The organism is Streptomyces sp. NPDC012835 (genome assembly GCF_042900885.1).
GTDB lineage: Bacteria > Actinomycetota > Actinomycetes > Streptomycetales > Streptomycetaceae > Streptomyces.
On record NZ_JBIBBW010000003.1, the window covers coordinates 342,251 to 399,921 of the forward strand.

At 71.9% G+C, this 57,671-nt stretch carries 44 protein-coding genes and 1 tRNA gene (1 of these 45 cut by a window edge); 19 read left to right on the top strand and 26 right to left on the bottom strand.

Translation table 11 applies throughout. The features are described 5' to 3' along the window. Nucleotides 1-347 precede the first annotated feature (347 nt). Both ACFY6S_RS14820 and ACFY6S_RS14825 read left to right on the top strand, forming a co-directional pair. A complete protein-coding gene (locus ACFY6S_RS14820; protein ID WP_388817953.1) occupies nt 348-1,391 on the top strand; it encodes an NlpC/P60 family protein in 1,044 nt (347 codons plus the stop codon). Between the two features lie 201 nt (nt 1,392-1,592). Further along, entirely contained in the window at nt 1,593-1,973 is a 381-nt protein-coding gene (locus ACFY6S_RS14825) for a hypothetical protein (RefSeq protein WP_388816021.1), read from the top strand. 113 nt (nt 1,974-2,086) lie between these two features. On the opposite strand, the gene ACFY6S_RS14830 is transcribed toward ACFY6S_RS14825, so the two are convergent. Together ACFY6S_RS14830 and ACFY6S_RS14835 are read right to left on the bottom strand one after the other, a co-directional pair. Further along, nucleotides 2,087-2,815, bottom strand: a complete 729-nt coding sequence (locus ACFY6S_RS14830) for a LuxR C-terminal-related transcriptional regulator (RefSeq protein WP_388816024.1) — start codon at nt 2,813-2,815, stop codon at nt 2,087-2,089. Nucleotides 2,816-2,972: 157 nt separating this feature from the next. Then, the gene (locus ACFY6S_RS14835) at nt 2,973-4,271 is read right to left on the bottom strand and encodes a PspC domain-containing protein (protein ID WP_388816027.1); all 1,299 of its coding nucleotides are present in this window, start codon (nt 4,269-4,271) and stop codon (nt 2,973-2,975) included. A 158-nt stretch (nt 4,272-4,429) separates the two neighbouring features. Here ACFY6S_RS14835 and ACFY6S_RS14840 point away from each other — a divergent pair, with 158 nt between their 5' ends. Further along, complete coding sequence (locus tag ACFY6S_RS14840) at nt 4,430-5,791, top strand: PspC domain-containing protein (RefSeq protein WP_388816031.1); 1,362 nt, start codon at nt 4,430-4,432, stop codon at nt 5,789-5,791. 156 nt (nt 5,792-5,947) lie between these two features. Here the strand turns inward: ACFY6S_RS14840 and ACFY6S_RS14845 are convergent, their stop codons facing one another. The 3 genes from ACFY6S_RS14845 to guaA all read right to left on the bottom strand — a co-directional run bounded on the left by ACFY6S_RS14845 (nt 5,948) and on the right by guaA (nt 9,935). Continuing rightward, nucleotides 5,948-6,472, bottom strand: a complete 525-nt coding sequence (locus ACFY6S_RS14845) for a DoxX family protein (RefSeq protein WP_388816034.1) — start codon at nt 6,470-6,472, stop codon at nt 5,948-5,950. Nucleotides 6,473-6,656: 184 nt separating this feature from the next. Then, nucleotides 6,657-7,922 carry a hypothetical protein gene (locus tag ACFY6S_RS14850; RefSeq protein ID WP_388816037.1) on the bottom strand — a complete coding sequence of 422 codons (1,266 nt, stop codon included), beginning with the start codon at nt 7,920-7,922 and terminating at the stop codon, nt 6,657-6,659. A 429-nt stretch (nt 7,923-8,351) separates the two neighbouring features. After that, a complete protein-coding gene (guaA, locus tag ACFY6S_RS14855; RefSeq protein WP_388816039.1) occupies nt 8,352-9,935 on the bottom strand; it encodes a glutamine-hydrolyzing GMP synthase in 1,584 nt (527 codons plus the stop codon). 394 nt (nt 9,936-10,329) lie between these two features. Between guaA and ACFY6S_RS14860 the strand changes: the two genes are divergently transcribed. Continuing rightward, entirely contained in the window at nt 10,330-10,662 is a 333-nt protein-coding gene (locus ACFY6S_RS14860) for a chorismate mutase (protein ID WP_388816042.1), read from the top strand. Nucleotides 10,663-11,216: 554 nt separating this feature from the next. Then, complete coding sequence (locus ACFY6S_RS14865) at nt 11,217-12,365, top strand: hypothetical protein (protein ID WP_388816045.1); 1,149 nt, start codon at nt 11,217-11,219, stop codon at nt 12,363-12,365. A gap of 150 nt (nt 12,366-12,515) precedes the next feature. Here ACFY6S_RS14865 and ACFY6S_RS14870 read toward each other — a convergent pair whose 3' ends face one another. The 6 genes from ACFY6S_RS14870 to ACFY6S_RS14895 form a co-directional block, all read right to left on the bottom strand. Continuing rightward, nucleotides 12,516-14,342 carry a GMC oxidoreductase gene (locus ACFY6S_RS14870; RefSeq protein WP_388816048.1) on the bottom strand — a complete coding sequence of 609 codons (1,827 nt, stop codon included), beginning with the start codon at nt 14,340-14,342 and terminating at the stop codon, nt 12,516-12,518. Between the two features lie 54 nt (nt 14,343-14,396). Beyond that, nucleotides 14,397-16,076 carry a succinic semialdehyde dehydrogenase gene (locus ACFY6S_RS14875; RefSeq protein WP_388816051.1) on the bottom strand — a complete coding sequence of 560 codons (1,680 nt, stop codon included), beginning with the start codon at nt 16,074-16,076 and terminating at the stop codon, nt 14,397-14,399. Between the two features lie 165 nt (nt 16,077-16,241). Further along, entirely contained in the window at nt 16,242-18,170 is a 1,929-nt protein-coding gene (locus tag ACFY6S_RS14880) for a serine/threonine-protein kinase (RefSeq protein ID WP_388816053.1), read from the bottom strand. Between the two features lie 165 nt (nt 18,171-18,335). Next, the gene (locus ACFY6S_RS14885; RefSeq protein WP_388816056.1) at nt 18,336-21,707 is read right to left on the bottom strand and encodes a protein kinase; all 3,372 of its coding nucleotides are present in this window, start codon (nt 21,705-21,707) and stop codon (nt 18,336-18,338) included. A gap of 319 nt (nt 21,708-22,026) precedes the next feature. Continuing rightward, nucleotides 22,027-23,925 (bottom strand): serine/threonine-protein kinase, encoded by a 1,899-nt coding sequence (locus ACFY6S_RS14890; protein WP_388816059.1) that lies wholly within the window; start codon nt 23,923-23,925, stop codon nt 22,027-22,029. Between the two features lie 524 nt (nt 23,926-24,449). After that, nucleotides 24,450-26,156 carry an FAD-dependent oxidoreductase gene (locus ACFY6S_RS14895; RefSeq protein ID WP_388816062.1) on the bottom strand — a complete coding sequence of 569 codons (1,707 nt, stop codon included), beginning with the start codon at nt 26,154-26,156 and terminating at the stop codon, nt 24,450-24,452. A gap of 343 nt (nt 26,157-26,499) precedes the next feature. Here ACFY6S_RS14895 and ACFY6S_RS14900 point away from each other — a divergent pair, with 343 nt between their 5' ends. After that, nucleotides 26,500-27,762: a nucleotide sugar dehydrogenase gene (locus ACFY6S_RS14900; protein WP_388816065.1), complete on the top strand. Its 1,263-nt coding sequence runs from the start codon at nt 26,500-26,502 to the stop codon at nt 27,760-27,762. Nucleotides 27,763-27,867: 105 nt separating this feature from the next. Here the strand turns inward: ACFY6S_RS14900 and ACFY6S_RS14905 are convergent, their stop codons facing one another. The 4 genes from ACFY6S_RS14905 to ACFY6S_RS14920 form a co-directional block, all read right to left on the bottom strand. Next, nucleotides 27,868-28,992, bottom strand: a complete 1,125-nt coding sequence (locus tag ACFY6S_RS14905; RefSeq protein ID WP_114626720.1) for a GuaB3 family IMP dehydrogenase-related protein — start codon at nt 28,990-28,992, stop codon at nt 27,868-27,870. A gap of 375 nt (nt 28,993-29,367) precedes the next feature. Then, nucleotides 29,368-30,870, bottom strand: coding sequence for an IMP dehydrogenase (gene guaB, locus ACFY6S_RS14910; RefSeq protein ID WP_388816068.1), 1,503 nt, complete (start codon nt 30,868-30,870; stop codon nt 29,368-29,370). 208 nt (nt 30,871-31,078) lie between these two features. Then, on the bottom strand, nt 31,079-31,654 hold the full coding sequence (locus ACFY6S_RS14915; RefSeq protein WP_388816071.1) for a sigma-70 family RNA polymerase sigma factor: 576 nt from the start codon (nt 31,652-31,654) through the stop codon (nt 31,079-31,081). A 296-nt stretch (nt 31,655-31,950) separates the two neighbouring features. Beyond that, nucleotides 31,951-32,562 carry a response regulator transcription factor gene (locus ACFY6S_RS14920; RefSeq protein WP_003948568.1) on the bottom strand — a complete coding sequence of 204 codons (612 nt, stop codon included), beginning with the start codon at nt 32,560-32,562 and terminating at the stop codon, nt 31,951-31,953. Between the two features lie 424 nt (nt 32,563-32,986). Between ACFY6S_RS14920 and ACFY6S_RS14925 the strand changes: the two genes are divergently transcribed. Further along, a complete protein-coding gene (locus ACFY6S_RS14925) occupies nt 32,987-33,370 on the top strand; it encodes a WhiB family transcriptional regulator (protein ID WP_388816074.1) in 384 nt (127 codons plus the stop codon). Nucleotides 33,371-33,439: 69 nt separating this feature from the next. Here ACFY6S_RS14925 and ACFY6S_RS14930 read toward each other — a convergent pair whose 3' ends face one another. Then, nucleotides 33,440-34,330, bottom strand: coding sequence for a LysR family transcriptional regulator (locus tag ACFY6S_RS14930; RefSeq protein WP_388816077.1), 891 nt, complete (start codon nt 34,328-34,330; stop codon nt 33,440-33,442). An 80-nt stretch (nt 34,331-34,410) separates the two neighbouring features. On the opposite strand from ACFY6S_RS14930, the gene ACFY6S_RS14935 reads away from it, so the two are divergent. After that, nucleotides 34,411-35,085, top strand: coding sequence for an MOSC domain-containing protein (locus ACFY6S_RS14935; protein WP_388816079.1), 675 nt, complete (start codon nt 34,411-34,413; stop codon nt 35,083-35,085). A gap of 143 nt (nt 35,086-35,228) precedes the next feature. Next, nucleotides 35,229-36,002, top strand: a complete 774-nt coding sequence (locus ACFY6S_RS14940; protein ID WP_388816082.1) for an SDR family NAD(P)-dependent oxidoreductase — start codon at nt 35,229-35,231, stop codon at nt 36,000-36,002. A gap of 144 nt (nt 36,003-36,146) precedes the next feature. Here ACFY6S_RS14940 and groL read toward each other — a convergent pair whose 3' ends face one another. The 3 genes from groL to ACFY6S_RS14955 all read right to left on the bottom strand — a co-directional run bounded on the left by groL (nt 36,147) and on the right by ACFY6S_RS14955 (nt 39,641). After that, the gene (groL, locus tag ACFY6S_RS14945) at nt 36,147-37,772 is read right to left on the bottom strand and encodes a chaperonin GroEL (protein WP_388816084.1); all 1,626 of its coding nucleotides are present in this window, start codon (nt 37,770-37,772) and stop codon (nt 36,147-36,149) included. Between the two features lie 98 nt (nt 37,773-37,870). Continuing rightward, complete coding sequence (gene groES, locus ACFY6S_RS14950) at nt 37,871-38,179, bottom strand: co-chaperone GroES (RefSeq protein WP_023539274.1); 309 nt, start codon at nt 38,177-38,179, stop codon at nt 37,871-37,873. A gap of 439 nt (nt 38,180-38,618) precedes the next feature. Then, nucleotides 38,619-39,641: a polysaccharide deacetylase family protein gene (locus tag ACFY6S_RS14955; RefSeq protein WP_388816087.1), complete on the bottom strand. Its 1,023-nt coding sequence runs from the start codon at nt 39,639-39,641 to the stop codon at nt 38,619-38,621. Between the two features lie 83 nt (nt 39,642-39,724). On the opposite strand from ACFY6S_RS14955, the gene ACFY6S_RS14960 reads away from it, so the two are divergent. Next, nucleotides 39,725-41,095, top strand: coding sequence for an SAM-dependent methyltransferase (locus ACFY6S_RS14960; RefSeq protein WP_388816090.1), 1,371 nt, complete (start codon nt 39,725-39,727; stop codon nt 41,093-41,095). A gap of 62 nt (nt 41,096-41,157) precedes the next feature. On the opposite strand, the gene ACFY6S_RS14965 is transcribed toward ACFY6S_RS14960, so the two are convergent. Further along, the gene (locus ACFY6S_RS14965; protein ID WP_388816093.1) at nt 41,158-41,829 is read right to left on the bottom strand and encodes a hypothetical protein; all 672 of its coding nucleotides are present in this window, start codon (nt 41,827-41,829) and stop codon (nt 41,158-41,160) included. A 144-nt stretch (nt 41,830-41,973) separates the two neighbouring features. On the opposite strand from ACFY6S_RS14965, the gene ACFY6S_RS14970 reads away from it, so the two are divergent. From ACFY6S_RS14970 to ACFY6S_RS14980, 3 genes are all read left to right on the top strand, one after another. After that, complete coding sequence (locus ACFY6S_RS14970) at nt 41,974-42,519, top strand: DinB family protein (protein ID WP_388816096.1); 546 nt, start codon at nt 41,974-41,976, stop codon at nt 42,517-42,519. 158 nt (nt 42,520-42,677) lie between these two features. After that, nucleotides 42,678-43,178, top strand: coding sequence for a potassium channel family protein (locus tag ACFY6S_RS14975; RefSeq protein ID WP_388816099.1), 501 nt, complete (start codon nt 42,678-42,680; stop codon nt 43,176-43,178). Nucleotides 43,179-43,276: 98 nt separating this feature from the next. Next, complete coding sequence (locus tag ACFY6S_RS14980; RefSeq protein WP_388816102.1) at nt 43,277-43,717, top strand: hypothetical protein; 441 nt, start codon at nt 43,277-43,279, stop codon at nt 43,715-43,717. A gap of 326 nt (nt 43,718-44,043) precedes the next feature. Here ACFY6S_RS14980 and ACFY6S_RS14985 read toward each other — a convergent pair whose 3' ends face one another. Then, nucleotides 44,044-45,438, bottom strand: coding sequence for a cystathionine beta-synthase (locus tag ACFY6S_RS14985; protein WP_388816105.1), 1,395 nt, complete (start codon nt 45,436-45,438; stop codon nt 44,044-44,046). A gap of 169 nt (nt 45,439-45,607) precedes the next feature. On the opposite strand from ACFY6S_RS14985, the gene ACFY6S_RS14990 reads away from it, so the two are divergent. From ACFY6S_RS14990 to ACFY6S_RS15000, 3 genes are all read left to right on the top strand, one after another. After that, nucleotides 45,608-46,633 carry an SGNH/GDSL hydrolase family protein gene (locus ACFY6S_RS14990; RefSeq protein WP_388817957.1) on the top strand — a complete coding sequence of 342 codons (1,026 nt, stop codon included), beginning with the start codon at nt 45,608-45,610 and terminating at the stop codon, nt 46,631-46,633. A 241-nt stretch (nt 46,634-46,874) separates the two neighbouring features. Next, a complete protein-coding gene (locus ACFY6S_RS14995; protein WP_388816108.1) occupies nt 46,875-48,095 on the top strand; it encodes an acetyl-CoA C-acetyltransferase in 1,221 nt (406 codons plus the stop codon). A 324-nt stretch (nt 48,096-48,419) separates the two neighbouring features. Further along, complete coding sequence (locus ACFY6S_RS15000; protein ID WP_388817960.1) at nt 48,420-49,364, top strand: hypothetical protein; 945 nt, start codon at nt 48,420-48,422, stop codon at nt 49,362-49,364. A 28-nt stretch (nt 49,365-49,392) separates the two neighbouring features. Here the strand turns inward: ACFY6S_RS15000 and ACFY6S_RS15005 are convergent, their stop codons facing one another. Continuing rightward, complete coding sequence (locus ACFY6S_RS15005) at nt 49,393-49,713, bottom strand: hypothetical protein (RefSeq protein ID WP_388816111.1); 321 nt, start codon at nt 49,711-49,713, stop codon at nt 49,393-49,395. Between the two features lie 124 nt (nt 49,714-49,837). On the opposite strand from ACFY6S_RS15005, the gene ACFY6S_RS15010 reads away from it, so the two are divergent. After that, on the top strand, nt 49,838-50,068 hold the full coding sequence (locus tag ACFY6S_RS15010; protein ID WP_388816113.1) for a DUF4287 domain-containing protein: 231 nt from the start codon (nt 49,838-49,840) through the stop codon (nt 50,066-50,068). A gap of 115 nt (nt 50,069-50,183) precedes the next feature. Here ACFY6S_RS15010 and ACFY6S_RS15015 read toward each other — a convergent pair whose 3' ends face one another. Together ACFY6S_RS15015 and ACFY6S_RS15020 are read right to left on the bottom strand one after the other, a co-directional pair. Beyond that, the gene (locus ACFY6S_RS15015) at nt 50,184-51,050 is read right to left on the bottom strand and encodes a Bax inhibitor-1/YccA family protein (protein WP_388816116.1); all 867 of its coding nucleotides are present in this window, start codon (nt 51,048-51,050) and stop codon (nt 50,184-50,186) included. 827 nt (nt 51,051-51,877) lie between these two features. Further along, nucleotides 51,878-51,960 (bottom strand) — tRNA-Leu (locus tag ACFY6S_RS15020). Between the two features lie 383 nt (nt 51,961-52,343). Between ACFY6S_RS15020 and ACFY6S_RS15025 the strand changes: the two genes are divergently transcribed. Continuing rightward, nucleotides 52,344-53,114, top strand: a complete 771-nt coding sequence (locus ACFY6S_RS15025; protein WP_388816119.1) for an ABC transporter ATP-binding protein — start codon at nt 52,344-52,346, stop codon at nt 53,112-53,114. 100 nt (nt 53,115-53,214) lie between these two features. Further along, nucleotides 53,215-55,767, top strand: a complete 2,553-nt coding sequence (locus ACFY6S_RS15030; protein ID WP_388816122.1) for an ABC transporter permease — start codon at nt 53,215-53,217, stop codon at nt 55,765-55,767. A 125-nt stretch (nt 55,768-55,892) separates the two neighbouring features. On the opposite strand, the gene ACFY6S_RS15035 is transcribed toward ACFY6S_RS15030, so the two are convergent. Together ACFY6S_RS15035 and ACFY6S_RS15040 are read right to left on the bottom strand one after the other, a co-directional pair. Beyond that, the gene (locus ACFY6S_RS15035) at nt 55,893-57,203 is read right to left on the bottom strand and encodes a class I SAM-dependent methyltransferase (RefSeq protein ID WP_388816125.1); all 1,311 of its coding nucleotides are present in this window, start codon (nt 57,201-57,203) and stop codon (nt 55,893-55,895) included. A gap of 273 nt (nt 57,204-57,476) precedes the next feature. Then, a protein-coding gene (locus tag ACFY6S_RS15040; RefSeq protein ID WP_388816128.1) for an NAD(P)/FAD-dependent oxidoreductase crosses the window boundary here: on the bottom strand, nt 57,477-57,671 show its 3' end. 1,185 nt of this gene lie beyond the right edge of the window; the window shows 195 of its 1,380 coding nt (coding positions 1,186-1,380); the start codon falls outside the window, past its right edge; it ends in the stop codon at nt 57,477-57,479.

Genomic DNA, 57,671 nt, shown 5'->3' on the forward strand with positions numbered 1-57,671 from the left:
GCGACGGGGCAGGGATCGCCGGGAGGGGCGCTGGTTCCGCCCATATCGCCACTCTTCGGTACGGCGGCCCTGGCCGGCCCCTGTCGCGATTCCGGTCGGGCACGCACTCCGGTCGGGCACGCACTCCGGTCGGGCACGCACTCCGGTCGGGCACGGCATTCCGGTCGGGCACGGCATTCCGGTCGGGCACGGCCACAGAATGACGTCACCGCAGTAGCGCGCCGATCGTAAAACCCTCCCGAACTGTCAGCTCCGGGCAATACCGTCCTGACGAGGCCGGATCGTGATCTGGAGGCTTAGCGTCCTTCCCAGAGACACCAGACGGACAGAAGGACGTGGAAGCCCCCGTGGCCGCGCACCGCAAACGTAAACAGCGCCCGCTCTCCGGCCAGGCCGGCCGGACGGCCGCCACTCTCGCGCTCGCCGGAGCCGCCACCGCCACCACGGCGGGCGCCCCCTCGGCCGCGCACGCCGAGCCCCGGCTGACGACGGCGCAGGTCAAGGCCAAGGTGGACCGGCTGTACGAGCAGGCGGAGAGCGCCACCGAGCGGTACAACGGCGCGAAGGTGAAGGCGGACGACGCCCGCGCCTCGCTCACGCGGCTGCGGGACGAGGCGGCCCGCAGGACGGAGCGGCTCAACACCTCGCGTGACCAGCTCGGTTCGATCGCCTCCGCGCAGTACCGCTCCGGCGGCCTCGATCCCGCCGTACAGCTCGCGCTCAGCTCCAAGCCCGAGGAGTTCCTCGAAGGCGCGGCGCTGGCCGAACGGTCCGGCGCCCGGCAGGCCGCGGTGGTCGCGTCGATCCGCCGGGAACTCGGGCAGATCGCCGGGCTGCGCGCGCGGGCCGACAGCCGGGCGGGGAATCTCAGGGCCCGGCAGTCCGAGCTGGCCCGGCACAAGTCGGCCGTCCGGGCGAAGCTGGACTCGGCCCAGCGGCTGCTGGACCGCCTCACCACCGCGCAGCGGGCCCGATACGACCAGCAGAACGCTCCGGGCTCCGACGGGCAACGGGAGCGGGTGGGCGCCGTGCCGGCCCCGAACTCGCGCGCGGCGGCGGCCGTCTCCTTCGCCTATGGAGCGATCGGCAAACCGTATGTGTGGGGCGCCACCGGGCCGGGCTCCTTCGACTGCTCGGGGCTGACCCAGGCCGCCTGGCGCTCGGCCGGGGTCTCGCTGCCGCGCACCACGTACACCCAGATCAGCTCGGGCCGGCGGGTGAGCCGCGATCAGCTCGCCCCCGGTGACCTGGTCTTCTTCTTCTCAGGGGTCAGCCATGTCGGGATCTATGTCGGCGGCGGGCAGATGATCCACGCTCCGCGTCCCGGCTCGGCGGTCCGGCTCGCGCCGATCGACCAGATGCCCTTCGCCGGCGCCTCGCGTCCCCTCTAGAGCGGGCGCGCCCTTCCAAGAGACCCCGCGTCCCGGCTCCGCGTACCTTCCGGAGCACCGGGCGTGGGGCCGCGCCCGCACCGCCATTCGATCCGGGCGCTGGCCCCCGCTTGGGCCCGCCGGGGTGCCCCGCCCTCTCCTCTGATCCACGATGAGCAGCGGGACAGCGCAGAACCGAGGGGGCAGCGAAGGAGGCAAGCCGTGAGACGTGTCACCGCGGTCCGTACGACCGGGCTCCTCGTGGGCTCGCTCTTCGTCCTCGCCCCCGTCGGGGTCACGCCCAGGGGCTGCGGGGACCTCTCCGGCGGCCGGCTGTGCGTCGAGGGCCCGATCGGCGGCACGGGCGGCTTCACCACGCGCTACGTGCAGCGTCCGGGCCGGCCCGAGGTCTCCGTACGGCTCGGCTACCAGCGCAAGGACAACCGGATCACCGCGTTTCCCGGCTGGTTCGGCACCCGGACGACCCGGCACGGCCACGCGGAGCTGTCCGGCGTGATCGACACCGAGCCGGGCGAGTGCGTGCGCGGGGTGCTGGAGGATCGCGGGGGCCGGCTGTACGTCACCCGGTGGCACTGCTCATGAGGTCGGGTGACGGACAGGGCCGGTAGCGGGCAGGGCGGGTTACGGGCAGGGGGGTAACGGGCAAGGCGGGTGGCGGCTCCGCGACGTGCGCCCCGGGGCCGGTCCCGGTGGGCTCAGACGAGTCTGCGGGCTGTCGCCCAGCGGGTGAGTTCGTGGCGGTTGGAGAGCTGGAGTTTGCGCAGCACCGCGGAGACATGCGACTCCACGGTCTTCACCGAGATGAACAGCTGCTTGGCGATCTCCTTGTACGCGTAACCCCGCGCGATCAGCCGCAGCACCTCGCGCTCCCGCTGGGTGAGCCGGTCCAGGTCCTCGTCCACGGGCGGAGCGTCCGTCGACGCGAAGGCGTCCAGGACGAAGCCGGCCAGCCTCGGTGAGAAGACCGCGTCGCCCTCCTGGACCCGGAAGATCGAGTCGACCAGATCGGTGCCGGTGATCGTCTTGGTGACATAGCCCCGGGCGCCGCCCCTGATGACCCCGATGACGTCCTCGGCCGCGTCGGAGACCGACAGCGCCAGGAACCGCACCGGGTTCTCCACGGCGCCCATCAGCGGAGCGCATCGGCGCAGCACCTCCACACCGCCGCCACCCGGCAGATGGACATCGAGCAGCACGACCTCGGGGCGGGTCGCGGTGATCACCGCGACCGCCTGGTCGACATCGGCGGCCTCGCCGACGACTTCGACGCCCGTCAGGTCCGTACGCCCGATCTCGGCCTGGACCCCGGTGCGGAACATCCGGTGGTCGTCGACGAGCACGACCCGCGCGCGGCGGCCGTTCCCGGCCCCGGCTCCCTCCGCGCTTTGTGCCGGGGTGCCCTCGGCCTGTACGCCCTCGCTCATGGTCTCTTCGCCCCTCGCCCTTGTCCCGCCGGCGCCGCCCGCGCGGCGCCGATGCCTCTCCCGGCACAGCTCTGCCCCGTCGCGGCATCATTACCGTACGGTCCCGGCTCGCGCGACCGGAAGTCGCCCGCACGCCGGTGCTCCGCGCGACGCGGTGTCATTCCGCGCGTTCCATCTCCAGCTCGACCTCCGTGCCGCCGCCGGGCGCCGCGCTGAGCCGTGCCGTGCCGCCGTTGCGCCGCATCCGGCCGATGATCGATTCGCGGACGCCCATCCGGTCGGCGGGCACCGCGTCCGGGTCGAAGCCGGGCCCCCGGTCCCGTACGGAGATGAAGACCGTGCGTCCCTCCACCTCGGCGAAGACCTGCACCGCTCCTCCGGCGCCACCGTACTTGGCGGCATTGACCATCGCCTCGCGCGCCGCCTGTGTCTGCGCGACCAGCTTCTCGTCGAGCGGGCAGTCCCCGACGACCACGACCTCGATCGGCACCCCGTGGTGGTCCTCCACCTCCGCCGCGGTCCGCTTGACGGCCTCGGCGAGGGTGCTGGGCTCGTCCTCCTCGTCCTTGCCCGTGCCTTCCGGCCGGTAGAGCCAGGCACGCAGCTCGCGCTCCTGGGCGCGTGCGAGCCGGCGGACCTCGCCCGCCTCGTCGGCGTTGCGCTGGATCAGGGTGAGCGTGTGCAGCACGGAGTCGTGGACATGGGCGGCGACCTCGGCCCGCTCCTGTGCGCGGATGCGCATCAGCCGCTCCTCGGAGAGGTCCTGGGTCATCCGGACGAGCCAGGGCCCGGCGAGCAGCGCCACCCCGGCCACCACGGCGATCGCTCCGGTCAGCACGTTCCCGAACTGGGCGGCCGAGCCGCGCACCACCACGAAGACGGCGAGGCCGAGTCCGACCAGGGCGACGCCCGCGATACTCCGGGCGAGCTGGAGTGCCCGGCGGCTCCTGCCCACCTCGGCCCAGCGGGCCCGGCGCGCGTTGTCCGCCTGGCGCCAGACCAGGACGACTCCGGCGCCTATCAGGAGCGCCGGCCAGATGTAGCGGTCGGCCGCGTTGCGGCCCAGGCTGACATTCCCGATGAATGTGCCGGCGCTGATCACCAGGGCGATCAGCGCGAAGACCTGTCCCTTGTCGGGCTTGCGCAGACGGCGCCGGCCGTCGGGGCTGATCTCGAAGAGGGAGCGCGATTCGGCGGCGGTGCCACCGACGCCGAGCGGGACGACGATCCAGAAGACGGCGTAGAGCAGGGCACCGAGCCCCTGCGCGAAGAAGAAGATGAGGAAGACCATCCGCACCCAGACGACCGGCAGTCCGAGGTGCCCGGCGAGCCCACGCGCCACGCCGCCGAGGAGCCGGCCGTCCGCGCTGCGGTACAGCTTGCGCACCGGCTGCTCCTCCGGCGCGGGTGCACGGGAGGAGGAGGTCGGGGCGGCGCGTGGCGGGGCGGCTGGCATGTCATCGATGGTCACACGGTGGGCCGGGCGGGGGCATCAGGGACGGACCCCTGATCCGACCCTGATCCCTGTCCCCGAGGATGCCCGGGACCAATATCAGGGACAGTCCGGGGTCGGTGCCGGTAGAGCCGCGACGCCCGCGCCCGCACCATGGACGTATGACCCAGCAGCCGTCTCCACCGCCGCCCGCGCCGCCTTCGGCGCCGGGTTCCGCTTCGGGCTCCGCGTTCCCTTCCGCCACGCCGCCGCCCGCGCTCGCGCAGCTGCGGCGCAGCCGCCGGGGAAAGGTGTTCGCCGGGGTCTGCGGCGGGCTGGGCAAGCACTGCGACATCGACCCGGTCGTCTTCCGGATCGTGATCGGCGTGCTGTCGGTGACCGGGGGCGTCGGGCTGATCTTCTACGGCTTCGCCTGGCTGCTGATTCCGCTGGAGGGCGAGGAGGAGAACGAGGGGCGCAGGCTGTTGTCGGGGCGGGTGGACGGCGCTTCGCTGATCGCCGTGCTGCTCGCGCTGATTGGCTGCGGGCTGTTCCTGTCGATGCTGGGAGACAGCGAGACGCTGAGCTTCGCCGCGCTGCTGTCGATCGCGGTCGTGGGGGTCGCCGTGTGGTCCCAGCGCAGGCGCGGCGCTCCGGCGGACCGCGCGCCGTCGGATCCCGCCTCGGCGCACGTGGTCGCGGAGGCTCCACCGGAGACCATGGCGCCACCGGTGCCCGGCAGCCCTTCGTGGTGGCGGGATCCGATCGCCAAGGACGGCCGGGTCGGCCCCGGCGGTTTCGGTCCGCCGGGGACGGACTATCTGTGGGGTCCGGACGGCTCCGGGGTCCAGGCCCAGGCGCAGCCGTGGGGGTGGCACCGGGCGGCCCGGCCGCACCCGGCGCGTCCGCGGGGGCCGCGCGGCATAGCGGGGCTGGTCTTCCTCCTCGCCCTGCTGGCCGCGGGGTTGGGGGCGGGGCTTTCGTGGGAGGGCCGGCCGCTGGGCACGAGCGTGCAGATCGGCCTGGCCGCCGCGCTCGTCGTGTTCGGAGCGGGTCTCGCCGTCAGCAGCTTCCTGGGGCGTACGGGCGCGGGCACGATCCTGCTGGTGGTGCTCACGGCCGGGCTGTTGTCGGGAGCCTCGCTGATACCGAAGGACATCTCGACGCGGTGGAGCGACCGGCAGTGGACGGCGGCCTCGGCCGCCGCCGTCCAGCCCCGTTACGAGCTGAGTACGGGCCGGGGGACCCTGGACCTGCGGGCGCTCACGGTGTCCCGGGGGCAGAGCGTCAGCACATCGGCCAGGGTGGCGGCCGGGCAGCTGCGCGTGGTCGTCCCGGACGGAGTGACCGTGAAGGTGAAGGCCACCGCCGATCTGGGGAATGTGCGGTTTCCCGGGGAGCGTCCCGACGAGGTGACCATCTCCCGGCACCGGACACGGGAGATCACGCTGCCGCCGAGCGCGGGCTCGGCGCGGGCGGGGACACTGGATCTGAACCTCGAAGTGGGCTTCGGCCAGGTGGAGGTGGCTCGTGCCGCGTCATGACTTCACACCGGGCCGGCTGGTCGTGGGGCTGACGGCCCTGGGCGCGGCCGTGCCGTATCTGGGCGACGCCGCGGGCGCCTGGCACACCCCGTGGTATCTGGCCCTGGTCGTGGTCTGGGACGGTCTGTGCCTCGCGGCGCTCGCGTCCTGGGTGAACTACCGCATACGCCGCCGTCGTCCGGCCAGTACGGCGTCCAGTGAGAACACCGGGGCTCCGGCGAGTACGAGCGGCAGCCAGGCCATGAGATAGGGCAGGTCGTTGCCGTAGTAGTAGGGCGTGCTCTGCCAGCTCACCGTCAGCCAGAGGCTGAGCGAGATCAGCACACCGCCGACCGCGGCGAGCCGGGCGAACACCCCGAAGAGAGTCCCGAGTCCGACGGCCAGTTCACCCAGCGCGATGGCCCATCCGAAGCCGGACGGGCTCTTGAGGGCCAGGTCCATCAGAGCGGGGATCGCGGAGTTGTCCCGTACCCCGCGCATCAGCTCCCCGATGGACCCGGTGCCGGTCGCCGCGAGGAAGCCGCTCTGGGTGAGCTTGTCGATGCCCGCGTAGATGAAGGTGACGCCGAGGAAGACGCGCAGCGGGAGCAGGGCGTAGCGTGCGGCGCTCTCGCGCAGGCCGCCCCGGCCACCGCCGCCGACGCCCAGCCCGTAGGTGTCCGTCCGATAGCCATACGTCATCGCTGGTCCGCCTCTCCCCTGTCGGTCCGCGCACAGCCGCGAACACATCAGGACCCCAGTGAACCAGCCCGCACCAAAGTCGAATAACAGTGGACGGAATTCGTTCAGTCGCAGTCAGTTCCGTTGCGGGCGTTCAGGGGGAGCCGGTTCGGTTCCGCGTGGACTCCGGGATGGAAAGGGGTTCTCAGTCCTGCACTTCGACGATCACACGGTTGGTCTCCACCCCGGCCGCCGTCACGACCTGCACCTCGACCGCTCCCGGCTCCACCTCCACCGGGACGGGCACGGTGAGACAGCCGTCCGCCGGGTTGGCGAAGCCGCCCGGGACGGGCACCAACGGGACATGGACGTGGACCGTGCCGATCCGTACGACCATCCGCGCCAGCCGGTCCGGCGTCCCCGCGCCGGGCGGTACGAAGCCGGCGCCCCGGATCTCGATGTCGTCGCCGGTACGAATGGGAGCGTCCAGATCGCCGGCCTCCCTGACCCGCACCACGGACAGGATGACCGGCCGCCCGCCCTCCGCGTACTTCCCGGCGAAGTAGGTGGCGGCGGAGACGACGACCAGGAGCGCCAGCGACCAGGGCAGATCGGGAAGCTGTTCGGGCCGCCGGGCCAGCCGGACCGCGGCGAAGAGCACCGCGACCCCGTTGACCAGGACGTACTGCACATCGGTGAAACCGGCGCGACCGCCGTCGTCGCAGAGCAGATCCGCGAGCCGGGGCCGCTCGGCCCGTACCTTCTGGAGCCGCCGCGCCAGCACCCGTTCGGACACCACGCGGCGTACGGCCACGGCGATGGCGCACACCACGGCCAGCACGGTCACCAGGCCCGCGCCCCGGGCCAGATCGAGTCCGGCGATCAGCGCGTCGCGCCGGTCGTGCCCGGAAGCGCCCGCGAGCTGAAGGGCGAGCACGAGCACCGCGAACACCGCGAACGACACCCAGGCGGAGGCGACGGTCCGCGATGTCGACAGCCGGTTGTCCTCACCGATCAGCGGCGCCAGCAGTCCGCCACGGGCCCGGTGCGCCCTGGCGGCGACGGTCAGCGGCACCGCGACGACCAGCGCGGCCGCCAGCCCCGCCGTGCGCGCGACCGACCAGCCCACTCCGGTCGCGGTGACCGCCTGGGCGAGCGCGAGCACGAGTACACCGCCCCAGACGACCAGCAGGGTGTGCCGCCATACGGCGTGCAGCCAGGCGTCGCCCGCCTCCCGGCCGCGATCGGCCACGGCCCGTGCGGACTGGGTGAGTTCGTCGGACACCCACTGCCGAGAGGCCCCCACCGAGTGCGCGACCGCCCCCGGCAGCCCCTGGCCGGCGGCCAGCTCGTCCCGCTTCAGCAGGAACGCGGCCACCGCCCGCCGATGCCCCTCCCGGGCCCCGTGCGGACAGCCCCCACACGTACAGCCACCGCCGTGCGCGCCCTGCCTCGCCTCCTGCACCGCCACGCCGATTGCCGCCCTTCCCGTCCCGTAGGTGAACTTCCTTGCAACGCAAGGGAATTGTCCCGCACCGAGGGAGAGGTTCGCGGAGTTTGCCCGGCCGGAGCGGGTGACAACATCGTCACGGTGTTGACCCTGCGGGCTCAATCCTCCCTGGAACGAAGCTGATTGATCGCCGTCGGATCGATTCCGATCGGAAATGGTTCTTTCAGCTCAGGTCACCCACGGTGGATACCGGTCGGGACACACCGGTCGGGACACACCGGCGGGACATACCGTGTCCGAGCGGCATACCCGAAGACACGACGACGCCCGGAGACACGGCGACGCCGCCGCTCGGAGAAATGAGCGACGGCGTCGGCGGTCAGCCCTCTGCCGCAGGGCCCATGGAGGGCCGGGAGCCGCAGGGCCGGGGGCCGCAGGGCCGGGGAGGGGTCACTCCCACTCGATCGTCCCCGGCGGCTTGCTCGTCACGTCGAGGACCACGCGGTTGACGTCCGCGACCTCGTTGGTGATGCGGGTGGAGATCTTCGCCAGCACGTCGTACGGCATGCGCGTCCAGTCGGCCGTCATCGCGTCCTCGGACGAGACCGGCCGCAGCACGATGGGGTGGCCGTACGTCCGTCCGTCGCCCTGGACACCCACGGACCGCACGTCCGCGAGCAGGACGACCGGGCACTGCCAGATCTCCCGGTCGAGACCGGCGGCGGTCAGCTCCTCGCGGGCGATGGCGTCGGCCTCGCGCAGCAGGTCGAGGCGCTCGCGCGTGACCGCGCCGACGATACGGATACCGAGGCCGGGGCCGGGGAAGGGCTGGCGCTGGACGATCTCGTCCGGCAGGCCCAGCTGCTGGCCGACCATCCGCACCTCGTCCTTGAACAGCTTGCGCAGCGGCTCGACGAGCTGGAACTCGATGTCGTCGGGGAGCCCGCCGACATTGTGGTGCGACTTGATGTTGGCCGTACCGGTGCCGCCGCCGGACTCGACCACGTCGGGGTAGAGCGTGCCCTGGACGAGAAACGCGACGTCCTCGCCCTCCGCGCCCGCCTCGGCGACGATCTCGGCCTGGGCCTGCTCGAAGACCCGGATGAACTCACGGCCGATGATCTTCCGCTTCTGCTCGGGGTCGGAGACCCCGGCCAGCGCGGCGAGGAAGCGCTCCTGCGCGTCGACCACCCGGAGCTGCACGCCCGTCGCGGCGACGAAGTCCTTCTCGACCTGCTCCGTCTCGCCCTTGCGCATCAGTCCGTGGTCGACGTACACGCAGGTCAGCTGGGACCCGATGGCCTTTTGGACGAGCGCGGCGGCCACGGCCGAGTCGACGCCGCCGGACAGCCCGCAGATCGCGCGCTTCCTGCCGACCTGCTCGCGGATGAGGGCCACCTGCTCGTCCACCACGTTCGCGGTGGTCCAGGTCGGCTCGATGCCGGCGCCCCGGTAGAGGAAGTGTTCCAGGACCTGCTGCCCGTGGGTGGAGTGCAGCACCTCCGGGTGGTACTGGACGCCGTACAGCTTCTTCTCGTTGTCCTCGAAGGCCGCGACCGGGACGACATCCGTCGACGCGGTGACGGTGAAACCGGCGGGCGCCGCGGAGCAGGCGTCGCCGTGCGACATCCATACGGCCTGCTCGGCGGGGGTGCCCTCGAAGAGCGTGGAGTCGGTCCGGGAGACGCGCAGCTCCGTACGGCCGTACTCACGTGCCCCGGTGTTGTCGACGGTCCCGCCGAGCGCCGTCGCCATCAGCTGGAAGCCGTAGCACATGCCGAATACGGGCACCCCGGCCTCGAACAGCGCGCGGTCCACGCTCGGGGCCTGGTCCGCGTAGACGGAGGACGGGCCGCCGGAGAGGATGATCGCCTTGGGGTTCTTGGCCAGCATCTCGGCCACGGGCATCGTGGACGGCACGATCTCGCTGTAGACCCGGGCCTCGCGGACACGGCGGGCGATGAGCTGGGCGTACTGCGCGCCGAAGTCGACGACGAGAACGACGTCGGGGGCGGCGGGGGGTGCTGCTGGCACGGGGCGGCCTTCCGGCGGTGAGATGAGGGTGTTGATGTCTCGATTCTAACGGGGCTCGGTGACGGCCCGGGGACAGCGTTCGGCCCCTGGACGGCCCGCGGGGACAGCCGCCGGTGCGGCCCCCGGTACGGCCCTCCGTACGACGGCCCGGGCGGCGCTTCCCGTCTCACCATCCGAACCCGCGTTACCGGGCCGCGGGACATCGGGTCCATACTGTCCGCATGCGCAAGCACCTGACCTACGTCTTTACCTATGGCACCGGCCCGTCCGGCTGCCATGGTCGTGCTGCTTGAGCTGACAAGCGACTTCCCAGGCGCCCCGGGCCGACAAGGCCCGGGGCGTCTGTCGCGTTCGGGCCCGCGGTCCCTCCCGCCCCGAACCGAAGGACCCCCGCATGACCGTCACGCCGAACACCGCGACCACCACCGCCGCGCCCACCACTGCCGGGGCCGCCACCCCTGACACCGGCGCCCGGACCGAGGAGGCCGCCGCGCTCATCGGCGGCGCACGCGAACGCATCGACGCGCTCGACGACCGGATCATCGGTCTCGTACAGGAACGGATCGCGATCTCGGCGGTGATCCAGGACGCCCGGATCGCCTCCGGGGGCCGCCGGGTCAACCTCTCCCGCGAGATGGAGATCCTCGGCCGCTACCGCGACGCCCTCGGCAAGCCGGGCACGGCACTGGCGATGACGCTGCTGGAGCTGAGCCGCGGCCGCGTGTAGACGCGCGGCGCGCGCGGCGCGGGATGCCCCGGGCCGCGCCCCGGGGTGCCGGGCATCCGCAGACACGTTCGGGCCCCGCTCTCACCCGTACGGCGCGTGACCGCCGTACCCCGCCTTCGTTGAACTGTCCGGGCGCGCGGACACAGAGGAACCAGCGTGGCTCCGCCGGGACGTGCGACGCACTTCGCAAGTGCGCCGTGGGACCTCGTCCCGGCGCTCGTGACCGGTAGGCAGGGGACAGCAGCCCGGTCACACGACGAACGGCCGGCCCCGGGGACGCCCGGAGCCGGCCGTCCGGCTGTTCCGCGCGCATCTCGGGCCCGCGTCGGCTGCGGGCCGTTGACGGTCCGGCGCTCGCGGACCCTGTTCGCCGCCGCCCTTGGGCCCCGGCCGGACTTCGCCACCCACACACGTGACGCACACCACTTAAAGATTCCGTGAAGACGGGTGCAACCATTCACACAGGTCGCAGGTCTTGCATGCGAAACCAACGGCCTCACCCGTGACCCCACGCCGGAGGGCCCAACGACTCCGCACCTCCGATCACCGGCGGTGTGCCGAACTTCGCTGAGGTCTCCATGAAACTCCGCCGCGCCATGGCCGTCGCCGCCGCGACCGCCGTCATCGCCCCCGCCGCGTTCCTCTCCGCTCCGGCCGCTTTCGCGACCGGCGACGCGAGCGCGAAGACCGCCGAGTCGCCCTCGCCCGGCGAGTCCAGCGCCGCCCCGGAGACCTCGGAGCCCGGCGACGCGCCCAGCGGGGGCGCGTCGGAGCCCGCCGGGGAGAGCACGGAGCCCGGCGGCGGCAGCTCAGCGCCGACGGACGGGTCCACCGGGCCGACGGACGGTTCCACGGGCCCCACCGGCGGGGCGACCGCACCGACCGACGGCGCCCCGGGCCCGACCGACGAGGCGCCCGGCCCCGGCCCGTCGAGCACGGAGAGCGGCAAGCCGACCCCGAGCGCCTCGCCCTCCGAGCCCGAGGAGTGCCCGGACGACGAGGACGACGAGGAGGAATTCGCCTACTCGGCGCTGGAGCTGGGGATCAGCGGTCTGCCCGGCAGGATCGTGGCCGGCAGCGGATGGCACCCCTTCACCCTGCGGGCGACCAACACGTCCGACAAGGCTCTCGGCCGGATCGACTGGGCGCTGGCCGTCGCCAACGAGACCGAGTCCATGAGGGACAAGGATCAGCTCGGCACGTACACCACGATCCAGTTCCAGGACAAGAACGGCAAGTGGCTCGAAACCACGGACGACATCATGAGCGGCGTCTACATCGGGGACACCACCCTGGGCGCCAAGTCGTACGTCGATCTCAAACTGCGGCTGAACATCGGGGCCAAGGCCCCGGCGGACGACAGTTACGCGATCGGCCTCGCCTGGTACACGGACGGCGAGACGGACTGCACGTACGGCTCCTTCACCGACTGGGAGTTCGAAGTCCTGCCGGCCGGTGAGCGCAACGAGAACCCGGGCAAGCCCACCCCCGGCCCCACCACCAAGCCCGGCCCCACCACCAAGCCCGGCAACACGAAGCCGCAGGGCGGCGCCAACCCGCTGCCCGTCACCGGCACCCTGGCCGAGACCGGTTCCTCCTCGGTGCTGCCCGTCATCGGAACGATCGGCGGTGTCGCCGTCCTCGCCGGCGCCGGCGTGATGTTCGCGATGAAGCGCCGCCGTGACGGTGACGCCACGGCGTGACCCACAGACGTACGACGTGACGCGCGGCGCCCACGGGCGCCCGCGGCACGCGCGCGAAGAGAGAGGCGCTGCACTCGGAGGGGGGTGCAGCGCCTCTCTTCTGTGTTCCTCGCCCTTCGGTGTTCCTCGCCCTTCGGTGTTCCCCGCCTCTCAGGTCCCGTCCCGCCCCGGGTCGCGCGGCGGCACCTCCGGCACCGCCAGCAACGGCAGTCGCAGCGCGCCGAACGCCTCCGCCGGGACCGCCGGGGCGAGCGGCGGGACCGGGGGCAGGCGGACATAGGGCGGGTCCGCGCTCTGTTCCGGCCTGGGGTCGGGGTCGCCCTTGTTCGGCCAGAAGGACATGGCGCGTTCGGCCTGCGCGGTGATCGTCAGGGACGGGTTGACGCCGAGGTTCGCCGAGACCGCCGAACCGTCGACGACCGAGACGGCGGGATGCCCGTACAGCCGGTGGTACGGGTCGATGACGCCCTCGTCCGCCGAGGCGCCGATGGCGCAGCCGCCCAGGAAGTGGGCGGTCAGCGGCGTGCCCATCAGCTCGCCGACGTTGCTGCCCGCGAAGCCGTTGATCTCCCGCGCGACAAGGGTGGCGGCGCGGGTCGCCTCGGGTATCTGTTTCGGGTTGGGCGCGCCGTGGCCCTGGCGGGCGGTGAGCAGGCCCTTGCCGATGCCGCCCGGTTTGCGGTAGGTCGTCAGGGAGTTGTCCAGCGACTGCATGACCAGTCCGATGATCGTGCGCTCCGACCACTTGCGGTTGGAGAGCGAGCGCAGCAGCAGCAGCGGATGCCGGGCGGCGTTCGCCAGCCAGGCCCGTACCCGCCGTTCGGCATAGGGCACCTGGAGTATGGAGAGGGCGCCCATGGCGTTGGAGCCGCGGCCGTAGCGCACCGGTTCGACGTGGGTGGTGCCGTTCGGGTGGACCGACGAGGTGATGGCGACGCCCCGGGTGAAGTCCGCCTTGGGCGCGCCGTGGCGTGCGCGGTAGCGCCGGTCGTCGGTCTGCGCGCCGACCAGGGCCTCGGAGTTGGTCCGGGTCAGCTCCCCGAGCCGCGCCGAGAGCCCGGGCAGCAGGCCCCGGTCGCGCATGGTGTGCAGGAGGGTCTGGGTGCCGTACGTACCGGCCGCGAGCACGACCCGGGGGGCACGGAAGACTTTTGTACGGCCCTTGCGCCGTCGGTCCGTCGGCACGGTGGTGACGCGAAGGCCGTCCTCGCCGCCGTCCGTGAGGGCGATCACCGAGGTCATGGGGTGGATGACCGCTCCGGCGCGCTCCGCCAGATACAGGTAGTTCTCGGTGAGGGTGTTCTTCGCGCCGTGCCGGCAGCCCGTCATGCACTCGCCGCACTCGGTGCAGGCGCGGCGGGCGGGGCCCGTTCCGCCGAAGTACGGGTCGGGCGCCGGTTCGCCGGGGCGGGCCGTGGCGGTTCCGTCCGCGTCCTCGCCGTCGCCGAAGAAGACGCCGACCGGGGCGAGGTGGAAGCTCTCGCCGACGCCCATCTCCTCGGCGGCGGCCTTGAGATGGATGTCGGAGGGGGTCATGGTGGGGTTGAGGCGTACGCCGAGCATCCGGGCGGCCTGGTCGTAGTGCGGCTTCAGCTCCCGTTCCCAGTCGGTTATGGCCGCCCACTGGGGGTCGTCGAAGAACGCGGCGGGCGGTACGTAGAGCGTGTTGGCGTAGTTGAGCGAGCCGCCGCCGACCCCGGCGCCCGCCAGCACCATGACGTTGCCGAGCAGATGGACGCGCTGTATGCCGTAGAGACCGAGGGCGGGGGCCCACAGATAGTTCTTGAGGTCCCAGGAGTTCTTCGGGAGGGTCTCGCGGGTGAAGCGGCGGCCCGCCTCCAGAACGCCGACGCGATACCCCTTCTCGGTCAGCCGCAACGCTGACACGGCCCCGCCGAAGCCGGAGCCGACCACGATCACGTCGTAGGCGTCGTCGATGTCGTCCTGCCCCTTCCGGGCACGGCTGTCCTGTGACACTGGCTCTCCTCGTTGAGAACTACCGTGGGTGCTGGTCGTGATCCGCCCGGCTGCCTAACGGAGTCGGAGGATCTTCATGGCGCGCAGGCTCCGGTTCATCAGCGCGGCGTACCGCTCGTCGTCCAGCCCCATGGAGGGCGCCATCGGCAGGAGCCGCTGCTGTGCGACGGTCTGGGCCTCGGTGTACTTGAGGATGCCCTCGGAGCCGTGCCGCCGGCCGAGACCGGAGTCCCTCATTCCGCCCATCGGTGCCCGCGCGCTGCCGTACGCCGACGCGTATCCCTCGTTGATGTTGACCGTGCCGCTGCGGAGCCGGGCCGCGACCCGGTGGCCGCGCGCCGCGTCCTTGGTCCAGACGCTGGCGTTGAGTCCGTACGGGAGGGAGTTGGCCAGGTCGATCGCCGCGTCCTCGGAGCTGAAGCGGTAGAGGGAGACGACCGGTCCGAAGGTCTCCTCCGCGCAGACGGCCATGGGGGTCTCGACGCCTTCGAGGACCGTCGGCTCGTAGAAAAGCGGCCCGATGTCGGGGCGGGCGACGCCGCCCGCCAGGAGCGTGGCGCCCTTCTCGACGGCCTCGTCGACATGGCGGGTGACCGCCGCGAGCTGGCGCTCGCCCGCGAGGGAGCCCATGTCGGCCCCGTAAGCGAGGGAGTTGCCGAGCCGCATCGCCTTCGTCCTGGCGACGAACCGCTCCGTGAACGCGTCGGCGACCGACTCGTGGACGTACAGCCGCTCGATGGAGATGCAGAGCTGCCCGGCGGAGGAGAAGCACGCGCGCACGGCGCCCTCCGCCGCCTTCTCCACGTCGGCGTCGGCCAGCACCAGCATGGCGTTCTTGCCGCCGAGTTCGAGGGTGACGCCGACGAGCCGGTCCGCGGCGCCGCGTGCGACCTCCCGCCCGGTGCGGGTCGATCCGGTGAACGAGACGTAGTCGGCGTGTGCGACGACCTCGGGCCCCACGACCGGCCCGTCACCCAGGACGACCTGGAAGACCTCGGACGGCAGCCCCGCCTCGATCAGCAGGTCCCGGGCCCACAGAGCGGTGAGCGCGGTCTCGGTGTCGGGCTTCATCACCAGGGCGTTGCCCGCGACGAGCGCGGGCAGCGCGTCTCCGACGGACAGCTCCAAGGGGTAGTTCCAGGGCGCGATCTGCCCGACGACCCCGCGCGGCTGCCGCAGCTCGGTGACCTTCGTGAGCACCGGCACCGCGCCGATGTGCCGCTTCGGCCGCAGATACGCGGGGGCCTTGAGCCCGTAGTGCCGGGCGGCGACGGCGACGGCCTGTACCTCTTCGTGGGCGTGCAGCCTGGCCTTGCCGGTCTCCAGCTGGATCAGATCGAGCACCTCGGCCTGTCGCTCCAGCAGGAGGTCGTGGAAGCGGAGCAGCACGGCCGCCCGCCGCCGCGGCGGGAGGGCGCTCCAGCCGGGCCGGGCGGCGCGCGCCCGCTCGAACGCGCGCGCCACGTCCTCGGGGGTGGACTCGGGCAGGTCGGCCAGCTTCTCCCCGGTGAACGGGGTGTGGTTGGCGGTACGGCCGGAACCGACGACCCCGCGTACGAGCCGGGCGACGCGCTCGGGGGTGACCACATCGGCGGCGGTGCGCGCACCGGCCGGGGAGGCGGCCACGGGGTTGGTGCTACGGACGGCGGAGGTTTCCGGGACGGCTGGGGCTCCCGGGACGACCGGGGCGGCAGGCGTTCCCGGAGTGGCGGTGACTGGCTTCGAGTCCGTCATGGGGCCGAGGGTATGACGCATCGGGAGCTTTGGATACCCGGCGGTAACACCTTTTCACCCGGTGCGTACGGGGCAGCCGCATCGCGCCAGTGATCACTGGCTACATAACCCCTGATCAGGGGGTCCTGGGCGGATCGACGAGATGACAGACGGATCGGCGGACCATCAGTTCGCGTCTGCCGGCGGCGGCTGCCAGCTGCGCAGGACGGTGTTGAACTGCTTGCGGATGGTCTCCCAGTCCTCCTCCGGCCCCGACATGTAGATCGCGTACTCGGTGTTCCCGTCGTCCGAGTAGTAGATCTGGTCGATGGCGTGCCGTTTCCCGGTGTGGCTCTGCTCCTCGGTCCAGGTGAACTCCCAGCGCGCGGAGCGCGCCTTGTCACGGAAGGAGTTGGGAGCCATGCTGACGCGCTCGTAGTCCGGCAGCCGTCGCAGCTGCTCCTCCAGGCTCAGCATGTGCGTGTACGGATCCTCGTAGTCGGGCGAGCTGACGCTGATCCGGATCAGATGCACCCCGTTGTCGGGGGTGTAGTCGATCAGCTCGGTGCCGGCCCGCCGCTCCCAGCCCTTGGGGACGCTGAGGGTGAAGCCCTCGGGGGCCTCGACGCGCTCCCAGGCGCTGTCGTCGGAGGCTTCGTCCGTCGGCTTCGGGCTGTCGGACGCGTCGTCGGAGGGCTCGGAGGTGTCGATCCCCTCGCTGTTCCCGGCCGTCGGGCGCGCTGCGCCGCCGTCACCGCCGCCGCGGTCCGCGAGCTTCAGGACGGCGAAGCCGACGCCACCGCCGAGGACCGCCGCGACGGCGATGGCCACGGCCGTCGTACGCAGCCGGCCGCGGCGGCGCCCGGCCCGTTCGGCGGCGGGCACGGGGCGGGTCCCGGAGTCGCCGCCGGGGGACGGGGGGTGCGGGGAGGTGGGCGGAGGTACGGGCGGCGCGGCCGCGGTGCCGCTCTCCGTCCCCCGCCCCGGTATGTGTGTCTCACCCGAGGAGTACGGCGGCGATGTCGCCCGATCCGCCCCGCCACCTCCCGCGCCGCTCCCGCCGCCCGCGCCGAATCCGGCGGGCTTCGCCGGTTCCTCGGCGGGCAGTCGCGCGGTGGCGGCCGTGGGCCGGCCATCGGTGCGTACGGCCACGGTCGGATCGTGCGCCCCCGCGCCGGTCGGCGTCCGCCCCTCCATCACCTCGCGCAGCATGCGTTCGGTCTCGCCGACTCCGGAGCGCGCGTGCGGGTCCTTGTGCAGCAGCGCGGCGATCACCGGAGCGAGCGGGCCGGTCTGGTCGAGGTGGTCCAGCTCGTCCGTGACGACGGCCTGCATCGTGGAGAGCGGGGAGGTGCGGCGGAACGGCGAGGTGCCCTGAGCGGCGGTGTAGAGGGTGACCCCCAGCGACCAGAGGTCGGAGGCGGGGCCGGGGTCGTGGCCCCGCACCCGCTCGGGCGCCAGATAGTCGATGGAGCCGATGATCTCACCGGTCCTGGTGATGGTGGCGTCGCCCTCTATGGCGGCGATACCGAAGTCGGTGAGCAGGACACGGCCGTCACGGGCGAGCAGGACGTTGCCGGGCTTCACATCGCGGTGCAGCACGCCGGCGGTGTGCGCCGCGCGCAGCGCGTCCAGGACGGCGAGCCCGATCCTGGCCGTCTCCCGGATGTCGATGCGACCGGATTCCTTGACCGCGTCTGCCAGGGAGGGGCCGTCGACGTACTGCATGACGATCCACGGGCGGTCGTCATGGTGGAGGACGTCGTGGACGGTGACGACCGCCGGATGGCTGATGCGGGCGGCGGCGCGGGCCTCTTTCCTGGTCCGCTCGTGCAGGACGGCGCGGTCGGCCTCGGAGACGTACCGTCCCGCCGTCAGCTCCTTGATGGCGACCACCCGGTGCAGCATCTCGTCGTGCGCGCGCCACACCCGGCCCATGCCCCCGCGGCCGATGCTCTCGCCCAGTCGGTACCGCCCGGCGAGCACCAGCCCGTCGCGGGTGTCTGCCGCCCTGCCCGCGGTATCCGCGCCGGCGCTTCCGGTGCCGCCGGCGCTTCCGGTGCCGCCCATGCCGCCGGTATCCGAACCCGTCCTCTGCGAATGCTCCACGTCCATGCCCCGCTTCCTTGGGCTCACAGGTTACGGAGCGGCGCGGGGACACGAAACCTCGGGGCGGTCGCGGCAACCGGACTGTGACGCGCGGGGCCTGACAGCGCGCTTCGCGCGCGGCTCCCGTTCCGCTCGGGAACAGAGCCGGAACTCGGGCGGACTTGCGGTCCGTCAGCCCGTAACGCGATAGGCACCGGTGGCCTGTTGGTAGATCTCGCCGACCTTGTCCCGCTCGTCCTCGGGACCGATGACCTGGATGACGTGGTACCGGCCGTCGATGACCATCGCGAGGTTCCGTACGAAGACCTCGCGGCCGCTGCTGTCCTGCCAGGTGTACTGCCCCTCCGCCATGGCCTGCTGTCCGACGTCGATGCGGCGCAGTCCGGAGGCGGTGGCCCAACTGGAGTCACGGAACGGCTGTATCTCGCGTTCCTTGTCGCGCTGATAGGCCATGGGGTCGGAGCCGTTGCTCGCGACGCTGTCCCGGCCCGGGACGACTATCAGGGTGAAGTCCCCACCCTCGTAACGCACTTGTCCGCTGTCGTTGATGGGCCGCCGCTGCCAGGTCTTGTCGACCGCGATACGGAAACCCTCCGTGTCCTCGCGCAGGGCGTACCCCTTGGCGACATCGGGGGCGGACCCCGAGGTCTGGGGAGCGGAGGTGTTGGGACGGTCCGGGCTGCCGGAAGCGGGCGGCTCCGTGGTGGAGGTCCGCTCCCCGGACTCCTGCCCGCCGGGGTCCTGCGGTGCGGAGGACGCGCCGGGGGGCGCCTCCCCGACGCTCCGGCCCTGCTGCCCCGTATCGGAGGACTTGGGCATGAACATCACCGCGTACACGACGACCCCCACCAGGAGGAGCAGTACCAGCAGCAGCAAGGTGCGGCCCAGGGCGTTCGGCGCGCGCCCCCCTTCGGAACGGCCACGGGGGCGGTCGTCGCGGTCCGCCGGATCGGACGGGCCGTAGGGGCCGGGGGGTTCCGGGCGGCCGAGGCTCTCGAAGATCTCGGGGCGTTCGTAGGTCTCCTCGACCTCGGAGCGGCCGTACCGCTGCTCGACGGCCTCACCGACGCCGCCGCCGCTCTCACCGACCGCGTCTTTGCGCTCCTTGCCCTTCTTGTGGCGGTGGCGGCCGTGTTCCGCGTCGCGGCCACGGCCCCAGATGCGCCGCCTGCGCACCAGCTCTCCCCGGCGGCGCACGATCGGCAGCCGCGTCTCGTCGGTCGGCACCGTGACGACGTCCAGACCGGCCTCCGGCTCGGGGGCGGACCGGACGAGGGAACGCAGCCAGCCGCGCAGCTCCTCGAAGTCCGGCCGTTCCGAGGGGTCCTGACGCAGCAGCGACTCGACCACGGGACGCAGCGGTCCGCATTCCTCGGCGAACGCGGGCGGCTCCGCGCAGACGAGCTGCACCAGCTCGATGGCGCTCTCCTCCGGGTACGGGGCGTGTCCCTGCACCGCGCGGTAGAGCAGCGCGCCCAGCGCCCACAGGTCGGTGGAGGGCCCGATGGGCGGTGCCAGCTGCCAGTTCTCATGGACGGGACCGGCCTGTTCCGGCGCCCAGCGCTCCGTGACGGCCCCGACGACCGCGATACGCGCCTGCCGGGCGCGCTCGGCCGCGAGGGGGGTGGCGGGCCCCCGGTAGGCGGGCACGGGGCCGGGCGCCACGATGTCGTCCCACCGGCCGGCCCCGGCGCCCCCGCCCGTGGCGGCGGGCGCCTGCGCCGAGTGCCGCTGCGCGTCGGCGCGCAGCGCGTCACGCGAGCCGCCGGGCTGCCCGCTGCCGGGCTGTCCACCACCGGTCTGTCCGGCGCCGGTCCGTCCGGTACCGGTGCGTCCGTCGCCGTACGGTCGGTCGCCGGGCCGGGGGTACGGGCTGCCGACGCCACGTGCCTCGACGGCTCCGGTGCCCCCGCTGCCCCCGTACCCGTCGGAGTCGTGCCCGGCGGAGTCGTATCCCGTGAACTCCTGTCCGGTGGATTCGTACCCGGAGGAGTCGTGCCTGTCGGAGTCGTGCCTGTCGGAGTCGTGCCCGGCGGGCGGCAGCGCGGGCGTCTCTCGGCGGGCCGTGCCCGCGGGTCCCGCGCCTACGGGTCCCGCGCCGGGTACGGGAATCCCCGCCGTGCCGCCGCCGAACGGGGCCGCCGCTCCCCCGCCGTACGGACCGCCGCCCGCGGGCAGCGAGCCGGAGGCGTCGTTCCAGGGTGCCGGGCCGTCGTTCCAGACGCCGGCGAGCTGGGCGCGATAGGGCGGCGTGGGCGGCTCGTCGTCCTCGTCGGCGTCCACGTCCTCGAAGGGGCGCGGCCGGGCGACCCACCATTCCGGGTCGCCGCCGGTCGCGGCCGGCCCCTGGGGGACGTCCTGGGCCGGCGTCCGGGGCTCGTCGTGGGCCGGCTCCCGGGACTCCTGCCCGGTACCGGGCTCGGGCAGCGGGGGCAGCCCGCCCGTGTCGGCCGCCCGGTCCTCGCTGGCCCGCGCGGCGGCGCGGGCCCCGGCGCGGTACGCGGCGATGGCACCGGCACGCGCGGCGCGGATGTCGCCGGAGCCGCTGCCGGGCAGCGCCGGGCGGCCGCCGTACGGGGCGGGGATGCCGGGCGGGCCCTGGTGCGGCCGGGGCATGGCGCCGGAGGTACCGGACGAGGTGCCCTCGCCGTAGGGGCTCTGGGCGGTGCGGCCCGTCTCCAGCGCGGCCCGGCCCGGCGAGCCGGGCACACCGGCCGTGGGTCCTGGTGCGTGGCCCGGGTCTGCTGCTCCCGTCTCCGCTGCCCCGCCGGACGGACCGTGGTGTCCGCCCGTGCCGAGCTGTTCCCGGCCCCCGGATTCGTACAGACCGGAGTCGTGTCCGGAGTCGTGCGGCCCTGAGTCGTGTCCGGAGTCGAGGAGCCCGGATTCCTGGAACCGGGAGTCCGGCGACCCGGGCCGGTGTCCTGCTTCGTACGGGTCCGGCCCGCCGGGCGGCTCCGGCACCGGCGCGTATCCGCACAGTGCCTCCTCGGCCGCACCCGCGGCGAGCCCGGTCAGCACGACCCGCCCGTCGTCGCAGACGAGCACCGTGCGGACGGTGATGTTCCGGTGGGTCCAGCCGTGGGCGTGCACCACGCGTACGGCGGTGAGCACGTCGGAGGCGATCTCGGCCGCGCGGTACGGGTTGAGCGGCTTCTCCGCGAGCAGCGCGGCGAGCGGCCTGGCCGCGACGAGTTCGCTCACTATCCACAGCGAACCGGACTCGGCGAAGACGTCGAAGACCTGGTCGAGCCGGGGGTGGTCCGGGATCTGGGCGGCGCTCTGCGCCGCCTCGATGGCCCGCCGCACCGCCGGGTCCGTATGCCTGCGGGGCGTGCGCCCGGGGGCCCGCCGGGGTGCGGCGGCTCCCTCGGCGTCGATGACCTCGGCCTCCACGACCTCCGGCAACGGCACCTGCCGGACGAGGACTTCCTGGCCGCTGTACGTGTCGAAGGCACGCGTCTCGGCGAGTTCGTACTCGTCGGACGGCGGCAGGGGCAGGCGATAGCGGTCGGCGAGAACCCGTCCCGCGTATTCGTCCACGACGCCTCCCCGAAAGAAAACAGGCGGTCTCCCGGTCCCGGAGACCCACGAAGCCGCCAATTCCGGTCGTTTACCGGCTCATTGTGGATGCGTACGGTTCGCGAGACTCACGATACGTGGCCGGGGCCGAACGTGCCGCCGGGTCCGGGCAACCGGTGCGGAACGTTCGCATCCGTACGCCTCCACTCCTGCCCGTGACGGCCCGACCCACGCCCGGGACCGGCCGCCGCGCCTCTGCCTGACCCCCGCGCCCGGGCCCCGCGCTCAAGCCCCGTGCTCAGGGACCGTCGCTCAGGCCCCCGCGCCCAGGGGCCGCCGCTCAGCCCTTCGGCTGGAACGTGGCGATGGCGGTCTTCCGCAGCGTCTCGCACGCGGATCCGTCCCACTCGTCGGCCTTGCAGCTCACCATGATCGAGTACCCCCGGGAGCCGTCGACCTTGAAGCCCCGGTTGAGGACCCTGATCCGCTCGCCGCCCTGCTCGCGCTCGAACACCCAGTCCGCGACGGTCGGATACCCGTTGAACTCGGTCTCCTTGAGGCTGATGCGCTTGTAATTCTTGCTGCTCCCTCTGACGCTCGGCTCCTGCTGCCGCCAGGCGGCCACGGCGTCGTCGGTCGGGGTGCTGGTGAAGTCGCCCTGCACCCGGGGGAATCCGCCGCTCTTGCTGTAGATGCCGCCGGAGTTGGTGCCGGCTATGGCCGTCTTGCGGAAGCCCTCGGGCATCGCCATGGCAAAGTGGAACTGGGAGTCGCTGACCATGGCGTAACCGTCGGGCAGTTCATCGCTGCCCGACGTGCCCTTCCCACCCGTGTCCCCGTCGTCCTCATCGGCGTCATCGCCCTTGTCGTCGGAGTCGCCCGACGTGTCGGAGCCATCGGCCGAACCGGAATCGGAACTTCCGGAATCCTGTCCGGCGGCGGCGGCATCGCCCTTGCTGTCCCCTGTCGCGCTCTTGCCCGGCGCCGGGCTCTCGTTGCCGTCCTTGCCGGCCGTGTCGGTGGCGGACCCCGCAGAGGCCGTCCTGTCACCGGCACCCTTGCCCGCACCGGACGCGTCGTCAGCACTGCCGTCACCGTTGAGGGCGACGATCAGCACCGTGGCGATGATGGCCAGAGCGGCGACGACCGCGATCACCACCAGCGTGCGCCGGGGCACCACATCCGTGAGCGAGGCACGCGGCGCAGACGGGCGCGCCGGCGCGACATACCGGGCGCCCGGCCGGGGCGCGCTCGGGGCGGGCGCGGCACGCGGGACGGGCCGGGGCTCGGGAGGCAGTTGCAGAAGCGGAATCGCCCGGGTGGCGTCGGGCGCGGGCTCCGGCTCCCGGTCGGGCGCCTGGATGATCTCTTCGAGGAGCGCCCGCGCGCCCGCGTCGTCGAGCCGCTGCTCGGGGTCCTTGGCCAGCAGCCCGTAGATGACCTCGGTCAGCGCGCCCGCGTTCTTCGGCGGGTCGAGCGGCTCGGTCATGACCGCCGTCAGCGTGGCGATGGCGGAGCCCTTGTCGTAGGGGGGCGAGCCCTCCACCGACGCGTACAGCAGCCCGCCGAGCGACCAGAGGTCGGCTGCCGGGCCGGGCTTGTGGCCACGGGCACGCTCGGGCGAGATGTAGGAGGGGGCGCCGACGAGCATGCCGGTCGAGGTGACCGAAGGGTCGCCCTCGACCTGGGCGATGCCGAAGTCCGTGAGCACGACGCGGCCGTCCTCGGCGATCAGCACGTTGGACGGCTTCACATCGCGGTGCAGAATGCCCTCGCGGTGCGCCGAACGCAGCACGTCGAGGATGGCGAGCCCGACCTCGGCCGCCCTTCTGGGCGTCAGGAGGCCGTCCTCGCGCACGGCTTCGGCGAGGGACTTGCCCTCCACCAGCTCCATGACGATCCAGGGCCGGTCGTCCTCGTCCACGACGTCGAAGACGGTGACCGCGCCGTTGTTGCGGATCCGGGCGATCGCCTTGGCCTCGCGCAGCGTGCGTGTGATCAGCCGGCGCTTCTCGTCGTCGTCGATGCTGGAGGGGAAGCGCAGTTCCTTCACCGCGACCGTACGGCCGAGAGTCTCGTCGAGGGCCCGCCACACCGTGCCCATGCCACCGCGCCCGAGTACCGCGCCGAGCCGGTACCTGCCCGCGAGCAGGCGTCCTTCCGGGGTGTCGCCGGCGCCCTTCCCCGTCTCCCGCCGAGGCTCCTGCGCCGTGTCCCGCGACTGCTTCGACTCCGACATGCGTCCCCTCTGCGATCCCTGATCCTGGCCCGCGCCCGCCGCCGCACGGTGCCGTAACGCGCCCTGGCAGAGCCTTCATTGTCCCTCACTCCGGGACCGCCACTGCTCCCGGGTCCGGTGCCCGGCGCGACGGCGCCACCGGAAGGACCCTCACCATGCCACTGCCCGGAGCAGGGACCGACACTCCGCAGGCCATGCCCCTGTTCGAATTCTGCACAAGTGCACGCGTAACGGATGAGCCCGCGGTGACGAATGTGATGGGTGAAGGGGAATCGCCGTCCTGAGTACGCGTCACTCCCTCGGACCCCGCGCACTCCGGCACGCACCACCCGCCCCCTGAACACCGATTCCACCGCCCCCGCACCGGACACGGCGTCACCAGCCCGCTGCCCGTGCGTCCATACGTACGCCCCCCGTCCCCCGTTCAGGCGCCACCCGTGTCCCCGATCACCCCGCCGGCCCCAACCGCTCCTCCCGGGAACGGCGTTGCACAGCGCGCCGCGGCGCCCGTCCGCCGGGCGGCGTCAGGTCGGCACGATGTCCGGCGCGCCCAGCCGCGCCGCGTCCGCCGTCTGATCGTCCGGCTGCCGCTGCGATTCCCGCTCGGCCTCCACCCGCTTCCCGTAGTGCGTGACCTCCCGTTCGATCTGGTCCTTGTCCCAGCCGAGCACCGGCGCCATCAGCTCCGCGCACTCCCGGGCGCTGCGCGTCCCCCGGTCGAAGGTCTCGATCGAGATGCGGGTACGCCGCGTCAGCACGTCCTCAAGATGGCGGGCCCCCTCGTGGGAGGCCGCGTAGACGACCTCGGCGCGCAGATAGTCGTCGGCCCCGCCGAGCGGTTCGCCGAGTCCCGGATCGGCCGCGATCATCTCCAGCAGCTCCTCCACCAGCGTGCCGTAGCGGTTCAGCAGGTGCTCGACCCTGGCCACATGGATTCCGGTCCGCGCCGCCATGCCCGCCCGCGCGTTCCACAGCGCGTGATAGCCCTCGGCCCCGAGCAGCGGCACGTCCTCGGTGACGCAGTCCGCCACCCGCTGGTCGAGACCGTGCACCGCCTCGTCCACCGCGTCCTTGGCCATCACCCGGTAGGTGGTGTACTTGCCCCCGGCGACCACCACCATGCCGGGCACCGGATGGGCGACCGTGTGCTCGCGCGACAGCTTGCTGGTCGCGTCCGACTCCCCGGCCAGCAGCGGGCGCAGCCCCGCGTACACCCCTTGTACGTCGTCACGGGTCAGGGGGACGGACAGCACCGAGTTGACGTGCTCCAGGAGATAGTCGATATCGGCGCTGGAGGCGGCGGGGTGGGCCCTGTCCAGGTCCCAGTCGGTGTCGGTGGTGCCGACGATCCAGTGGCGGCCCCAGGGGATGACGAACAGCACCGATTTCTCGGTCCGCAGGATCAGCCCGGTCGAGGAGTGGATGCGGTCCTTGGGCACGACGAGATGGATGCCCTTGGAGGCCCGGACGTGGAACTGTCCGCGCTCGGCGATCAGCCCCTGGGTGTCGTCCGTCCAGACCCCGGTGGCGTTGACCACCTGCTTGGCCCGGATCTCGTACTCGCCGCCGGCCTCCACGTCCCGGACGCGCGCGCCCACGACCCGCTCGCCCTCGCGCAGGAAGCCGACGACCCGCGCCCCGTTGGCCACCCGCGCGCCGTAGGTGGCGGCCGTACGGACCAGGGTCGCCACATAGCGCGCGTCGTCCATCTGCGCGTCGTAGTACTGCAAGGCGCCGACCAGGGCGTCCTTCTTCAGGCAGGGCGCCACCCGCAGGGCGTTGCGCCGGGAGAGATGGCGGTGGACGGGCAGCCCGCGGCCGTGTCCGGACGATATGGACATCGCGTCGTACAGCGCGACGCCCGATCCCGCGTAGAACCGCTCCCAGCCCTTGTGCCGCAGCGGATAGAGGAACGGCACGGGCTTGACCAGATGGGGCGCCAGCTTCTCCAGCAGCAGCCCCCGCTCCTTCAGGGCCTCGCGCACCAGCGCGAAGTCGAGCATCTCCAGATAGCGCAGCCCGCCATGGATCAGCTTGCTCGACCGGCTCGATGTGCCGGAGGCCCAGTCGCGCGCTTCCACGAGTCCGGTCGTCAGGCCGCGCGTGACCGCGTCGAGAGCGGTGCCGGCCCCGACCACCCCCGCGCCGATCACCAGCACGTCCAGCTCGCGCTCGGTCATGGCCGCCAGCGCTCGGGCGCGCTCCGCAGGTCCCAGTGTCGCTGTCCTCACCGCTGCCTCCCGTCGTCCCCCGCGTGGTCGGGCTCACAGATCGATTCTGTCCGCAGTCGGCGACTTCAGCCACTGGCTGTGGATAACTCCGCGCCCCACCCGGTCCCAGGTGCTCGACGGCGACCAGCACCGCACCCCCACAGCCCCCGAAAGGCGCAATATCCGACAAACGCTCATCATCGGCCACGCCCTACCGCATAACGGTCATATTTAAGCCTAGTCTGACAGTGCGCTCGCTCATTCTGTCCACCGGGCTTGCGCTCACTGTCAACTCCGGCTAGGTCCTGCCGGGCCCGGCACAGCTCCCCCGGACAGGACCGCAGGGAAGGACGCGGCCACCGCCATGCCCGCAGATCTCGCCGTCATCGGACTCGGCCACCTCGGCCTGCCCCTCGCCCAGGCCGCCGTGGCCGCCGGTATCGACACCATCGGCTACGACACCGACCCACGCCCCGTCGCGAAACTGGCCGCGGGCCAGAGCCCGGTCGACGGCCCGCTCACCGCATCCGACGTACGCCGGATGCTCTCGGGAGGGTTCAGGCCCACCACCAACCCCACCGAGCTGGGCCGGGTCCGTACCGCCGTGATCTGCGCCCCCACCCCGCTCGGCGCCGACCGCACCCCCGATCTCACCGCGCTCGCCGCCGCCGCCCGCGCCCTGGCCGCCCGGCTGCGCCCGCACACCACCGTGCTGCTGGAGTCACCCGTCGCGCCCGGCACCACGGAGGGCTGCCTGCGCACGATCCTGGAGGAGGGATCGGGCCTGCGCGCGGGCCGCGACTTCCACCTCGCCTACTCGCCCGGACGGCTCGACCCCGGCAACCGCGCCCACAGCTTCGGCAACACACCGAAGGTGATCGGCGGCCTCACCCCCGCCTGCACCGAGTCGGCCGCCACCTTCTACGGCCGCCTCACCGACAAGGTCGTCCGCGCCCGCGGCCCGCGCGAGGCGGAGACCGTGAAGCTCCTCGAAACCAACTTCAGGCATGTGAACATCGCCCTGGTCAACGAGATGGCCGTGCTCTGCCACGACCTCGGCGTCGACCTCTGGGACGTCATCCGCTGCGCCGAGACCAAGCCCTTCGGCTTCCAGGCGTTCCGGCCCGGCCCCGGCGTCGGCGGCCACGGCGTGCCGATGGACCCCAGCTATCTGCCGCACGCGGGCCGCACCCCCGGCCATCCGCTGCGCATGGTCGGCCTCGCCCAGGAGATCAACAGCCGTATGCCGCAGTACGTGATCCAGCGCAGCGCCACCTTGCTCAACGAACACGGGAAGTCGGCGCGCGGGGCCCGGGTGCTGCTCCTCGGCGTCACCTACAAGCCCGACCTGGCCGACCAGGAAGGCTCACCGGCGACCGAGATCGCCTGCCGGCTGATGGACCTGGGCGCCGCCGTGAGCTACCACGACCCGTACGTACCCGACTGGCGGGTGCGCGATCTGCCCGTACCGCGCGCCGACTCCCTGTACGAGGCCGCCGCCAACGCCGATCTGACGGTCCTGCTCCAGCATCACCGCACCTACGACCTCCAGGGCCTCGCGGTCAAGGCCCAACTGCTGCTCGACACCAGGGGCGCGAGCCCGGCGGGCGCGGCATACCGGCTCTGACCCCTTCGGCCCGGCGCCCACCGGGCGGCGTCCCGGGAGCGCGCCGTCCGGCATGTGAAAAGGCCGCCTCTTTCAAGAGGCGGCCTTTTCCACGGGGTGCGGCGTTCAGCGGCTGTGCTGCGAGTCCGCCACGGTGACCTCGACGCGCTGGAACTCCTTGAGTTCGCTGTAACCCGTCGTCGCCATGGCCCGCTTCAGCGCACCGAAGAAGTTCATCGAGCCGTCCGGGCTGTGCGAGGGGCCCGTCAGGACCTCCTCCGTCGTCCCGGCGATGCCCAGGTCGACCAGCTTGCCGCGCGGCACGTCCTCGTGGACGGCCTCCATGCCCCAGTGCCGCCCCTTGCCGGGCGCGTCCGTGGCCCGGGCCAGCGGAGAACCGATCATCACGGAGTCGGCACCGCAGGCGATCGCCTTGGGCAGGTCGCCGGACCAGCCGACTCCCCCGTCCGCGATCACGTGCACGTACCGGCCGCCGGACTCGTCCATGTAGTCACGACGGGCCGCCGCGACATCCGCGACAGCGGTGGCCATCGGCACCTGGATGCCCAGCACGTTACGGGTGGTGTGGGCCGCGCCGCCGCCGAAGCCGACCAGCACGCCCGCCGCGCCCGTCCGCATCAGGTGCAGGGCGGCGGTGTACGTGGCGCAGCCGCCGACGATGACCGGGACGTCCAGCTCGTAGATGAACTGCTTGAGGTTCAGCGGCTCGGCCGCGCCGGAGACGTGCTCGGCGGAGACCGTCGTACCGCGGATGACGAAGATGTCGACCCCGGCGTCCACCACGGCCTTGGAGAACTGGGCGGTGCGCTGCGGAGAGAGCGCCGCGGCGGTGACCACACCCGAGTCGCGCACCTCCTTGATGCGCTGCCCGATCAGCTCTTCCTTGATGGGCTCGGCATAGATCTCCTGGAGCCTGCGGTTGGCGGTCGCCTCGTCGAGACCGGCGATCTCGTCGAGCAGCGGCTGCGGGTCCTCGTAGCGGGTCCACAGACCCTCCAGGTTGAGGACGCCCAGACCACCCATCTCACCGATACGGATCGCGGTCCGCGGGGAGACCACCGAGTCCATGGGTGCGGCCAGGAACGGCAGCTCGAACCGGTAGGCGTCGATCTGCCAGGCGATCGAGACCTCCTTCGGGTCCCGGGTGCGCCGGCTGGGGACGACGGCGATGTCGTCGAAGGCGTACGCCCTGCGGCCGCGCTTGCCGCGCCCGATCTCGATCTCAGTCACGATGTGTGGCCTTTCCCTCTACGTCTGCCGTCCCAGTATCCCCGACACCCGTTCGCCCGATACCCGGCGGCGGCATCCGCGTCGGTGCCGGGCCCGGTCGGGGGGGGGGGGGGGGGGGGGGGGGGGGGGGGGGGGGGGGGGGGGGGGGGGGGGGGGGGGGCGGCGGGGCGGGGGGGGGGGGGGGCGCGGGCGGGCCGGGCGGGGAGCCGCCGCGGGCCGCCCGGGGGCCGGGGGGGGGGGGGGGGGCGGGGCGCGCGGCGCCCCCCCCCCCCCCCCCCCCCCCCCCCCCCCCCCCCCCCCCCCCCCCCCCCCCCCCCCCCCCCCCCCCCCCCCCGGCGGTACGTTGTCGGCGCTCGCCCCACCCGGGGCGCGCGGTCAGCCCCTGGTGTAGTTCGGTGCCTCGACCGTCATCTGGATGTCGTGCGGGTGGCTCTCCTTGAGGCCGGCCGCGGTGATCCGGACGAACTTGCCCTTGCTCTCCATCTCGTCGATGGACGCGGCGCCCACATAGCCCATGGTCTGGCGGAGGCCGCCGATGAGCTGGTGCAGCACGGCGGAGAGCGGGCCGCGGTAGGGGACCTGGCCCTCGATGCCCTCGGGGACGAGCTTGTCGTCGGAGGCCACCTCGTCCTGGAAGTAGCGGTCCTTCGAGAACGAGCGGCCCTGGCCGCGCGACTGCATCGCGCCGAGCGAGCCCATGCCCCGGTACGACTTGAACTGCTTGCCGTTGATGAACTGGAGCTCTCCCGGCGACTCCTCGCAGCCAGCGAGCAGGCTGCCGAGCATCACCGTGCCGGCCCCGGCGGCGAGCGCCTTGCCGATGTCGCCCGAGTACTGGAGGCCGCCGTCGCCGATGACCGGGATGCCGGCCGCCCGGCAGACGGTCGCTGCCTCGTAGATCGCGGTGACCTGGGGAACGCCGATCCCGGCGACGACACGGGTGGTACAGATCGAGCCGGGACCCACGCCCACCTTGACGCCGTCCACACCCGCGTCGATCATCGCCTTGGCGCCGTCCCGGGTGGCGACATTGCCGCCGATGACGTCGACGGAGACGCTCGACTTGATCTTGGACATCCAGCTCAGCGCGTTGCTGTTGTGGCCGTGCGAGGTGTCCACGACCAGGAAGTCGACGCCCGCCGCGACCAGCGCCTGGGCGCGCTCCAGCGCCTCCGGGCTGGCGCCGACGGCGGCGCCGACGAGCAGCCTGCCCTCGGCGTCCTTGGCGGCGTTGGGGTACTTCTCGGCCTTGACGAAGTCCTTGACGGTGATGAGGCCCTTGAGGATGCCCGCGTCGTCGACCAGCGGCAGCTTCTCGATCTTGTGGCGGCGCAGCAGCTCCATGGCGTCCACGCCGGAGATGCCGACCTTGCCCGTGACGAGCGGCATCGGGGTCATGACCTCGCGCACCTGGCGCGCGCGGTCCGCTTCGAAGGCCATGTCGCGGTTGGTGACGATGCCGAGCAGCTTGCCCGCGCGGTCGGTGACCGGGACTCCGCTGATCCGGAACTTGGCGCAGAGCTGGTCGGCCTCGGCGAGCGTGGCGTCCGGGTGAACGGTGATCGGGTCGGTGACCATGCCGGACTCGGAGCGCTTCACCAGATCGACCTGGTTGGCCTGGTCGGCGATGGAGAGGTTGCGGTGCAGCACACCGACGCCGCCCTGCCGCGCCATGGCGATCGCCATCCGGGCCTCGGTGACCTTGTCCATCGCCGCGGAGAGCAGCGGGATGTTCACCTTGACGTTGCGGGAGACCAGCGACGCGGTGTCCACCTGGTTGGGCAGAACCTCCGAGGCGCCGGGCAGCAGCAGCACGTCGTCGTATGTCAGCCCGAGCGTCGCGAACTTCTCGGGCACTCCGTCGACGTTTGCAGTCATGACACCTTCCCCAAATGGCCTTGATCGGTGCGGATGTCCATGCTAACGGGCTTCGCGAGCCTCTCATTCCACGAACAAGATCACCGATCGGCTTCGTATGTTCATCCGTAGGCTCCCATGCCGTCCCGCACCGATTCGGCCGCCGGCCCCTGCGGCCCGCACCCGGCGCCCGCACCAGCTCCGCCGGGCGGGGGTGTCCGGCGGGTGTTCACTGGCCGGCCAGGGCTCGCAGTCTGCTGAGCGCGCGGTGCTGGGCGACCCGGACGGCGCCGGGCGACATGCCGAGCATCTGTCCCGTCTCCTCGGCCGTGAGCCCGACCGCGACCCTGAGCACCAGCAGTTCGCGCTGGTTGTCCGGCAGGTTCGCGAGGAGCTTCTTGGCCCATTCCGCGTCGCTGCTGAGGAGCGCGCGCTCCTCCGGGCCCAGCGAGTCGTCCGGCCGCTCGGGCATCTCGTCGGACGGCACCGCGGTCGACCCCGGGTGCCGCATGGCGGCCCGCTGGAGGTCGGCGACCTTGTGCCCGGCGATGGCGAAGACGAACGCCTCGAAGGGGCGTCCGGTGTCGCGGTAGCGCGGCAGCGCCATGAGGACGGCGACGCACACCTCTTGCGCGAGGTCCTCCACGAAGTGGCGCGCGTCACCCGGCAGCCGGTTCAGCCGCGTACGGCAGTAGCGCAGGGCGAGCGGATGGACCCGCGCCAGCAGATCGTGGGTAGCCCTTTCGTCGCCGTCGACAGCACGGTGAACGAGCGCACCGATCACCGTGGGCTCGTCATCGCGCATCGGTCCATGGTGCCTTGGCGGCTGCTGGTCGGCGGCGCCGCGTCCGTAGTTGTGCACCGAAGCGTTATGAGCGGGTGCGGCAGAACTCATTCCGTGCGCCCTCCCCTCGCGCTCGTCCGACTCGTCCCCGAGGAACTCCACATCTCCAAGGATGCGGCATAGCGCGGGAAACGGGTGTGTACGGGCGTACGTTTGCCCGGCCCGCTCAGCCACCGCCGCCCGCCCAGGGGTCCTTACGGAATCGGTCGAGGACCCGGTGGAACCTCTCGGCGGGCGGGGGAGACACGCCGCGCGCGTCAGCGCACGAGGCCCCAGCGGAAGCCGAGCGCCACCGCGTGCGCGCGGTCCGAGGCGCCGAGCTTCTTGAAGAGGCGCCGGGCGTGCGTCTTGACCGTGTCCTCGGAGAGGAACAGCTCACGGCCGATCTCCGCGTTGGAGCGGCCGTGGCTCATCCCTTCGAGCACCTGGATCTCGCGGGCCGTGAGGGTGGGCGCGGCGCCCATCTCGGCCGAACGGAGCCGACGCGGCGCGAGGCGCCAGGTCGGATCGGCGAGCGCCTGCGTGACGGTCGCGCGCAGCTCGGCGCGCGAGGCGTCCTTGTGCAGATACCCCCGGGCGCCCGCGGCGACCGCGAGTGCGACGCCGTCCAGGTCCTCCGCCACCGTGAGCATGATGATCCGGGCGCCGGGGTCGGCCGAGAGCAGCCGCCGGACCGTCTCCACTCCCCCGAGCCCGGGCATGCGGACGTCCATGAGAATCAGATCGGACCGATCCGCGCCCCAGCGGCGGAGGACTTCCTCGCCGTTGGCCGCGGTCGTCACGCGCTCGACACCGGGCACGGTCGCGACCGCGCGGCGGAGCGCCTCTCGGGCAAGCGGGGAGTCGTCGCAGACGAGGACGGATGTCATGACCGTCCTCCGCAGCTGATGCGCGTCACCTTGAGCCTCCAGGCTGGGTACATGTCGTCACCTGTGCAATTGACGCTCTCGGACATGTGCCCGATCGCTCATTCTCTCAATCGCCTCACACACTCAACGACGGTCACTCGAAAGAGTTACGGGTCGGAGGATCGAGTTCCGCACTCCCCGTGAGGGGCCGGACACGGAGAAGAACGGCGCGGCCGGTGCCGCGTCGCTTCAGGGCATGCCCCATTTAGCGGCTTTTCTTCACTTTTACTGGTGTCTGTGGCTAGATTCGTAATGAGTCATATTTACATCTACTTACATAGTAGATGTACGGTCGTGAGCACCGGTGCGAGTCGCGCGTCGGGCTCGTACCCGGCGTCCTAGCCGCCCGTATCCGCCTCAGCACGGTTTCAAGGGGACATGAGCAATGGCAGATTTCTCCCGCCTTCCCGGACCGAACGCAGATCTGTGGGACTGGCAGCTCCTCGCGGCTTGTCGCGGTGTGGACAGTTCGCTCTTCTTCCACCCGGAGGGGGAAAGGGGCGCGGCACGAAGCGCGCGTGAGACCTCGGCGAAAGAGGTGTGCATGCGGTGTCCGGTCCGCGCGGAGTGCGCGGCGCACGCGCTGGCGGTACGGGAGCCGTACGGCGTGTGGGGCGGGCTGACCGAGGACGAACGGGAGGAGCTGATGGGCCGGGCGCGCACCCGGCTGATCACCGCGTCGGCCCCGTCGGGTACGGGGCCCGGTCCCGGCGCCGGGCACGGCGGGCACCCCGACCGCGCCGGACACACGGGCCACGGCAGCGGTTGACGTGCCGGAATCGGACCCACAGCAAAGAAACGTTCCTGCACTGGCCCGGAACGCCCGAGCGGCGTCCGGTCAGCGCGTGGCGGCCAGCACGAGCTGGTCCAGCGTGGCCGCGACGGCCGGGACGCGGGCGAGATCCGGCAGGGTCAGCGCCACGATCTCCCGCCGCACCGCGGGCTCGACCGCGATCGTACGGACGCCTTCCGTACGGACGGACTCCAGAGCCAGCTCCGGCAGGACCGCCACCCCGAGTCCCGCGGCGACCAGGCCGATCACGGCCGGGTAGTCGTCCGTCGCGAAATCGATGCGCGGCGTGAACCCGGCTCGCTCACACGCCCCCACCAGCTGCTCACGGCAGCGCGGGCACCCCGCGATCCACGACTCGCCGGCCAGCTCCCCGATCGGGACGGTACGGGTCTCGGCGAGCCGGTGCCCCTCGGGGACGAGCCCGACGAGCCGGTCCACGAGCAGCGGACGCACGACCAGGTCCTCCCACTCCGTGGTCGAACCGTCGTAGCGGAACGCCAGCGCCACATCGCACTCGCCGTCCCGCAGCATCGCCGCCGAGTTCGGCGGCTCCGCCTCGACGAGGGAGACCCGGGTGCCGGCGTGGGCGGCGCGCAGGGCGGCCAGCGCCGTGGGGACCAGGGTGGAACTGCCGCTGGGGAAGGACACCAGCCGGACCCGGCCCGCGCGCAGCCCGGCGATGGCGGCGACCTCCTCCTCCGCGGCGGTGAGCCCGGCGAGGATGCCCGTCGCATGGCGTACGAGCACCTCGCCCGCCTGGGTCAGCCGGGTCTCGCGCCCGGTGCGGACCACCAGCGGGGTGCCGGCGGAGGTTTCGAGCGCCCGCATCTGCTGGCTGACGGCGGGCTGGGTACAGCCCAGCTCGCGCGCGGCGGCGGAGAAGGAACCGGTGGCGGCCACGGTGCGCAGGACACGGAGATGACGGGCTTCGATCACCCGTCCACCATAAGCGCGTCTTTGGGCCGGTGACCGATAACGGGTGGAGCGCTTGGAGCAGCGCCCTCTAGCGTGCGCGTATGAAGCTTCTGACGGTGAATGCGGGACGGCCGAAGACCGTCGACTATTCCGACGCGCCGGGTGGCGCCACCGGGATCGACAAGCGGCCGGTGGAGGGCCCGGTCCGGGTGGCGGACCCCGGCCCGAAGGGCGCGGGCGGGAGCGGTCTCGCCGGTGACGCGGTCTGCGATCTGCGCCATCACGGCGGTTCCGACCAGGCGGTGTACGCGTTCGCCCGGGAGGATCTGGACTTCTGGGAGCGGGAGCTGGGCCGGCCGCTGGCCAACGGCGTCTTCGGCGAGAACCTCACGACGTCCGGTGTCGACATCACCGGCGCGAAGATCGGCGAGCGCTGGCGGATCGGGCCCGATGTGGTCCTGGAGGCGACGTCCGGGCGGATTCCGTGCCGTACGTTCCAGAGCTGGCTGGGCGAGCGCGGCTGGGTCAGGCGCTTCACCGGGCAGGCCGTGACCGGCGCGTACTTCCGGGTGATCGCGCCCGGTGAGGTCCGCGCGGGCGACCCGATCGAGATCGTGCACCGGCCCGCGCACGAGGTGACGGTGTCCATGGCCTTCCGGGCGGTCACCACCGAGCGCGAGTTGCTGCCCCGGACCCTGGCGGCCGCCGGGGCGCTGCACCCCGAGGGGCTGCGGATCGCGCGGGAGTACGCCGGGAAGTCGGCGAACGGCGCGTGATCCGGGGGCGGCGGGCGTCACCGGGCCGGGTGGCGCGGGCCCCCGGAGGGGCCGGGCCCCGGGTGATCCGGCGGCGCCCGGAGGCCGTCCGCTCACGGAACACACACATCGGGGGCGCGGGGACAGGCACTAACGTGCCGCGTATGACGACTGCTTTGATTACGGGCTCGACGGCGGGTATCGGCGCCGCCTTCGCGCGACGGCTGGCGGCCGACGGCCACAACCTGGTGCTGGTGGCCCGCGACATCGAGCGCCTGCGCGACCAGGCCACCGAACTGCACGACCGGCACGGCATCGAGGCCGAGGTGCTGACGGCAGATCTCGCCACGGACGGCGGCATCGAGGCGGTGGAGAAGCGGCTCTCCGACCGGACGGCTCCGGTCGATCTGCTCGTCAACAACGCGGGGTTCGGCAACAAGGGGCGCTTCCTCGAAGTCCCCGTGGCCGACGAGCTGACGATGCTGAAGGTGCACTGCGAGGCGGTGCTGCGGCTGACCACGGTGGCGGTCACCGGGATGAGGGCGCGCGGCCGGGGCGGGGTCGTCAATGTGGCGTCGGTGGCCGCGTTCGTGCCGCGCGGGACGTACGGGGCGTCGAAGGCGTGGGTCGTCCAGTTCACCCAGGGGGTGGCACGGGACCTGACGGACTCGGGGGTGCGGCTGATGGCGCTGTGCCCCGGGCTCGTACGGACGGAGTTCCACGAGCGGGCCGGGATGGGCACCGACAACATCCCCGACTGGATGTGGCTGGACGCCGACAAGCTGGTGACGGCGGCGCTGGCGGATCTGGCGCGCGGCAAGATCGTGTCCGTACCCGATCCCCGCTACAAGGCGCTGATGGGTGCGGTGAAGCTGGCGCCGCGCGGGCTGCTCGGCGGGGTCACATCGAAGACGGGGCGCAAGTACGGCCCCCGGTAAGGCGTGGGTACGCGTACGGCCCGGCGCCCCAAGGGGTACCGGGCCGCACGCGTAGGGATCCTCACCTCGACCGTCGATCGAGGAACCACGACGGCGAGCCGCCGCCCCGGCGAAGGGGCGGGCGGCTCAGCCGCGAGGAACAGCTCAGTGGCTGTGGCCGTGGCCGTGACCGGCCGCTTCGCCCTCTTCCTCGGCCGGCTTCTCGACGACCAGGGTCTCGGTCGTGAGCAGCAGCGAGGCGATGGAGGCGGCGTTCTCCAGGGCGGAGCGCGTGACCTTGACGGGGTCGATGACGCCGGCCTTCACCAGGTCGACGTACTCGCCGCTGGCCGCGTTGAAGCCGTGGCCCTTGTCCAGCTCCGCCACCTTGGAGGTGATGACGTAGCCCTCAAGGCCGGCGTTCTCGGCGATCCAGCGCAGCGGCTCGACAACGGCGCGGCGGACGACCGCGACACCGGTGGCCTCGTCGCCCTCCTTGCCGAGGTTGCCCTCGAGCACCTTGGCGGCGTGCACCAGAGCGGAGCCACCACCGGAGACGATGCCCTCCTCGACCGCGGCGCGGGTCGCGGAGATGGCGTCCTCCAGACGGTGCTTCTTCTCCTTCAGCTCCACCTCGGTGGCGGCGCCTACCCGGATCACGCACACGCCACCGGCCAGCTTCGCCAGACGCTCCTGGAGCTTCTCGCGGTCCCAGTCGGAGTCCGTGGACTCGATCTCGGCCTTGATCTGGTTGACGCGGCCGGTGATCTCGTCGGCGGCACCCGCGCCGTCGACGATGGTCGTGTCGTCCTTGGTGACGGTGACGCGGCGGGCGGAGCCCAGCACGTCCAGACCGGCCTGGTCGAGCTTGAGGCCGACCTCCTCGGCGATGACGGTCGCGCCCGTGAGGGTGGCGATGTCGCCGAGCATGGCCTTGCGGCGGTCACCGAAGCCGGGGGCCTTCACGGCGACGGCGTTGAAGGTGCCGCGGATCTTGTTGACGACGAGGGTGGAGAGCGCCTCGCCCTCGACATCCTCGGCGATGATCAGCAGCGGCTTGGAGCCACCGCCCTGGATGACCTTCTCCAGCAGCGGGAGCAGGTCCTGGATCGAGCCGATCTTGCCCTGGTGGATCAGGATGTACGGGTCGTCGAGGACGGCCTCCATACGCTCCTGGTCGGTCACCATGTACGGGGACAGGTAGCCCTTGTCGAAGGCCATGCCCTCGGTGAAGTCCAGCTCCAGACCGAAGGTGTTGGACTCCTCGACGGTGATGACGCCGTCCTTGCCGACCTTGTCCATCGCCTCGGCGATCAGCTCGCCGACCTGGTCGTCCTGCGCGGAGAGCGCGGCGACGGCGGCGATGTCGGACTTGTCGTCGATCGGGCGGGCGGTCGCGAGCAGCTCGTCGGAGACGGCCTTGACCGCGGCGTCGATGCCCTTCTTCAGGGAGGCCGGGGAGGCGCCCGCGGCGACGTTGCGCAGGCCCTCGCGGACCAGCGCCTGGGCCAGCACGGTGGCGGTGGTGGTGCCGTCACCCGCGATGTCGTTGGTCTTGGTCGCCACCTCCTTCACGAGCTGGGCGCCCAGGTTCTCGTACGGGTCGTCCAGCTCGACCTCGCGGGCGATCGTGACGCCGTCGTTGGTGATGGTGGGGGCGCCGAACTTCTTGTCGATGACGACGTTGCGGCCCTTGGGGCCGATCGTCACCTTCACCGTGTCGGCAAGCTTGTTGACGCCGCGCTCAAGGGCGCGACGGGCGTCCTCGTCGAACTTCAGAATCTTCGCCATGGCTGCTTCTCTTGTCCTCTCGAATGAACTGCGCCCCCGCCCGCCCGGCAATCGCTGGGTGGCCGAGGGCGCAGCTCAAAAGCAAAACTTTCGGTGAATTACTTCTCGATGATCGCGAGCACGTCGCGGGCCGAGAGGACGAGGTATTCCTCGCCGCTGTACTTCACTTCGGTGCCGCCGTACTTGCTGTACAGAACGACATCGCCGACGGAAACGTCGAGCGGGAGCCGCTCGCCGTTCTCGAAACGGCCCGGGCCCACGGCCAGGACGACGCCCTCCTGGGGCTTCTCCTTGGCAGTGTCCGGGATGACCAGGCCAGAGGCCGTGGTCTGCTCGGCGTCGAGCGGCTGGACCACAATGCGGTCCTCGAGCGGCTTGATGGCAACCTTGGTGCTGGCGGTCGTCACGATCCGACCTCCCCCTTCGGAGACTCACGGGGTTAACTGTCTGAGGGTGGCGACCAGATGGGTCCGTCGTCGCGGGTGCCGGACCTGCCAGTCGCGCTTTGGCACTCTCCAGTGGGGAGTGCCAGACCTGAGACTATGACTGCGATTAGCACTCGGTCAAGCGGAGTGCCAATTCCGACGGTCGTGGCGCTTCTTCCCGGGCGGGTCCCGGCGCGGATCGGCGGCGCGGAACCCGGTGGATACGCGCCGGCTCGCTACGGAAACGCACACCCCTGGCCATGGGTTCCGTCATGAGCGGCGGGTACGGCAGCGGAGCGCGCCGGTCGCCGTCCGGGGAGGGCGGCGGCCGGCGCGCGGGTGCGTGCGGGGCGGGTCTGCGGGGCGTTCGGGGCGTCCGGGGCGTTCGGGGCGTTCGGGGCGTTCGGGGCGTTCGGGCGGGCTACACGTAGTCCTCCAGCCGCGCCACGGCGTACCCCTTGTCCGTGATCCGCTTCAGCGCGGCCCGGATCAGGTCGGGCATGGTCGCGTTCCAGTCGTCACGGCCGCGGAAGTGCGTGAGGACGATGTCACCGGGGTGCAGGTCCTCGTCCCACTCGCGCCACTCCATGCGGTCGGGGTACGCCTCGGCCGTCCAGAGCGGCAGCCCCTTCACGCCGCAGGACTTGGCGGCGCGCACCGTGTCGCCGTTGTAGTTGCCGTACGGCGGCCGGAAGAGCGTGGGGCGCTTCCCGTAGCGCTTTTCGAGCTTGTCCTGCTGGTCGCAGATCTCGCGGCGCTGCTCCTCGTAGGACAGCCCCGGCAGGTACTTGTGGTTGAGCGTGTGGTTCTGGAGGGTGACGCCGCGGTCCTGCATCTGCTTGAAGTAGCCGTAGTTGTCGTTGATGACGTAGTCGCTGAGGAAGGCCGTGTACGGGATCTTCAGCTCGGTCATCATCCGCAGCAGCTCGGGGTCCTTCTCCATGCCGTCGTCCATCGTCAGGAAGACGACCTTGTCCTTGACCGGGACGGTGGTGAAGACGGGCGGCAGGTTCTCGCCCTCCTGCTCGTCCGCGATCTCGAAACCCTTGCGGTTGGTGATCTCCGGCTTGACGGCGGGCGGTGGCGGCACGGCCAGCGGGGTCTTCTCGAGTCCCCACTTCTTCGCCGCGACGGCGCGCACGGCCTGGGCCTTGCGCACCGCCTCGGCGTTCGAGGAGAGCGCGCCGGCCTCGCCCTTCCCCTGCTGTCCGTGCGGCGCCCCGGCGGCCGGGTGCCCCTGGTCGCGCTTCTGGCCGCCGGACTCCGTCTCCGCGCAGCCGGTGCCGACGGCGGCCACCAGCAGCACGGCCAGCAGCGCGCGGCCCCGCGCGGAGCGGCGGTGTCGGCGGGTGGGGTGTCCGGCGCGCGTCCGCGACGCGGCGAGCGTCTCCGCACCACCCGTACCCTCTGTGGCGATTTCTTCGTTTTGTCGTACTAGTTGCATGGCGTCGGATCCTGTCAGCGCGGAGCGCCTCCGCACGGCCGACACCGCCGCCGGGACGCGCACCATCCCTCGCCTGGCCCACAATGGACCGGGTGACCGACCGCGCCTCCTCCCCCGCCACGCCCGCTTCCGCCGCCGAAGGCACGCCCGCCGAGGCCCCCGCCGCCGAGGGCGCACCGGCCGAGGGCGCGCCCGCCGAGGGCGCACCGGCCGGGCCCGCGCCCGCCCTCCTCGCGCCGCTGCTCTCCGCCGAGGGGCAGGCCCTCCTCGCCGAACTGCGGGACCACGACCCCGCCGGGGAACTGGCGGTGGCGACCCGGCTGCGCCGCGATCACCCCGCCGAGCTGGTCTCGGCCGCGCTGGCCCAGGCCCGGCTGCGCCAGCGCGCGGTGGCGAAGTTCGGCGCGCGGGACGCCTACCGGATGTACTTCACGCCCAACGGCGTCGAGCAGGCCACCCGCGGCGCCGTCGCCGCCCACCGGGCGGCCAGGTTCCGGGCTCTCGTGACGCCGGCGGACGGCGGGACACCCCGCGTCACGGACCCCCGCGTGACCGCCCCGCGCGTCACGGACCTGTGCTGCGGCATCGGCGGCGACGCCATCGAGCTGGCGCGCGCGGGCCTCGCCGTGTCCGCCGTCGACATCGACCCGCTGACCTGCGAGATCGCCCGGACCAATCTGCGCACCCTGGTGCCCGGCGGACCGCCCGTGACGGTGACCCGGGCCGATGTGCTGGAGTACGACCTGACCGGCGCGGAAGCCCTGTTCATCGACCCGGCGCGGCGCGGCGGCCGGGGCAGGATCTTCAACCCGGAGGCGTACTCACCGCCGCTGTCCTGGGCGGTCGAGGCGGTACGCCGGGTCGGCACGGGCGCGATCAAGATCGCTCCGGGGATTCCGCACGAGCTGGTCCCGGACGACTTCGAGGCCGAGTGGATCTCGTACGGCGGCGACGTCAAGGAGGCCGTGCTCTGGCACCGGCCGGGCGCCGTCGTCCCCGGCACGCGCCGCGCCACGCTGCTCTCGTCCGGCGCCACCGTCACCCTGACGGGCCGCGGCCTGCCCGATCCGCCCGTCCGCCGCACCGGCCGGTTCCTGTACGAGCCCGATGGCGCCGTCATCCGCGCGCATCTGGTCGCCGAGGTGGCCGAGGAGCTGGACGGCGGGCTGATCGACGAGACGATCGCCTACATCACGGCGGACGAGGCCCGCCCGACGCCGTACGCGACCGCGTACGAGATCACCGATGAACTCCCCTTCCACCTGAAGCGGCTGAAGGCCCTGCTGCGCGAACGCGAGGTGGGCGTCCTGACGGTGAAGAAACGCGGTTCCGCCGTGGAGCCGGAGGAACTGCGCCGCCGGATGAAGCTGAAGGGCCCGCACGCCGCCACGGTCTTCCTCACCAGGGCGGCGGGCGCCCCGACCATGCTGATCGGCCGCCCGGTCGGGGCCTGACGCCCGCACACAACGGGAACGGGCCGGCGGGCTCAGCGGGCCTGGCTCAGGGCTCGGCGGACTCAGCGATGCGCGCCACCGCCCCGGCGGACCGGGCCCCGGCGCAGATACCGCTCGGCCCACAGCCGGTGGCCGACCGACTGGACCAGCCCCAGCACCCCCGTCAGCAGGACCGTGACGCCCAGACCCACCACGTACAGCAGCTCTCCCAGCACGAGCGACTCCGCCTCCACGGGATTCTCGGAGGCGGTCATGACCGTCGTCCAGGCGGGCAGCACCGTCGCCAGCCCCAGCAGGCACAGCGCGACCGACAGCAAGAGCCAGGTGTGACACCGGCCGGGCACCCGCAGCCGCCGGTCGCGCACGGGATCGGGGAAGACCGGGCCGGCGCCCGCCCACTCCACCAGACGCCGCCGGACGTCCCGGCCCCGGCTCGTCCACAGCGCGAGCCCGACGCCCGCCACGCCCAGCAGGACCAGCCCGAGGAGCAGCGCCATCAGTCCGGTCGCGACTCCGAGCCCGCCGCTCTCCACGCTCCGGACCGCCAGCCCCAACGCCGCCCAGCCGACCACGGCGACGGCCCCCAGCAGCCACAGCAGCGCCAGCCGTCCCACGGACATGGCCCGCCGGGCCAGCTCGGTCATGAGCCCGTCCCGGTCCGCGAGTTGAGCCTCGTGGTCGGCCCAGGAACGGATGTCCCGGGGAGGTGGCGGCAACGGAGCGCGGCTGATCATTCCGCAGAGGTTAGCGGTGCGGAGGGGCTTTTATTCAGTCGGGTCCCGGCGGGGCCGGGGGTAACCTCGCAACGCCGGAACCCCTCCGTCGCCCCCGCCCATCCATCCGCCCGTCCGTCCCTCCATCAGCCATGGGAGACGTCCATGAACCCCGCAGGGCCCGGAGCCGACGCCGACGACGACGCCACGACCGCGCGCGTCAGTCCGTCCCCGACCGCCGGCGAGCGGGAGATGCTCCGCTCGTATCTCGACTTCCACCGCGCGACGCTCGCCCTGAAGACCGAGGGCCTGAGCGACGAGGATCTGCGCCGGCGGTCGATGCCGCCCTCCACGCTCTGCCTGATGGGGCTGGTCCGGCACATGGCCGAAGTGGAACGCGCCTGGTTCCGCCGGGTCGTCGACGGGGAGGACATCCCGCTCGTCTGGTCCCCCGAGGGCGACTACCAGGTGGCGTACGACGCCGGAACCGCCACGCGCGAGGAGACGTTCGCCGCCTGGCGTGCGGAGGTCGCGCACGCCCGCCGGATCGAGGCGGCGGCCGAGTCGCTGGACGTGACCGCCCGCGCGGTGAGATCGGGCGAGGACGTGTCGCTGCGCATGGTGATGCTGCATCTGATCCATGAGTACGCCCGGCACAACGGCCACGCCGACCTCCTGCGCGAGGCGATCGACGGCAGCGTGGGCGCCTGACGCTCCGGTACGGACGGCCCGCCGCACCGGCCGGCGGCGGCGTTCCGCGAGGGCGTGTGTCAGAACCGCGCGGACGGGTCCACCCCGAGTAGCTTCGGGCGGTCCGCGCAACGAAGCCTGAAGCACCGCTCGCGACCGCTCCTCGGTGAGGTACGTCCATGCCGCCGCTCTCCCCCCTCTACCTGCTGCGAAGACTGCTCGGCAACGACCGGTGGCAGCGGCTGCACGTCAAGGCCGCCGCGTGGGCCGCCCTCGGGGTCGTGGTGGTCCTGCTGCTCGGCTCCTGGATCATCGTCCCGTTCGAGCGGCCGGCTCCCCGGGCGACCATCACCTCGTTCCCGCTCGCCCTGTGGTGGTCGGTCGAGACGGCGACCACCGTCGGGTACGGCGACCTCTATCCCGTGACCCTTGCCGGACGCCTCGTCGCGGGGGTGGTGATGCTCGTCGGGATCTCGGTCTTCAGCATCGTCACGGCATCCCTGGCCACCTGGTTCGTCGGCAGCGCGGCACGGCGTGCCCGCGAGGTCACCGAGGCGCTCGGAAACGCCGAGCGGAAGGGGGAGGCGGAAGCCGCCGACGAACTGCGCGCGCTACACGCCCGCTTCGACCACCTCGAACAGCTGGTGCGGCGCCCCGGCGGCCCCGCCGACCGGACCTGACGGCCCGTCCCCGACGCACCCGCCCCTGGTGCCTCCCCCCACCGGATACGGGGGCAGACCCCACTGTCCCGGACGCTCCCGCCGCCTACCGTTGCCCCATGGACGCCCACGACCCTGAGCTGAGGAAAGAACTCAACGCGACCCTCCAGGCCAGGCGGGACCTGGGGGAGGAATACGACTCCGCGCTCGTCGAATCCTTCCTGGAGAAGGTGGAGCGGCGGCTGGACGGTACGGTCGACCGCCGCGTACGCCGTCATCTCGCCGAGCAGCGGCTGGCGGCCGCGCGGGGGCCCTCGGGCGCGTCCGGCGCCGCTGACAGCTTCGGGTTCGGTGAGCGCTTCGGCTTCGCGGTGATCTCGCTGATCCTCGCCATCCCGCTCTCGGCCATCGCGGTCGTGAACGCCGGGATCGGCGGGCTGATCGTCTGCTGGCTGGGCGTCGTCGGGGTGAACGCCCTGAACTCGGCGCACCGGATGCCCCGGGTCTCGTGGAGCCGGGCGAAGGAGCGGCGGCGCGAGTCCTCGGACTGGGAGGGCTGACCGGCACTCGGGTCTCCCCGAAACGGCGGGCCCGTCGCGGCGCCGCCGCGGAAAGGGGCAGAGGAAGAGGTAGTCGCGGGGACCGCCGCACCCCCGTTTCCGGGGGGCGGGACGACGGCGGTCCCCGCGAGGGACACGCTCCGGGTCAGGGCCGGTTGACGCGTCCTGGCGTCCATGGAGGTCCGGGAGCCGCTCCGGATGTCCTTGACGCCGACAACAACCAATGTGCCGGACGCGTGTTAAGCCGGTGCTGCGCGGACGTGTCGCGCTCGTACCACTTTCGCGAACCCACGCCGTCGCGCGGGGGTCTCACCGGCCGCGCGTGGCTACTTGGCGTCCCTGGAGAGGTACGCCAGCAGATCCTGCCTGCTCACCACGCCGGTCGGCTTGCCCTCCACCAGCACGATCGCGGCGTCCGCCGCACCGGGACCGCTCAGCACGGCCATCAGGTCGGCCACCGGCTCGCCCGAGCCGACCTGCGGCAGCGGGGAGGACATGTGCTTCTCCAGCGGGTCGCCGAGCGAGGCGCGCTGGGTGAACAGCGCGTCGAGCAGCTCCCGCTCGACCACGGAGCCGATGACCTCGGCGGCCATCACGTCCGGGTGCCCGGCGCCCGGCTTGACGATCGGCATCTGCGAGACGCCGTACTCCCGCAGCACCTCGATGGCCTCGCCGACGGTCTCCTCCGGGTGCATGTGCACGAGCGTCGGGATGGGGCCCGCCTTGTACTGGAGCACGTCGGAGACGCGCGGCGAGTCCCCGCTGTGGTCGAGGAAGCCGTAGTCGTTCATCCACTCGTCGTTGAAGATCTTGCTGAGGTAGCCCCGGCCGCTGTCCGGCAGCAGGACGACCACCACGTCGTCGGGCCCGAGCCCCTCCGCCACCTTCAGCGCGGCCACCACCGCCATGCCGCAGGAGCCGCCGACGAGCAGGCCCTCCTCCTTGGCGAGGCGCCGGGTCATCTGGAAGGAGTCCTTGTCGGAGACGGCGACGATCTCGTCCGTCACCGTACGGTCGTACGCCGTCGGCCAGAAGTCCTCACCGACGCCCTCGACCAGGTACGGCCGTCCCGAGCCGCCCGAGTAGACCGAGCCCTCGGGGTCGGCGCCCACGATCCGCACCCGCCCGTCGCTGGCCTCCTTGAGGAAGCGGCCGGTACCGGAGATGGTGCCGCCCGTACCGACGCCCGCGACGAAATGGGTGATCTTCCCGTCCGTCTGCCGCCACAGCTCGGGACCGGTGGTCTCGTAGTGCGAACGGGGGTTGTTCGGGTTGCTGTACTGGTCCGGCTTCCAGGCCCCCGGCGTCTCGCGCACCAGCCGGTCGGAGACGTTGTAGTACGAGTCGGGGTGCTCGGGATCGACCGCCGTGGGGCAGACGACGACCTCGGCGCCGTACGCGCGCAGCACATTGATCTTGTCGGTGGAGACCTTGTCGGGGCAGACGAAGACGCACTTGTAGCCCTTCCGCTGGGCCACGATGGCAAGGCCGACGCCCGTGTTGCCGCTCGTCGGTTCGACGATCGTGCCGCCGGGCCGCAGCTCCCCGCTCTCCTCGGCGGCTTCGATCATGCGCAGGGCGATCCGGTCCTTGACCGATCCGCCGGGGTTGAAGTATTCGACCTTGGCCAGGACTGTCGCCTGAATGCCTTCGGTCACGCTGGTCAGCTTCAGCAGCGGGGTGTTGCCAACCAGACTGATCATCGAGTCGTGGAATTGCACCGTAGTCTCCGGGGTCTCCGTGATGGTCCGGCCAGCGTATGCGTCCGCGAGTGAGATTGGGCGACGGTCCTTACGGGGCAGTTAGCTGGTGTACGTGCCCTTCGACCGGACGACCGGGGCGCGTACTCGCACGCACAAGGAGGTGACGCGGACGGTGTCGAGGGCGAGGGTGGCACGGCGGATCGCCGCGGGCGCGGCATACGGCGGCGGCAGCATCGGGCTGCTGGGCGCGGCGGGAGTCGGGGTACTGCTGGCCGAGGTCCAGCTCGCGAAGCGCTCGGTGGGCGGCGGGATCGCCCCCGTACCGCCCCGTGGGGACGGCTGGTACGGGCTGGCCTTCGGGCACACCGAGCCGCTGCGGATGGGCATGCTCGGCGACTCCACGGCGGCGGGCCAGGGCGTACGCAGGGCGGGGCAGACGCCGGGGGCGCTGCTGGCCTCGGGGCTCGCGGCGGTCGCGGAACGACCGGTGGACCTGCGGAACGTGGCGCTGCCGGGGGCCAGGTCGGACGATCTGGAGCGCCAGGTCACCCAGCTGCTGTCGGCGACGTCCCACCCTCCGGACGTGTGCGTGATCATGATCGGCGCCAATGACGTGACGCACCGGATGCCGGCGACCGAGTCGGTGCGGTGCCTGGCGGCGGCGGTACGGCGGCTGCGGACGACCGGCGCGGAGGTCGTCGTCGGCACCTGCCCGGATCTGGGCACGATCGAGCCGGTGTACCAGCCGCTGCGCTGGCTCGCCCGCCGGGTGAGCCGGCAGCTGGCCGCCGCGCAGACGATCGTGGCGGTCGAGCAGGGCGGCCGTACGGTCTCGCTGGGGGACCTGCTGGGCCCGGAGTTCGCCGCGAACCCCCGGGAGCTGTTCGGCCCGGACAACTACCACCCCTCGGCCGAGGGGTACGCGACGGCCTCGATGGCGGTCCTGCCCACGCTCTGCGCGGCGCTGGGCCTGTGGCCGGAGACGGACCACCTCGACGCGACCCGGGACGAGGACATGCTCCCGGTGGCGAAGGCGGCTTCGGTGGCGGCGGCCCAGTCGGGTACGGAGGTCACGGGCGTCCGCGCGCCCTGGGCGCTGCTCAAGCACCGCAGGCGCCGCCATGTGCTGCCCACCGCCGACGCGCGGGCGGGCGCCGCGGAGAAGGAGGAGAGCGTCGAGCGGGACGCCGGGCACTCCCCGAGCAAGCAGTGACCGGCACCCGACAGAGCACGGAGCACCGAGCACCGAGCACCGAGCACCGAGCACCGAGCACCGAGCACAAACGCTGCGCACGAACACTGGGCACTGAGCAAGTACGGGGCAAGCCCTGCCCACCTGACTGAGCAAGCGCTTAGAAAAGAGTCCCGCATCACACGTCCGCCCCGGTGACCCACGCCCTACGTGCGGGTAACTTCCCCCTCAGTCCTGCCTTTCTCGCCCTCATGGAGCCGTGATGCCAGAAGCCGTGATCGTCTCTGCCGCCCGTTCCCCGATCGGCCGGGCCTTCAAGGGCTCGCTCAAGGAGCTGCGGCCCGACGACCTGACCGCCACCATCATCGAGGCCGCGCTCGCGAAGGTCCCCGGGCTGGACCCGCGCGACATCGACGACCTGATGCTCGGCTGCGGCCTCCCCGGCGGCGAGCAGGGCCACAACCTCGGCCGGATCGTCGCCGTACAGCTCGGGATGGACCATCTCCCCGGCTGCACCGTCACCCGGTACTGCTCCTCCTCGCTCCAGACCTCCCGGATGGCGCTGCACGCCATCAAGGCGGGCGAGGGCGACGTCTTCATCTCGGCGGGCGTCGAGATGGTCTCGCGCTCGGTCAACGGCAGCTCCGACGGCATGCCCGGCACGCACAACCCGCTCTTCGCCGACGCCGAGGCCAGGACCGCCGAGGTCGCGCAGAGCGAGGGGGCCGGGTGGCACGACCCGCGCAAGGACGGCCTGGTCCCCGACGCGTACATCGCGATGGGCCAGACGGCGGAGAACCTGGCCCGGCTCAAGGGCGTGACGCGCCGGGAGATGGACGAGTTCGGCGTACGGTCGCAGAACCTCGCCGAGGAGGCCATCAAGAACGGCTTCTGGCAGCGCGAGATCACGCCCGTGACGACCCCGGACGGCACGGTGGTCTCGGCGGACGACGGCCCGCGCCCCGGCATCACCCTGGAGGGCACCCAGGGCCTCAAGCCCGTCTTCCGCCCCGACGGCCTGATCACGGCCGGCAACTGCTGTCCGCTGAACGACGGCGCCGCCGCCCTCGTGATCATGTCCGACACCAAGGCGCGCGAGCTGGGCCTCACACCGCTGGCCCGCATCGTCTCCACCGGAGTGACCGGCCTCTCGCCGGAGATCATGGGGTACGGGCCGGTCGAGGCGTCGCGCCAGGCGCTCTCCCGGGCCGGGCTGACCATCGACGACATCGACCTGGTGGAGATCAACGAGGCGTTCGCCGCCCAGGTCATCCCGTCCTACCGGGACCTGGGCGTCCCGCTGGAGAAGCTGAACGTCAACGGAGGCGCGATCGCCGTCGGCCACCCCTTCGGCATGACCGGCGCCCGGATCACCGGCACGCTGATCAACAGCCTCCAGTTCCACGATAAGCAGTTCGGCCTGGAGACGATGTGCGTGGGCGGGGGCCAGGGAATGGCGATGGTGATCGAGCGGCTGAGCTGAGCCGCCGCGGCGGGCGGGGACCGGCCGGGCCCCGAGCCGGACCCGTCCGGTCCCGCGCGCGGCCGTCGCGCACCGTAGTCGCTCCGTACCGAAAACACTGATTCGCGGCACCGATCCCCAGTCGTGACTGAATCTCCCCCAGGATGTGACCTATCCCCGGGGGAGATTCGTTTGCCCAGGTCAGGACCGCGCGCGCGGAAAACATAAGGCACAAAGACCTATCCATTTCATGACGTAATGCACTGACGACGGGCACGGGCCCGCGACAAGCTGAGGTAGGAAGTCGGGGGTATCGATCGGAATCGGGAGTAGTCAGTGAGCGCCATGTCTCTTGCCCTGCTGCTGACCACGGCCACCGCCACGGCCGTGGGTGTCGCTGCCCTGCACGCCGCTCATGTGCTGCGCCGGCAGGTCAGCGCCCTGCGCCGCGAACTGGTGGCGGCCCGGCCGGGCGACCTCTCCGCCTCCGTCCCGCACGCCAGGAACGCGATGCACCCCACCCAGACCCACGCCATACGGACCGCTGTGGCCGAGGCGCTGGCCGAGGAGCGGGAACGCGAGCTGGCCGAGGCGCGCGCCTTCTGGGCCGCGCAGGAGGCCAGGGACGCGGCCGACGCCCCGTCGATGCTGGGCGGGACGGCCGGAACGGGTACCGAGGACACGCCCTTCTACGTGCCGCGCCAGGCGGACTTCGCCGGCCTGGAGGCGCTGCGGTTCGACGGCGCCGGCGAGACCGACGCGCTGGAGTCCCTCGAAGCGCTGGACGACTTCACGGACTTCACCGATTTCGCGGACTACCCCGAGCTGACCGAGGTCAGCGGGCCCGCCGAGGCCGGCGAGTTCGCCGAGGACTCCCCCGAGCTGGCCGCCGCCCGTCGCCGGCACCCCTCGCACCCGGACTTCGTACCGGTCAGGACGCCGGTCGTCACCGACCACGAGCGGACCGTCGCGCGGCTGGAGGAGCTGGCCGAGACCCGTACCGCGCTCGCGGACGTCCGGCCGGGACCGCTGGGCACACTCGACGTCTATGTCTTCGCGGACGGTACGACGCTCTGCATGACGCCGGGCCACCGCGAGACCGCCGAGCGGCTCGCCGACGCGCTGCGGGCCGGTGAGACCCCGTTCCTGCTGGGCGGCTCCGGCGTCTCCGGCGCCTACGCCCTGACCTTCGCGTGCGGCGACGACGCCCCCGGTGCCGACACCGGCGAGAGCGCGGACGGCGCCGAGCACGTGTACATCCTTGCGGACCGCGTCATAGCCTCGCTGTAGGCACCGGACCCGCCGCGCGGGCCCGCCCTCACAGCTTCGCGGCGGCCACCGTCCGCTCGACCAGCCTCACGGCCTCGTCCAGTTCGGCTTCGGACGGGGCCGTTCGCCATGCCTCCACCAGATCCGCCGCGGCGACGGTGAGTTGGTCGGCGACGGCGAAGACCCCCGCGTCCGGCATGATCCGCGGCTCCGCGCCGGCCTTTTCGAGCCGCTGGGCCCGTACGGACAGTTCCCTGGCCAGCGCGAGCGCGGCGGCGGCCGCGCCGCGCTGGAGCCGGCTCTGCGGCGCGCTGCGCAGCCGGTCGGCGAATCGGTCCGTGGCGGCCGTCAGGGGCGTTGTATCGAGCACGCGGCGACCCTACGCGCCCGCTCCGCTCCCCTGCCAGCAGGTACCGGCGGGTCTTGCCAACGGCGGGGCGCTCAGGCACGGTGGGCGGAAAGGACCAGTAAGCGCGAAGCGTCCGGAGGCGCCGATGTCCCTTGTCTTCTCCGAAGAGACCCATCGCAACCTGCTCTCCCGCATCCCCCATTGCACCGGTCGCGAGATCTCCGACTGGCTGCGCACCGTCGAGGAAGGCCCGTCCCTCTTCCGTTTCGAGGAGAAGGTCAGCTGGCTCAGGAGTGAGCACGACCTCGCGTACGGACACGCGAAGGCGATCGTGCACGAGTACGACCTGCGGCGGGCCGCCCGCCGGCTCCGGTAACCCGTCCAGCGAAGCGGCCGGCATCCGAGGAGCGGCACACGAAGAAGGGGTCCCCGGGCAGTTGCCCGCGGACCCCTTCGGCGCTTCGGTGACGCGCCGTCCTTCGTACTGCCGGTTAGTCGTTGCCCGACAGGATCGAGAAGAGGCGCAGCATCTCCATGTAGATCCACACCAGGGTCACGGTGAGGCCGAAGGCCGCGAGCCAGGACTCCTCGCGCGGAGCGCCGTACGCGACGCCGTCCTCGACCTGCTTGAAGTCGAGCGCCAGGAAGCAGGCGCCGAGGATGATCCCGATGACGCCGAAGAGGATGCCCGGAAGGCCACTGCGGAAGCCGAGGCCGTCACCGCCGGCGAAGACGCTGAAGAGCAGGTTGGCCAGCATCAGGAGCATGAAGCCCATGGCGGCGGCCATCACGAAGCCGTAGAAACGCTGCGTGACGCGGATCCAGCGCATCTTGTACGCGACGAGGACACCGGCGAAGACCGCCATCGTGCCCATGACCGCCTGAATCACCGCGCCATCAGCGACGTAGGTGCTCACCACGTTGCTGATCACGCCGAGGAAGACACCCTCGAAGGCGGCGTACGACAGGATCAGCGCGGGGGCCGGCTTGCGCTTGAACGCCTGGATCATCGACAGGACGAACGCCACGAGCACGGCGCCGATCGCGATGCCGTAGGACTTGCCCAGGTTGGCCTGGTCCACCGGCAGGAGGACCCAGGACAGGACGGCGGTCAGGACGACCGTGCCCAGTGTCATGGCGGTGCGCGTCACGACGTCGTCGATCGTCATCACGTCGGCGCGCGCGGGCGCCTGCGGGCCCGCCCCGAACTGGGCGCCCTGCTGGGGCGCGTACGGGTTGGTCGCGTAAGGGTTGGTTCCAACGGCGGCGCCCCCGGCCTGCGGCGCCGCGTTGAAGCCCGCGTGGCCGTTGTCGCGGCTGAAGCCCCGTCGCGAGAAGACCGGGTTACTGCTCCTCATCTCACTCCTCCATGGCCACCCAGCGTGGCCTTGCGTCAAGAGTAATGGGAGAGCAAAGCATGCGCCCTAGTGCTCGGGGAGGATCTTTCGTCAATCGTGACGTGGGGCGCGGGCCCCGCGTCCCGGAGAGTGCGCCGTGTCACACAGGAAACCCCGGCCTGCGCACCGCGGACCGCCCGTGCCGACCGGTGATGTGCCCTGAGCCGGACGTGTACGGCGAGGCACACGGCGATCGAAGAGGTGCCGTCCTCCGGGACCGGGACGCTGGTCGTCATAGAGGCGACCACATCGGCCCGCGAGGCCGGGCGTGGCGCTTCACGCTTTCTACGCCGGCGACCGCTCGGCGACGGCACCGAGGCGTTCCTGGAAGACCTTCGGCGCGTCCGGAGTGAGCGTGAGCAGAGCGACCATGCTGGTCGGCAGCACGTCGCACAGCTCGTGCTGGACGTCCTCCCACGTGTGACCGTGCCCCTGGTGCGTCCGTGGGGGGCCCGGCCGGACTCCGGCCGGGCCCCCCACGGCTGTCTGCTCGATCCCTGGCCCGCTGCGGGCGTTGATGGGGCGACAGCACACGAGTCGGCCGCGATCCGGGCGAGGAGGACTCCCCCGTGCGGGCCGGCTGTCTCGCACACCCGGGGGCACGCGAGCTTGCCGACTCCTCGCGGGACCATGCTCAAGAAGGGACGACCCGTCCGCGTTCTTCCGCCTCGCGAGGTGCGCCATGACCGGAACGTGGCGGCGCCGTGCGCCCACGGTGCGCTCAAGCGCACAGGGAGTGATAGCGGAGACCGGTCGCTTGCGCTGTTCACGCGCGGTGCGCTGTGATGTGCCCGGAGCCGGACTTGAACCGGCACGCCCCCGAGGGGCAGCGAGGTTTAAGCTCGCCGTGTCTGCATTCCACCATCCGGGCACGGCGCGCGACGCCGCGTTGGCACAGGAGCCTATCGGGACACACCACTCGAACAGCCGAGTGGCTACCCGATGTTGTCTTATTTTATTGACGTCTGAGGGTGCGTCAGGACACGTATCGGCCCATCCGCACATGCCGGGCGCGGTCGGGCATCTCGTAACGAGGCTCACAGGAATGACGAAAAGTCGCCGCCCGGTCACGCAATCGGCATCTCGCCGCAGGCGTCTCGGGGGTCCTGTCATACCCGAGGAGGAGGGCGCGCCCCGGCGGTCAGACCCAAGAGGGCCCCGGGAACGGGCACGGGGGCGGACGCCCGGGGGGCGCGTGGACGGAACGATGGGAGCCGTCCCCGCAGCAAGCCCGTCCCGACAGGAGATCCTCCCGTGACCACCACTCCGATCGCCCACCGCGCCACCTCGGTCGCCGCCCACGCCCACGAGCTGTCGAAGGTCTACGGAATGGGCGAGACCCAGGTGGTCGCGCTCGACAAGGTGACCGTGGACTTCCGGCAGGGCGAGTTCACCGCGATCATGGGGCCGTCCGGCTCGGGCAAGTCGACCCTCATGCACTGCGTGGCCGGCCTCGACAGCTTCAGCTCGGGGTCCGTACGAATCGGGGACACCGAGCTGTCCACCCTGAAGGACAAGCAGCTCACCCAGTTGCGCCGGGACAAGATCGGCTTCATCTTCCAGGCGTTCAACCTGCTGCCGACCCTGACGGCGCTGGAGAACATCACCCTCCCGATGGACATCGCGGGCCGCAAGCCCGACAAGCAGTGGCTGGACCAGGTCATCAGCATGATCGGGCTGGCCGACCGGCTCGGCCACCGCCCCACCCAGCTCTCCGGCGGCCAGCAGCAGCGGGTCGCGGTGGCGCGCGCCCTGGCCTCCCAGCCCGAGATCATCTTCGGTGACGAGCCGACCGGAAACCTCGACTCGCGCTCCGGCGCCGAGGTGCTGGGCTTCCTGCGGAATTCCGTTCGAGAGCTGGGTCAGACCGTCGTCATGGTGACGCACGACGCCACGGCCGCCTCGTACGCGAACCGCGTGATCTTCCTCGCCGACGGCCGGATCGTCGACGAGATGCTCGACCCGACCGCCGACGGCGTGCTCGACCGGATGAAGGCGTTCGACGCCAAGGGCCGTACCAGCTGACGCACCCGCTGGATCCGACGCTCCGTCAACCCGGGTGTGCGGCACACCGCTCCCCGGCCCTGTCCACCTGCCCCGGCCCCTCCACACCAGGAATCCCACCATGTTCCGTACCGCCCTGCGCAATGTGCTCTCGCACAAGGCCAGGCTGTTGATGACCGTGCTCGCCGTCATGCTCGGCGTCGCCTTCGTCTCCGGCACCCTGATCTTCACCGACACCCTGAGCAACGCCTTCCGCAACCAGAGTGCCAAGAGCTACAAGGACATCGCCGTCGGCGCCCACGCCTGGGACACCCGCGGCGACGACAGCGACTCCGACTCGGCCGAGGGGACTCCCGGCGTCGACCAGAAGACCGTCGACCGGATCGGGGAGCTGAACGGCGTCGCCTCCGTCACCAGTCGGGTCAGCGGCTTCGCCGGGGTCGGCGACCCCGAGGGCAAGCTGATCGGCAACGGCTGGTCCAACACCGGGGGCAACTTCGCGCCCGGCGAGGACGGCAAGGACCCGGCCTACGACTTCACCGAGGGCTCGGGCCCGACCGCCGCCGGCCAGGTCGCCCTGGACAAGGACACCGCCTCCCGGGGCAAGTACAAGGTCGGTGAGAGGGTGCGCGTAGCCACCAACGGGCCGGTGAAGGAGTACACCCTCAGCGGGATCTTCACCACCGAGGACGGCGCGGTCAACGCGGGCGGCAGCCTGGTGCTGTTCAGCACGGACGTCGCCCAGAAGCTCTATCTGGAGCCCGGCTACTTCAGCGAGCTGTCCGTCACCGCGAAGGCGGGGGCCTCGCACGACGAGATCCGCGCGCAGATGGTGAAGCTCCTCCCCAAGGACTCCGACGTGAAAACGGGCGAGCAGCTCGCGAGCGACCAGGCCAAGGACATCGAGAGGGGGCTGTCCAGCCTCAATCAGATGCTGCTGGGCTTCGCGGGCGTCGCGCTGTTCGTCGGGGTCTTCCTGATCTCCAACACCTTCACCATGCTGGTCGCCCAGCGCACCAAGGAGCTGGCGCTGCTGCGCGCCGTCGGCGCCTCCCGCCGCCAGGTCAAGCGCTCGGTGCTGATCGAGGCCGGGGTGGTGGGGGTGGTCGCCTCCGCGATCGGTTTCGCCATCGGTCTCGGACTCGCGGTCGGGCTGCGGTCCGCGATGGGGCTGATGGACGCCAAGGTCCCCGCGGGCCCGCTGATCGTCTCGGGTACGGCGGTCATCGCCGCCTTCGCCGTCGGTGTGCTGATCACCGTCCTGGCCGCCTGGCTGCCCGCCCGCAAGGCCGCGAAGATCCCGCCGGTTGCGGCGATGGGCAGCGCGCACCTGGCCCCCACCACCAAGTCGCTGGTCGTCCGCAACTCCATCGGCGGCGTGCTGGCCCTGATCGGCTCGGCCGTGATCGTGCTCGGCGCGTCGGCCGACGAGGACGGCGGGTACATCATCGGCGCCGGCGCGTTCCTGATGATGCTCGCCGTCATCGTGCTGATCCCGCTGCTGTCGCGGCCCGTCATCGCCCTCGTCCGGCCGGTGCTCAGCTCGGTCTTCGGGGTCTCCGGCAAGCTGGCCAGCCTGAACGCCGTCCGTAATCCCCGGCGCACCGGTGCCACCGCCTCCGCGCTGGCCATCGGGCTCACACTGGTCACCACGCTCACCGTCGTCGCCATCACGGTCGGCACGGCCATCGACAAGTCGACGTCGGACAACATCAGGGCCGACTACCAGGTGTCGATGGCGAGCTTCGACGACCTCGACCCGTCGGCGGTCGACGCACTGCGGAAGGCACCCGGGGTGTCCGCGCTCTCGCCGCGGCAGATGGTCTCGTTCGAAGGCGACGGCTGGTACGAGAACGCCACCGCGCTCTCCCCCGGCGATCTGGAGAAGGTCTTCAGCCTCAAGACCGTCTCGGGCTCCCTCGCCTCGCTGGCGAAGGACGCGAACACCATCGCGGTCAGCGAGAAGGTCGCCAAGTCGCGGGGCTGGAAGCCCGGCGACACCGTCCCGGCGAAGTTCGGCGACGGCAAGAAGGAGGAGCTGAAGGTCGGCGCCGTCATCCAGGAGGTCGACTTCCTGGGCAGCGTGCTCACCTCCATCGAGCTGTCCGACCGGCACGAGGCCAAGCCGTACATCACCGAGATCTGGGTGAAGACGTCCGGCGGCGCGAGCGCGGCGAACGAGCAGGCTCTCGTGGACGCGCTGGGCAAGAACCCGGCGATCAGCGTCAAGGACATGGAAGGCGTCAAGAACGAGTTCAGCGGCATGATCAACACGATGCTGAACATCCTGTACGGCCTGCTGGGGATGGCCCTGATCATCGCGGTCCTGGGCGTGGTCAACACGCTGGCGATGTCCGTCTTCGAACGGCAGCAGGAGATCGGCATGCTGCGCGCCATCGGCCTGGACCGCACCAAGGTCAAGCGGATGATCCGGCTGGAGGCGGTGGTGATCTCGGTCTTCGGCGCGCTGATCGGAGTGGGGCTCGGCACCTTCCTGGGCTGGGCGATCGGCCAGACCATCAAGGAGAGCATCCCGGACTACGCGCTGGTCATCCCGTGGGACCGGATCGCGCTGTTCATGGTGCTGGCCGCAGTGGTGGGCATGCTGGCCGCGCTGTGGCCGGCCCGCAGCGCCGCGAAGCTGAACATGCTGACGGCGATCAAGACCGAATAGGACCGGTCGGCCGTACAGGGCCTCGGCGACACGGAGGGCCGGACCCCGGGAACGGGGTCCGGCCCTCGCGCCGTACGGTGCGGGCCGACCGGGGCCGGGCTCCGGTCAGCCCGCACCACGCGGCGTCAGGCGCCCCACCGCCGGGCCCGCAGAGGCAGGCCCGACGCGCCGCTCTCCGGGGTCTTCACGGCGAGGATCTGGTTCACACCGATCCTGTTGCGCTCGAAGGAGAGCGCGGAGGCCGCCATGTAGAGCCGCCAGACGCGGGCGCGCCCGGCGGAGGTGGCGCGTACGGCCTCGGTCCAGTGCTCCTCCAGGTTCCGTACCCAGCCGCGCAGGGTCAGGGCGTAGTGCTCCCTGATCGACTCGACGTCACGCGCCTCGAAGCCCGCTTCCTCCAGGGTGGCGAGGGTGCGGCCGAGGGGCGCCAGTTCGCCGTCGGGGAAGACGTACGCGTCGATGAACTCGTCGATCTCGTACGCGCCCTCGTCCTTCTCCGGGCGGCGGGCGATCTGGTGGTTGAGCAGCCGTCCGCCGGGTTTCAGCAGGGCGTAGAGGTCGTCGGCGTACTCGCGGTACCGCACCGAGCCGACATGCTCGGCCATGCCGATGGACGAGATCGCGTCGTAGGGACCGTCCTTGACGTCGCGGTAGTCCTGGACGCGGATGTCGATGCGGTCGGTGAGTCCCTCCTCCGCGATGCGCTTGCGGGCGTAGGCGGCCTGCTCGCGGGAGAGGGTGACGCCGGTGACCCGGGCGCCGTATTCGCGGGCGGCGTGCATGGCCATCGAGCCCCACCCGCAGCCGACGTCCAGCAGCCGGTCGCCCTCCTGGAGGGCGAGCTTGCGGCAGATCAGGTCGAGCTTGTCGCGCTGTGCGTCTTCGAGTCCGTATCCCGTGCCCGTGGCGCCCTCGGTACTCCAGTAGGCGCACGAGTAGACCATGGAGGGGCCGAGGACCAGCTCGTAGAAGTCGTTGCCCACGTCGTAGTGGTGGCTGATCGCCGCTTTGTCCCGGCGTCTGGTGTGCAGCGCTCCGGTGCGGCGGCGGATCTCCTCCGGGGGCGGCGGGGGCGGCGGCAGGGCGCCCCCGAGCCGGACGAGCCCCCGGGCGGCGGCGCGCATCCGGGGGTCGCGTACGGGGTGGATCGTGTCCTTCGCGTCGGCTCCGCGTTCCCAGATGAGTCCGGCGAGGCGGTCGAGGACGGCGTACAGATCGCCTTCCACGTCGATCTCGCCGGCCACCCAGGCCCGGGCGAGCCCCAGCTCCCCGGGCTTCCACAGGAGCCGGCGCAGGGCGCGGCGGTTGCGGATGATCAGCGTCGGAGCGTCCGGCGGGCCCGCTTCGCTGCCGTCCCAGGCACGGATACGGACCGGGAGCGGGTCCCCCAGCAACTCTTCGGCGAGAGTGGTGAGCCGCAGTGCGGCGTCGGCCATGGCGTGTACCTCCGTGGTGGGTGGGCCCGGACGTGCTCAACACCACGTAAACACCGGAGGGGTGTCCGCGCAGTCCCGACTGCGCGCAATGGGAAGGCAAAATACTTGCACCTACCACGTACTTTCGCACGGTACGGGTGGGACGCGGGCCCGCGAGGCGGGCACGCGAAAGGGCCGCCCGCACCACGGATGGCGGGCGGCCCCTTCGAGGCTGCGGTACTGCGGGTACTGCGGCGGCGGTTCCGCGCTCGCGCTACGGAACCCGGGAGCGCGTCAGGACGCCTTGGCCTTCTCCGGCTCCGACGAAGCGGCGGCCGGGGCCGGCTTCGCGGCCTCGTAGAACTCCTCGCGCGGCGTCTCCATGGCGCCGAGCGAGACGACCTCGCGCTTGAGGAACATGGCGAGCGTCCAGTCGGCGAAGACCCGGATCTTGCGGTTCCAGGTCGGCATGGCCATGCCGTGGTAGCC

Bases quoted from the DNA above. Each gene is read 5' to 3' on its own strand.
- ACFY6S_RS14995 (WP_388816108.1), top strand. From the start codon at position 46,875: ATGCCAGAAGCCGTGATCGTCTCTGCCGCCCGTTCCCCGATCGGCCGG.
- ACFY6S_RS14860 (WP_388816042.1), top strand. From the start codon at position 10,330: ATGACCGTCACGCCGAACACCGCGACCACCACCGCCGCGCCCACCACT.
- ACFY6S_RS14940 (WP_388816082.1), top strand. From the start codon at position 35,229: ATGACGACTGCTTTGATTACGGGCTCGACGGCGGGTATCGGCGCCGCC.
- ACFY6S_RS15000 (WP_388817960.1), top strand. From the start codon at position 48,420: ATGTCTCTTGCCCTGCTGCTGACCACGGCCACCGCCACGGCCGTGGGT.
- ACFY6S_RS14875 (WP_388816051.1), bottom strand. From the start codon at position 16,076: ATGACGGACTCGAAGCCAGTCACCGCCACTCCGGGAACGCCTGCCGCC.
- ACFY6S_RS14880 (WP_388816053.1), bottom strand. From the start codon at position 18,170: ATGGACGTGGAGCATTCGCAGAGGACGGGTTCGGATACCGGCGGCATG.
- ACFY6S_RS15030 (WP_388816122.1), top strand. From the start codon at position 53,215: ATGTTCCGTACCGCCCTGCGCAATGTGCTCTCGCACAAGGCCAGGCTG.
- guaB (WP_388816068.1), bottom strand. From the start codon at position 30,870: ATGACTGCAAACGTCGACGGAGTGCCCGAGAAGTTCGCGACGCTCGGG.
- ACFY6S_RS14975 (WP_388816099.1), top strand. From the start codon at position 42,678: ATGCCGCCGCTCTCCCCCCTCTACCTGCTGCGAAGACTGCTCGGCAAC.
- ACFY6S_RS14970 (WP_388816096.1), top strand. From the start codon at position 41,974: ATGAACCCCGCAGGGCCCGGAGCCGACGCCGACGACGACGCCACGACC.
- ACFY6S_RS14845 (WP_388816034.1), bottom strand. From the start codon at position 6,472: ATGACGTATGGCTATCGGACGGACACCTACGGGCTGGGCGTCGGCGGC.
- ACFY6S_RS15010 (WP_388816113.1), top strand. From the start codon at position 49,838: ATGTCCCTTGTCTTCTCCGAAGAGACCCATCGCAACCTGCTCTCCCGC.
- ACFY6S_RS14955 (WP_388816087.1), bottom strand. From the start codon at position 39,641: ATGCAACTAGTACGACAAAACGAAGAAATCGCCACAGAGGGTACGGGT.
- ACFY6S_RS14840 (WP_388816031.1), top strand. From the start codon at position 4,430: ATGACCCAGCAGCCGTCTCCACCGCCGCCCGCGCCGCCTTCGGCGCCG.
- ACFY6S_RS14980 (WP_388816102.1), top strand. From the start codon at position 43,277: ATGGACGCCCACGACCCTGAGCTGAGGAAAGAACTCAACGCGACCCTC.
- ACFY6S_RS14925 (WP_388816074.1), top strand. From the start codon at position 32,987: ATGGCAGATTTCTCCCGCCTTCCCGGACCGAACGCAGATCTGTGGGAC.
- ACFY6S_RS14900 (WP_388816065.1), top strand. From the start codon at position 26,500: ATGCCCGCAGATCTCGCCGTCATCGGACTCGGCCACCTCGGCCTGCCC.
- ACFY6S_RS14965 (WP_388816093.1), bottom strand. From the start codon at position 41,829: ATGATCAGCCGCGCTCCGTTGCCGCCACCTCCCCGGGACATCCGTTCC.
- ACFY6S_RS14890 (WP_388816059.1), bottom strand. From the start codon at position 23,925: ATGTCGGAGTCGAAGCAGTCGCGGGACACGGCGCAGGAGCCTCGGCGG.
- ACFY6S_RS14960 (WP_388816090.1), top strand. From the start codon at position 39,725: ATGGACCGGGTGACCGACCGCGCCTCCTCCCCCGCCACGCCCGCTTCC.
- ACFY6S_RS15035 (WP_388816125.1), bottom strand. From the start codon at position 57,203: ATGGCCGACGCCGCACTGCGGCTCACCACTCTCGCCGAAGAGTTGCTG.
- ACFY6S_RS14835 (WP_388816027.1), bottom strand. From the start codon at position 4,271: ATGCCAGCCGCCCCGCCACGCGCCGCCCCGACCTCCTCCTCCCGTGCA.
- groL (WP_388816084.1), bottom strand. From the start codon at position 37,772: ATGGCGAAGATTCTGAAGTTCGACGAGGACGCCCGTCGCGCCCTTGAG.
- ACFY6S_RS14830 (WP_388816024.1), bottom strand. From the start codon at position 2,815: ATGAGCGAGGGCGTACAGGCCGAGGGCACCCCGGCACAAAGCGCGGAG.
- ACFY6S_RS14915 (WP_388816071.1), bottom strand. From the start codon at position 31,654: ATGCGCGATGACGAGCCCACGGTGATCGGTGCGCTCGTTCACCGTGCT.
- ACFY6S_RS14920 (WP_003948568.1), bottom strand. From the start codon at position 32,562: ATGACATCCGTCCTCGTCTGCGACGACTCCCCGCTTGCCCGAGAGGCG.
- ACFY6S_RS14935 (WP_388816079.1), top strand. From the start codon at position 34,411: ATGAAGCTTCTGACGGTGAATGCGGGACGGCCGAAGACCGTCGACTAT.
- ACFY6S_RS15015 (WP_388816116.1), bottom strand. From the start codon at position 51,050: ATGAGGAGCAGTAACCCGGTCTTCTCGCGACGGGGCTTCAGCCGCGAC.